This is a genomic window from Thermomonas sp., from assembly GCF_041919455.1.
Lineage (GTDB): Bacteria > Pseudomonadota > Gammaproteobacteria > Xanthomonadales > Xanthomonadaceae > Thermomonas.
In genome coordinates, this window is record NZ_JAYRTQ010000015.1 from 1 (window position 1) to 55799 (window position 55799).

The 55799-nt window shown below is 67.9% G+C and carries 50 protein-coding genes, 2 pseudogenes and 1 riboswitch (1 of these 53 running past the window's edge); of the genes and pseudogenes, 29 read left to right on the top strand and 23 right to left on the bottom strand.

Annotated elements, in window-relative coordinates; translation table 11 throughout:
- A pseudogene (locus ACE3T8_RS10970) lies at positions 1-121 on the top strand (transposase); the annotation flags it as partial.
- A 48-nt stretch (positions 122-169) separates the two neighbouring features.
- Here the strand turns inward: ACE3T8_RS10970 and ACE3T8_RS10975 are convergent.
- On the bottom strand, positions 170-1651 hold the full coding sequence (locus tag ACE3T8_RS10975; RefSeq protein WP_374609291.1) for an AAA family ATPase: 1482 nt from the start codon (positions 1649-1651) through the stop codon (positions 170-172).
- A gap of 42 nt (positions 1652-1693) precedes the next feature.
- Between ACE3T8_RS10975 and glnE the strand changes: the two genes are divergently transcribed.
- Complete coding sequence (gene glnE / locus ACE3T8_RS10980; RefSeq protein WP_374609292.1) at positions 1694-4501, top strand: bifunctional [glutamate--ammonia ligase]-adenylyl-L-tyrosine phosphorylase/[glutamate--ammonia-ligase] adenylyltransferase; 2808 nt, start codon at positions 1694-1696, stop codon at positions 4499-4501.
- Positions 4502-4580: 79 nt separating this feature from the next.
- Here glnE and ACE3T8_RS10985 read toward each other — a convergent pair whose 3' ends face one another.
- Positions 4581-5534: a mitochondrial fission ELM1 family protein gene (locus tag ACE3T8_RS10985; protein WP_374609235.1), complete on the bottom strand. Its 954-nt coding sequence runs from the start codon at positions 5532-5534 to the stop codon at positions 4581-4583.
- Positions 5535-5647: 113 nt separating this feature from the next.
- On the opposite strand from ACE3T8_RS10985, the gene ACE3T8_RS10990 reads away from it, so the two are divergent.
- The 8 genes from ACE3T8_RS10990 to ACE3T8_RS11025 are packed head-to-tail and all read left to right on the top strand — an operon-like array spanning position 5648 to position 11878.
- Complete coding sequence (locus ACE3T8_RS10990) at positions 5648-6238, top strand: malonic semialdehyde reductase (RefSeq protein ID WP_374609236.1); 591 nt, start codon at positions 5648-5650, stop codon at positions 6236-6238.
- Positions 6171-6857 carry a YceI family protein gene (locus ACE3T8_RS10995; RefSeq protein ID WP_374609237.1) on the top strand — a complete coding sequence of 229 codons (687 nt, stop codon included), beginning with the start codon at positions 6171-6173 and terminating at the stop codon, positions 6855-6857. Before ACE3T8_RS10990 ends, ACE3T8_RS10995 begins: the two co-directional genes overlap by 68 nt.
- Before the next feature lie 7 nt (positions 6858-6864).
- Entirely contained in the window at positions 6865-7572 is a 708-nt protein-coding gene (locus ACE3T8_RS11000) for a pirin family protein (protein WP_374609238.1), read from the top strand.
- Positions 7573-7621: 49 nt separating this feature from the next.
- Positions 7622-7816 (top strand): zinc-finger domain-containing protein, encoded by a 195-nt coding sequence (locus ACE3T8_RS11005; RefSeq protein ID WP_374609239.1) that lies wholly within the window; start codon positions 7622-7624, stop codon positions 7814-7816.
- A 13-nt stretch (positions 7817-7829) separates the two neighbouring features.
- Complete coding sequence (locus tag ACE3T8_RS11010; RefSeq protein ID WP_374609240.1) at positions 7830-8942, top strand: glycosyltransferase family 4 protein; 1113 nt, start codon at positions 7830-7832, stop codon at positions 8940-8942.
- The gene (locus tag ACE3T8_RS11015; RefSeq protein ID WP_374609241.1) at positions 8939-10234 is read left to right on the top strand and encodes an O-antigen ligase family protein; all 1296 of its coding nucleotides are present in this window, start codon (positions 8939-8941) and stop codon (positions 10232-10234) included. Before ACE3T8_RS11010 ends, ACE3T8_RS11015 begins: the two co-directional genes overlap by 4 nt.
- 1 nt (position 10235) lies before the next feature.
- Entirely contained in the window at positions 10236-11000 is a 765-nt protein-coding gene (locus tag ACE3T8_RS11020; RefSeq protein ID WP_374609242.1) for a glycosyltransferase family 2 protein, read from the top strand.
- Positions 10997-11878, top strand: coding sequence for a lysophospholipid acyltransferase family protein (locus ACE3T8_RS11025; protein ID WP_374609243.1), 882 nt, complete (start codon positions 10997-10999; stop codon positions 11876-11878). Before ACE3T8_RS11020 ends, ACE3T8_RS11025 begins: the two co-directional genes overlap by 4 nt.
- On the opposite strand, the gene lpxL is transcribed toward ACE3T8_RS11025, so the two are convergent.
- A complete protein-coding gene (gene lpxL / locus ACE3T8_RS11030) occupies positions 11869-12786 on the bottom strand; it encodes an LpxL/LpxP family Kdo(2)-lipid IV(A) lauroyl/palmitoleoyl acyltransferase (protein ID WP_374609244.1) in 918 nt (305 codons plus the stop codon). The genes ACE3T8_RS11025 and lpxL overlap by 10 nt on opposite strands.
- Positions 12787-12829: 43 nt before the next feature.
- Here lpxL and waaA point away from each other — a divergent pair, with 43 nt between their 5' ends.
- A complete protein-coding gene (gene waaA, locus ACE3T8_RS11035; RefSeq protein ID WP_374609245.1) occupies positions 12830-14131 on the top strand; it encodes a lipid IV(A) 3-deoxy-D-manno-octulosonic acid transferase in 1302 nt (433 codons plus the stop codon).
- 10 nt (positions 14132-14141) lie between these two features.
- On the opposite strand, the gene ACE3T8_RS11040 is transcribed toward waaA, so the two are convergent.
- The 3 genes from ACE3T8_RS11040 to ACE3T8_RS11050 form a co-directional block, all read right to left on the bottom strand.
- Positions 14142-15497 carry a TolC family outer membrane protein gene (locus tag ACE3T8_RS11040; protein WP_374609246.1) on the bottom strand — a complete coding sequence of 452 codons (1356 nt, stop codon included), beginning with the start codon at positions 15495-15497 and terminating at the stop codon, positions 14142-14144.
- A gap of 37 nt (positions 15498-15534) precedes the next feature.
- Positions 15535-16188 (bottom strand): protein-L-isoaspartate O-methyltransferase, encoded by a 654-nt coding sequence (locus ACE3T8_RS11045; protein WP_374609293.1) that lies wholly within the window; start codon positions 16186-16188, stop codon positions 15535-15537.
- Positions 16189-16320: 132 nt separating this feature from the next.
- The gene (locus ACE3T8_RS11050) at positions 16321-16983 is read right to left on the bottom strand and encodes a TetR/AcrR family transcriptional regulator (RefSeq protein WP_374609247.1); all 663 of its coding nucleotides are present in this window, start codon (positions 16981-16983) and stop codon (positions 16321-16323) included.
- Positions 16984-17065: 82 nt separating this feature from the next.
- On the opposite strand from ACE3T8_RS11050, the gene ACE3T8_RS11055 reads away from it, so the two are divergent.
- Together ACE3T8_RS11055 and ACE3T8_RS11060 are read left to right on the top strand one after the other, a co-directional pair.
- Positions 17066-18163 carry an efflux RND transporter periplasmic adaptor subunit gene (locus tag ACE3T8_RS11055; protein WP_374609248.1) on the top strand — a complete coding sequence of 366 codons (1098 nt, stop codon included), beginning with the start codon at positions 17066-17068 and terminating at the stop codon, positions 18161-18163.
- Between the two features lie 6 nt (positions 18164-18169).
- Positions 18170-21346 (top strand): efflux RND transporter permease subunit, encoded by a 3177-nt coding sequence (locus ACE3T8_RS11060; RefSeq protein WP_374609249.1) that lies wholly within the window; start codon positions 18170-18172, stop codon positions 21344-21346.
- Positions 21347-21542: 196 nt separating this feature from the next.
- On the opposite strand, the gene ACE3T8_RS11065 is transcribed toward ACE3T8_RS11060, so the two are convergent.
- A complete protein-coding gene (locus ACE3T8_RS11065; RefSeq protein ID WP_374609250.1) occupies positions 21543-22412 on the bottom strand; it encodes a LysR family transcriptional regulator in 870 nt (289 codons plus the stop codon).
- Between the two features lie 145 nt (positions 22413-22557).
- On the opposite strand from ACE3T8_RS11065, the gene leuC reads away from it, so the two are divergent.
- Together leuC and leuD are read left to right on the top strand one after the other, a co-directional pair.
- Entirely contained in the window at positions 22558-23985 is a 1428-nt protein-coding gene (gene leuC / locus ACE3T8_RS11070) for a 3-isopropylmalate dehydratase large subunit (RefSeq protein ID WP_374609251.1), read from the top strand.
- A gap of 10 nt (positions 23986-23995) precedes the next feature.
- Positions 23996-24643 (top strand): 3-isopropylmalate dehydratase small subunit, encoded by a 648-nt coding sequence (gene leuD, locus ACE3T8_RS11075; protein WP_374609252.1) that lies wholly within the window; start codon positions 23996-23998, stop codon positions 24641-24643.
- A gap of 209 nt (positions 24644-24852) precedes the next feature.
- Here leuD and leuB read toward each other — a convergent pair whose 3' ends face one another.
- Genes leuB through ilvC form a run of 7 tightly spaced genes read right to left on the bottom strand, consistent with a single transcriptional unit; the run spans position 24853 to position 32591 of the window.
- A complete protein-coding gene (gene leuB, locus ACE3T8_RS11080; protein WP_374609253.1) occupies positions 24853-25944 on the bottom strand; it encodes a 3-isopropylmalate dehydrogenase in 1092 nt (363 codons plus the stop codon).
- 47 nt (positions 25945-25991) lie between these two features.
- A complete protein-coding gene (locus ACE3T8_RS11085) occupies positions 25992-27581 on the bottom strand; it encodes a 2-isopropylmalate synthase (RefSeq protein ID WP_374609254.1) in 1590 nt (529 codons plus the stop codon).
- On the bottom strand, positions 27554-28678 hold the full coding sequence (locus ACE3T8_RS11090; protein ID WP_374609255.1) for a threonine dehydratase: 1125 nt from the start codon (positions 28676-28678) through the stop codon (positions 27554-27556). Before ACE3T8_RS11090 ends, ACE3T8_RS11085 begins: the two co-directional genes overlap by 28 nt.
- Entirely contained in the window at positions 28678-29595 is a 918-nt protein-coding gene (locus ACE3T8_RS11095) for an aminotransferase class IV (RefSeq protein ID WP_374609256.1), read from the bottom strand. The genes ACE3T8_RS11090 and ACE3T8_RS11095 overlap by 1 nt, the downstream gene beginning before the upstream one ends.
- Positions 29586-29822, bottom strand: a complete 237-nt coding sequence (locus ACE3T8_RS11100; protein WP_374609257.1) for an ACT domain-containing protein — start codon at positions 29820-29822, stop codon at positions 29586-29588. The genes ACE3T8_RS11095 and ACE3T8_RS11100 overlap by 10 nt, the downstream gene beginning before the upstream one ends.
- A complete protein-coding gene (ilvG, locus tag ACE3T8_RS11105; protein WP_374609258.1) occupies positions 29806-31563 on the bottom strand; it encodes an acetolactate synthase 2 catalytic subunit in 1758 nt (585 codons plus the stop codon). The genes ACE3T8_RS11100 and ilvG overlap by 17 nt, the downstream gene beginning before the upstream one ends.
- Positions 31563-32591 carry a ketol-acid reductoisomerase gene (ilvC, locus tag ACE3T8_RS11110; RefSeq protein ID WP_374609259.1) on the bottom strand — a complete coding sequence of 343 codons (1029 nt, stop codon included), beginning with the start codon at positions 32589-32591 and terminating at the stop codon, positions 31563-31565. The genes ilvG and ilvC overlap by 1 nt, the downstream gene beginning before the upstream one ends.
- Before the next feature lie 381 nt (positions 32592-32972).
- On the opposite strand from ilvC, the gene ilvD reads away from it, so the two are divergent.
- The 7 genes from ilvD to ACE3T8_RS11145 all read left to right on the top strand — a co-directional run bounded on the left by ilvD (position 32973) and on the right by ACE3T8_RS11145 (position 40811).
- Positions 32973-34829 carry a dihydroxy-acid dehydratase gene (gene ilvD, locus ACE3T8_RS11115; protein WP_374609260.1) on the top strand — a complete coding sequence of 619 codons (1857 nt, stop codon included), beginning with the start codon at positions 32973-32975 and terminating at the stop codon, positions 34827-34829.
- 110 nt (positions 34830-34939) lie between these two features.
- Positions 34940-36313, top strand: a complete 1374-nt coding sequence (locus ACE3T8_RS11120) for a mannanase (RefSeq protein WP_374609261.1) — start codon at positions 34940-34942, stop codon at positions 36311-36313.
- A gap of 29 nt (positions 36314-36342) precedes the next feature.
- Positions 36343-36447: riboswitch (TPP riboswitch) on the top strand.
- A 70-nt stretch (positions 36448-36517) separates the two neighbouring features.
- Positions 36518-38404 (top strand): phosphomethylpyrimidine synthase ThiC, encoded by a 1887-nt coding sequence (thiC, locus tag ACE3T8_RS11125; RefSeq protein WP_374609262.1) that lies wholly within the window; start codon positions 36518-36520, stop codon positions 38402-38404.
- A gap of 112 nt (positions 38405-38516) precedes the next feature.
- Complete coding sequence (locus ACE3T8_RS11130; RefSeq protein WP_374609263.1) at positions 38517-39098, top strand: DUF4136 domain-containing protein; 582 nt, start codon at positions 38517-38519, stop codon at positions 39096-39098.
- A 30-nt stretch (positions 39099-39128) separates the two neighbouring features.
- On the top strand, positions 39129-39815 hold the full coding sequence (locus tag ACE3T8_RS11135; protein WP_374609264.1) for an ion channel: 687 nt from the start codon (positions 39129-39131) through the stop codon (positions 39813-39815).
- Between the two features lie 61 nt (positions 39816-39876).
- Positions 39877-40164: a hypothetical protein gene (locus ACE3T8_RS11140; protein ID WP_374609265.1), complete on the top strand. Its 288-nt coding sequence runs from the start codon at positions 39877-39879 to the stop codon at positions 40162-40164.
- Between the two features lie 53 nt (positions 40165-40217).
- A complete protein-coding gene (locus ACE3T8_RS11145; RefSeq protein ID WP_374609266.1) occupies positions 40218-40811 on the top strand; it encodes an aspartyl/asparaginyl beta-hydroxylase domain-containing protein in 594 nt (197 codons plus the stop codon).
- A gap of 42 nt (positions 40812-40853) precedes the next feature.
- Here ACE3T8_RS11145 and ppa read toward each other — a convergent pair whose 3' ends face one another.
- The 3 genes from ppa to ACE3T8_RS11160 form a co-directional block, all read right to left on the bottom strand.
- Entirely contained in the window at positions 40854-41402 is a 549-nt protein-coding gene (gene ppa / locus ACE3T8_RS11150) for an inorganic diphosphatase (RefSeq protein ID WP_374609267.1), read from the bottom strand.
- Positions 41403-41496: 94 nt separating this feature from the next.
- Positions 41497-42546, bottom strand: coding sequence for a L,D-transpeptidase (locus ACE3T8_RS11155; protein WP_374609268.1), 1050 nt, complete (start codon positions 42544-42546; stop codon positions 41497-41499).
- A 93-nt stretch (positions 42547-42639) separates the two neighbouring features.
- A complete protein-coding gene (locus ACE3T8_RS11160) occupies positions 42640-44856 on the bottom strand; it encodes a sodium-translocating pyrophosphatase (protein ID WP_374609269.1) in 2217 nt (738 codons plus the stop codon).
- A 190-nt stretch (positions 44857-45046) separates the two neighbouring features.
- Between ACE3T8_RS11160 and ACE3T8_RS11165 the strand changes: the two genes are divergently transcribed.
- Entirely contained in the window at positions 45047-45565 is a 519-nt protein-coding gene (locus ACE3T8_RS11165) for a hypothetical protein (RefSeq protein WP_374609294.1), read from the top strand.
- 30 nt (positions 45566-45595) lie between these two features.
- On the opposite strand, the gene ACE3T8_RS11170 is transcribed toward ACE3T8_RS11165, so the two are convergent.
- The 5 genes from ACE3T8_RS11170 to ACE3T8_RS11190 form a co-directional block, all read right to left on the bottom strand.
- The gene (locus ACE3T8_RS11170; RefSeq protein WP_374609270.1) at positions 45596-46252 is read right to left on the bottom strand and encodes a hypothetical protein; all 657 of its coding nucleotides are present in this window, start codon (positions 46250-46252) and stop codon (positions 45596-45598) included.
- A 2-nt stretch (positions 46253-46254) separates the two neighbouring features.
- A complete protein-coding gene (locus ACE3T8_RS11175) occupies positions 46255-46989 on the bottom strand; it encodes a hypothetical protein (RefSeq protein WP_374609271.1) in 735 nt (244 codons plus the stop codon).
- Between the two features lie 104 nt (positions 46990-47093).
- Positions 47094-47318 (bottom strand): DUF167 domain-containing protein, encoded by a 225-nt coding sequence (locus ACE3T8_RS11180; protein WP_374609272.1) that lies wholly within the window; start codon positions 47316-47318, stop codon positions 47094-47096.
- An 88-nt stretch (positions 47319-47406) separates the two neighbouring features.
- Positions 47407-48204 (bottom strand): CsgG/HfaB family protein, encoded by a 798-nt coding sequence (locus ACE3T8_RS11185; protein ID WP_374609273.1) that lies wholly within the window; start codon positions 48202-48204, stop codon positions 47407-47409.
- 77 nt (positions 48205-48281) lie between these two features.
- A complete protein-coding gene (locus ACE3T8_RS11190) occupies positions 48282-49538 on the bottom strand; it encodes a 6-phosphofructokinase (RefSeq protein WP_374609274.1) in 1257 nt (418 codons plus the stop codon).
- A gap of 128 nt (positions 49539-49666) precedes the next feature.
- Here ACE3T8_RS11190 and ACE3T8_RS11195 point away from each other — a divergent pair, with 128 nt between their 5' ends.
- The 3 genes from ACE3T8_RS11195 to ACE3T8_RS11205 all read left to right on the top strand — a co-directional run bounded on the left by ACE3T8_RS11195 (position 49667) and on the right by ACE3T8_RS11205 (position 52305).
- On the top strand, positions 49667-50245 hold the full coding sequence (locus ACE3T8_RS11195) for an adenylate kinase (RefSeq protein WP_374609275.1): 579 nt from the start codon (positions 49667-49669) through the stop codon (positions 50243-50245).
- Positions 50246-50351: 106 nt separating this feature from the next.
- Positions 50352-51716 carry a UDP-N-acetylmuramate:L-alanyl-gamma-D-glutamyl-meso-diaminopimelate ligase gene (gene mpl, locus ACE3T8_RS11200; protein ID WP_374609295.1) on the top strand — a complete coding sequence of 455 codons (1365 nt, stop codon included), beginning with the start codon at positions 50352-50354 and terminating at the stop codon, positions 51714-51716.
- Positions 51709-52305 (top strand): LON peptidase substrate-binding domain-containing protein, encoded by a 597-nt coding sequence (locus tag ACE3T8_RS11205; RefSeq protein WP_374609296.1) that lies wholly within the window; start codon positions 51709-51711, stop codon positions 52303-52305. Before mpl ends, ACE3T8_RS11205 begins: the two co-directional genes overlap by 8 nt.
- Positions 52306-52962: 657 nt before the next feature.
- Here ACE3T8_RS11205 and ACE3T8_RS11210 read toward each other — a convergent pair.
- Positions 52963-54246 (bottom strand): annotated as a pseudogene (locus ACE3T8_RS11210) (bifunctional DedA family/phosphatase PAP2 family protein); the annotation flags it as partial.
- Between the two features lie 72 nt (positions 54247-54318).
- Between ACE3T8_RS11210 and ACE3T8_RS11215 the strand changes: the two are divergent.
- The 3 genes in view from ACE3T8_RS11215 to ACE3T8_RS11225 are tightly spaced (at most 59 nt apart) and all read left to right on the top strand, a layout consistent with a single transcriptional unit that may run on beyond the window.
- Positions 54319-55137 (top strand): SDR family oxidoreductase, encoded by an 819-nt coding sequence (locus ACE3T8_RS11215; protein ID WP_374609276.1) that lies wholly within the window; start codon positions 54319-54321, stop codon positions 55135-55137.
- 59 nt (positions 55138-55196) lie between these two features.
- A complete protein-coding gene (locus ACE3T8_RS11220) occupies positions 55197-55733 on the top strand; it encodes an RNA polymerase sigma factor (protein WP_374609277.1) in 537 nt (178 codons plus the stop codon).
- On the top strand, positions 55730-55799 hold the 5' end (the start) of the coding sequence (locus ACE3T8_RS11225) for a hypothetical protein (RefSeq protein ID WP_374609278.1). It continues 1043 nt past the right edge of the window; only the first 70 of its 1113 coding nucleotides appear in the window; its start codon is at positions 55730-55732; its stop codon lies beyond the right edge, outside the window. The genes ACE3T8_RS11220 and ACE3T8_RS11225 overlap by 4 nt, the downstream gene beginning before the upstream one ends.

Below are 55799 nucleotides of genomic sequence, written 5' to 3' on the forward strand. Positions count from 1 at the left end.
CACCGGCCTGGTCGAGGGCATCAACAACCGGATCAAGGTCATCAAGCGCATCGCCTACGGCTACCGCGACGACGCCTACTTCTTCCTCAAGATCCGAGCCGCATTCCCCGGAGTTGGGAGAAGAACCTTTTTTATGCGCGAGGGTTTTGCAGCCTGTTTCGGCAGGTGCTCAGTCCGCAGGGACGGTGCGCGGCAGCGCCCATTCGCGCAGCGCCTGCACCTGCTCCGCCATCAGCACCGAGAGCGGCCGGGTGTCGCGGATCGCCTGCATCAGCGCCTGCGTGTCGAGGCTGGCTTGTTCCGCATGCGCGGCATACAGCGCACTGACGATGACCTGCTCGATCTCGGCGCCGGAGAAGCCATCGGCCGCGGCGGCCAGCGCCGACAGGTCGATGTCGTCCTTCGCCAGCGAACGCCGGTCCAGGTGCAGCGCGAAGATCTCGACGCGGGTGGCGGGATCGGGCAGGTCGACGAAGAAGATTTCGTCGAAGCGGCCCTTGCGCAGCAGCTCCGCCGGCAGCTCGTGGACCTGGTTGGCGGTGGCGACCAGGAAGACCCGCGACTTGCGCTCGGCCATCCAGGTCAGCAGGTAGCCCAGCACCCGCCGCGACAACCCGTCGTTCTCGCCGTTGCCCGCGGCCAGGCCCTTCTCGATCTCGTCGATCCACAGCACGCAGGGCGCGAGCTGCTCGGTCGAGGCCAAGGCGGCGCGCAGGTTCTTCTCGGTCTCGCCGTGGTACTTGTCGTACAGGGTGCCGAAATCCAGCCGCACCAACGGCACCCCGAACCCGCCTGCCACCGCCTTCGCCAGCAGCGACTTGCCGCAGCCCTGCACGCCGAGCAGCAGCACGCCCTTCGGTGGCTCCAGCCCGGGCGGCGGCGGATCCTGCACGAACGGCGCGCGCCGCTGCTCCACCCAGCGCTTCAGTCGGCGCGCACCGCCGACGTCGGCGAAGCGCGCTGTGTCGTATTCGTAGTGCAGGTGGCCGCTCTTGTTGAGCAGCTCGAACTTCAACCGCGCCAGTTCCGGCAGGTCGCCGGGCCCCAGCGCGCCATCGCGATGGATCAGGTGCCGCGCGATGCGTCGCGCATCGGTCAGGCTCAGGCCCTGCAGGTTGCGCACGATCTGGCGCACCGCATCGGCATCCACTTCGACCCGGCGCCCGCCGTTCTGGGCGGTGTAGGCCGCGGCTTCCTCCCTGACCAGCTTGAGCAGCGCATTCGCATCCGGCAGGCGCAGCGCGACGCGCACCGCGAACGGCTCCAGCGCCGCCGGCAACTCGACCTTGGTGCCGATCATCACCAGCACATGCGGCTGGCTGTCGCGGCGCTGGATCAGGTCGCGCAGGGCGCGCTGGTAGCTGGCGTAGCCCAGGTAGGGATGCGCATCCAGCAGCAGGTAGACGCCGCGCTGGCTGGCGTTGCGGATCTCCTGCAGGGTCGCGCTGAGGTCGGGGGCGATGCCCTCGTCCTCGCGATCCATGTCGATCCGGCGCAGGCCTTCGGTCACCGACCAGCGATACAGTGCGCGCCAGGCATGCATCAACGATTGCCGGAACAGGTCGACCACCCGCGCCTCGTCGGGGGTCTCGATCACCAGCAACGGCGTGTCGGCGCGGATCAGCGCGACCAGGTCCTGCAATTCGCTCATGGCGGGCACGATAGCGGCGGCCATGCGATGCCACAATCGGGCATGGACCTCGATCACGCCGACGCATTGCAGGAACTCGCGGCGCGCGCCTGCGCGCGCCTGCGCGCCGCGGGTTGCGCGATCGATGCCGGCGATGAAGCCGCGATCAGCAGGCTCGCGATCGCCAGCGACTTCGCGGTCGCCACCCTTGTGAGGCAGCCGGGCTTGCTGGCCACGTTGCAGGCCGATGCAGCGACGCCGCTCACGCCGCCCTTGCTCGATGCCGGCAATCGCGCCGATTGGGGCCGCCTGCTGCGCCTGCACCGGCAAGCCGAATCGACGCGGATGGTATGGCGCGATGTCCTCGAGCACGCGCCGGTCGAGGAGATCCTGGCCGCAAGCACCGCCCTGGCCGATGGCTGCCTGCAACTGGCGCTGGATGCGCTGGAAACGGAGATGGCGCAGCGCTTCGGCGTGGTCCGCGCGGCCGATGGCAGCGTGCAGCGGCTGGTCGTGTTCGGGCTGGGCAAGCTGGGTGGCGGCGAACTGAATTTCAGTTCCGATGTCGACCTGGTCTATGCCTACGAACACGAGGGCGAGTCCGACGGCGCGCGTTCGCTGGACGCGCAGGACTGGTTCGCGCGGCTCGGCCAGCAACTGGCGAAGCTGCTCGACGAAGCCACTGCCGACGGCTTCAGCCATCGCGTCGACCTGCGTCTGCGTCCGTTCGGCAACGCCGGGCGCATCGCCTTGTCCTTCGCGGCGATGGAGCACTACTTCCTCACCGAGGGCCGCGACTGGGAGCGCTACGCCTGGCAGAAGGCGCGACCGGTGGCGGGCGACCTGGCCGCGGGCGAGCGGTTGCTGCAGGCGCTGCGCCCGTTCGTATACCGGCGCTACCTGGACTATGGCGCGCTGGATGGCCTGCGCACGATGAAGGCGGCGATCGCCGCCGAGGTCGCGCGCAAGGACATGGCCGACGACATCAAGCGCGGCCCTGGCGGCATCCGCGAGATCGAATTCCTGGTGCAGGCATTGCAACTCATCCGCGGCGGCCGCGAGCCCGCGCTGCGCGAGCGCCGCCTGCTGCCGGCAATGCGCGCCTTGGTCGAGGCCGGCCATGTCGACGCCGCCGCCGGCGACCTGCTGCTGGAGGCGTACCGGTTCCTGCGCACGCTGGAGAACCGCCTGCAGATGCTCGGCGATGCGCAGACCCATGCCTTGCCCGCGGATGCGCTGCGACGCGCACGCATCGCCGACGGCCTGGGCTATCCGCACTGGCAGGCCTTGCTGGGTGCGCTGGCGGTGCAGCGCGAACGCGTGTCGGCCGAATTCGATGCGCTGCTGGCGGCACGCCGCGAGGCGAGCGGCGACAGCGACCTCGCCTCGTACTGGCGCGGCCTGCCCGATGCCGGCGATGGTGCGGTGCTGGTGGCGGCCGGTTTCGAAGCCGGCGAAGACCTGCATCGCAGCCTCGCCGACTTCGCCCGGGTGCCGGCGGTGCGCACCTTGTCCGATGCGACCCGGGCGCGGCTGGATCGCGTGCTGCCGGCGTTGCTGCAGGCCGCCGTCGCATCGCCGCATCCCGATGCCGTGCTGCGCCGCTTGCTGCCGTTGCTGCACATGCTGCTGCGCCGCGCGAGTTACCTCGCCCTGCTCGATGAACAACCGGTCGCGCTGCATCGGCTGGTCGATGCGTTGTCGCGCAGCGCCTTGCTCGGCGAACGCCTGGCCGCGCATCCCTTGTTGCTCGACGAATTGCTCGACGTGCGCATCGGCGGCGAACTGCCCGGGCGCGCCGCGATGCACCAGGCCTGCGCCGCCGCGCTGGGCGATGTCGACACCGACACCGAAGCCGCGCTGAATGCGCTCAATGAAGTCCGCCAGGCCTTGAGCTTCCGCATTGCCCTGGCCCTGCTCGATCGCCGCATCGAAGCGCAGGAGTGCGCGCGTCGCCTCGCCTGGCTGGCGGACGCAGTGGTCGATTGCGTGCTGAAGCTCGCGCTGGCCGGCATGCACGCCGCGCACGGCGGCATCGACGGCGCGCAGTTCGCGGTGCTCGGCTACGGCAGCCTGGGCGGCGAGGAACTCGGCTTCGGCTCCGACCTCGACCTGGTCTTCCTGTACGACGCAGCGGAAGGCGCGGCATCGGACGGCGCGCGACCACTCGATGCCTCGCGCTGGTTCGCGCGGCTCGGCCAGAAGATCGTCGCCTTGCTGGAAACCCGCACCGGCGCCGGTCGCCTGTTCGAGATCGACGTGCGCCTGCGCCCGGATGGTGCCAAGGGCTTGCTGGTGTCGAGCCTGGCCAGTTTCTCCGACTACCAGCGCGAACGTGCGTGGACCTGGGAACACCAGGCGCTGGTGCGTGCGCGCGCGATCGCCGGCGATGCCGCGTTGCGCGCTGCCTTCGACACCTTGCGCAGCGACGTGCTGATGCGCGACCGCGATGCGCAGACATTGCGCGAGGACGTCTCCGCGATGCGCCGGCGCATGCGCGCCGAACTGGACCGCAGCGATGCCGCGCTGTTCGACCTCAAGCAGGGCGACGGCGGCTTGGTCGACCTGGAATTCCTGCTGCAATTCCTGCTGCTGCGCGAGAGTCGCGCGCATCCCGCTTTGCGTGCATCGCGTGCATCGCCGGCCATTCTGGATGCGCTGCACGATGCGAGCTTGCTGGATGCCAACACCCGCGCCGCACTGCAGGTCGCGCATGCCACGCTGCTGGATGCCGGCCTGCGCTGCACGCTGGACCGGCGTCCGCGCCGCGTCGCACGCGATGAACGCACCGAACTGGCGCGCGAGGCGATCCGCGATGCGGTACGCGTGCAGGGATTGCAGTTCGAGGAGAAGGAAACGGGGTCAGAGTGAAGTTTTGCGGCTGAAGATTCCGGTGTTGTCGATTCCTGTCGACGCAAAATTCACTCTGACCCCGTTTCCCCGGGAAACTTCACTCTGCCCCCTTTTCCGCCAGCCGCCGCTTCACTTCATCCGCGACGCGCATGGTCTCGCGCAGCGGCTCGGCCGCGAACGGCGCAAGGTCGTCGTCCAGTTCGCGCACGCGCCTGCTCGCAAGCAGCGCATCAAGGAACATCCGCAAGCGACCGCGGGCGATGCCTGTCGACCACACGAACACCGGCGCCAACGTCGCCGCGGCTTCGCTGAGCATGTTCACCGAATCCGGCGTGCAGACGATGCGGTCGGCATGCGCGAGCAGGGCGGCATACGGGTTCGGCCCGTCGCGGTCGTCGCGCCAGCAGATGCCGGGAAGGGCGTGATCGTGGTTGGTCAGTGCCTCGCGCCACTGCGTCGGGGTGCGACGCGATGCGATCGCGCTGAAGCTTCCGGCTTCTGCGATTGCCCGTTCGCGCAGGTCGCGCAGCAAGGCGAGGAAGCCGGCATCGTCCAATGCCGCATGCCGGGTTGGCCCACCCACCAACAGCACGGTGCGCGGCTCAGGCAATGCCGCAAGTTGCGGCGAATCGTGTCGCACCTTCGCCAACCACAGGTCGTCGACTGGATGCAGGCTGCCGAGCATCGGAATGATGTGGTCGCCGTGGAGTCCGTCGTGTTCCGGTGCGACGACGAGATCCCAGTGTCGGGTATCGATGCGCGGATCGAGGATCTGTACGGACTGGCTGCCGCGCGCGCGCAACAGCCGCGTGGCCAGTGCCGCCTGCCGGCCGCAGCCGATCGCGAGCTTCGGTGGCCGCGCGATGCGGGCATCGAACGCGTTGCCGAAGGCCGTCGTTGCGCCGGGCAAGGCGTGCGGCGCGAGCCAGCGCCATGGCGCGCGCGGTTGCAGGAGGCATTCGCCGGCATCGGCGTCCAGCGCGCGTGCCAGCGCTAGGGCCTGGCGGGCGTTGCCGGCGCGGCCATCGTGCAGGGCGACCGTCGGCGTCATGCAGGCAACCGGCGTTGTTGCGCTGGTGGAATAGATCCGTTGCGATCGCGGTGCATTCGCTTCACCCGTGGAACTCTACACTGTGCGCCTTCGCACCCTGCCCCGAGGATCGCATGACCCAGCCCTTGCCCGATGCCGCGCTCGACCAGTTGTTCCGCACCGCGCGCACCTACAACGCGTTCACCGGCGAGGTCTCCGACGAGACCCTGCAGCAGCTCTACGGCCTCCTCAAGTTCGGCCCGACCGAGGCCAACACCACGCCCGCGCGGATCGTGTTCGTGAAGTCGGATGAGGCCAAGGCCAAGCTGGGCCCGGCACTGAGCGAGGGCAACTACAAGAAGACGATGGCCGCGCCGTGCGTGGCGATCGTCGGCTACGACATGCGCTTCTTCGACAAGCTGCCGGTGCTGTTTCCGCATGTCGATGCCAAGCCGTGGTTCGAGCATCGCGACGACGCCAACCTGGCCTGGGTCGCAAACCGCAACAGCAGCCTGCAGACCGCCTACCTGATCCTCGCCGCGCGCGCGCTGGGTCTGGATTGCGGGCCGATGACCGGCTTCGACAATGCCAAGGTCGACGCGGCATTCTTCGCCGGCACCTCTGTGCGGTCCAGCATCCTGGTCAACCTCGGCCAGGGTGACCCCGCCAGCATCTTCCCGCGTTCGCCACGCCTCGGCTTCGACGAAGCCTGCCAGATCCTCTGATCCCGCCATCCATTCCCGGAGATTCCCCATGTTCAAGAAACTGCTGCTCACCGCTGCCCTCGTCGCCGCAAGCGCCAATGCCTTCGCTGCCGGTGTCACCTACAAGCTCGATCCCACCCATACCAACGTGCTGGCCAGCTGGAACCACTTCGGCTATTCCAATCCGTATGCCAACTTCGGCGACGTGGAAGGCACCCTGGTGTACGACGCCGCCGACGTGTCGAAGTCCAGCGTCGAAGTCACCCTGCCGCTGTCCGGCCTCAACGGCTTCAGCAGCAAGTTCAACGACCACCTGCGCAGCGCCGACATCTTCGACATCGCCAAGTTCCCGACCGCGACGTTCAAGAGCACCAAGGTCGAGTCGGCCGGCAACGGCAAGCTGAAGATCACCGGTGACCTGACCATCAAGGGCATCACCAAGTCGGTCGTCCTGGATGCGACCCTCAACAAGGCCGGCGAGCATCCGATGAAGAAGGTCGCGGCGATCGGCTTCGACGCCACGGCCACCATCAAGCGCAGCGATTTCGGCCTGGGCCTGTTCGCGCCGATGGTGGGCGACGAGGTGACCCTGCGCATCACCACCGAAGCCACCGCGCCGAAGGCCGACGCGCCGAAGTGATGCCGCGATGATCATCGAACGCCCCTCCAATGCCCGCGGCGACGTGAGCCTGGGCTGGCTGCAGAGCCGGCACACGTTCTCGTTCGGCCATTACCACGACCCGGCCTGGATGGGCTTCGGTCCGCTGCGCGTGATCAACGACGACACCGTCGCCCCGGGCGGCGGTTTCTCGCCGCACCGGCACGCCAACATGGAGATCATCAGCGTGGTCCTGCAGGGCGCGCTGGCGCATCGCGACAGCACCGGCACGGTCGGCGTGATCGAGGCCGGCGACGTGCAATGGATGAGCGCCGGCCACGGCATCGAACACAGCGAATACAACGGCACCGATGCCGCGCCGGTGCATTTCCTGCAGATCTGGATCCAGCCGGACCGGCTCAATGCGCAACCGGCGTACGCGCAGCAGCGTTTCGAGCCCGCCGACCGGCGCGGGCGCTGGGCCACGCTGGCGTCGCCGGACGGCGCGGACGGGTCCATCGCGATCCGCCAGCAGGCCACGCTGCGCGCCGCCGGCCTGCAAACCGGCGATGAGGTGGCCACGACGCTGGATCCGGCACGCTTGTACTGGCTGCACGTGGCGACCGGCGAGGTTGCCGTCGGCGAACGCGTGCTGAAGGCTGGTGATGCGCTCGGCTTCGTGCAGGAAATCGATGGACTGGTCGTTCGCGGCATCGCAGCCGACAGCGACGTGCTGTTCTTCGACCTGCCGGCCTGAGCGATGCCGCGCTAAACTGGCGCGGTTCCCGCCACCGCGCCGCATCGCCATGACCCAGACCGCCTCGTCGCCCGCCAATGCCCAGAAGCAGTACGAGGTGCGTCGCGCCGACCTGCCGCTGAGCTGTCCGCTACCGTCGATGGCCTTGTGGAACTCGCATCCGCGGGTGTACCTGCCGATCGAGGAAGAAGGCGGCACCAGCCAGTGCCCGTACTGCGGGTCGACGTTCGCCCTGGTCGACTGATCCGGGCGCCAGCGTGCGCCGCCTGACCGTGGTGCAACTGCTGCCGGCGCTGGACGCCGGCGGCGTCGAACGGTCCACCCTCGAGATCGCCGAAGCGCTGGTCGATGCCGGCCATCGCGCGATCGTGGTGTCGGCCGGTGGACGCCTGCTGCCGCGGCTTGACGCGGTGGGCGGCGAACACATCACGCTCGACATCGGCCGCAAGTCGCCGACGGTGCTGCGGCATATCCGCACCTTGCGGCACCTGTTCGCCGAGGTCGATGCCGACATCGTCCACGCGCGTTCGCGCCTGCCGGCGTGGTTGGGCTTGTGGGCCTTTCGCGGCATGGGTGGCAAGCGCCCACATTTCGTCACCACCGCGCATGGGCTGAATTCGCCGTCGCGCTACAGCGCGATCATGGCCCGCGGCGAGCGCGTGATCTGCGTCTCGCGAACGGTGCGCGATTACCTGCTTTCGCACTATCCCGCCACCGATCCGACGCGGCTGGTGGTGATTCCGCGCGGCATCGACCCTGCCGTGTTTCCGCGGACGCCGCATCCGGATCGCGCGGCGCGCGCGCGCACCGCCGACCTGCATCCGCAACTCACCGGCGATGGTCCGTTGCTGTTGCTGCCCGGTCGCGGCACCCGACTGAAGGGCCATGCCGATGCCATCGCGTTGCTGGCGCAGTTGCGTGCAGCAGGCACGGATGCTCGGTTGTGGATGCCGGGCGTGGTGCAGGCCGGGCGCGAGGACTACCTGGCGGAGCTTGAGGCGATGACTGGCGAGGCTGGTATTCGCGATGCCGTGGCGATGACCGACGCGACAGCGGAGATGGCCACGGCCTACGCCGCCAGCGATCTTGTCCTGCAGCCTTCGCGCAAGCCGGAAGCATTCGGCCGTACAGTGATCGAAGCCTTGTCGATCGGTCGGCCGGTGCTGGGCTGGGAGCATGGCGGCGTGGGTGAATTGCTGCGCGAGCTGCAACCCGAAGGTGCGGTGGCGCCGTTCGATCGCGACGCATTGCGGCAACGCGCGCAGGCCCTGCTGGCCAACCCACCACCACCACCGGCTACGATGCCGTACACGTTGCGGGCGATGCAGGAGGCCACCTTGGCGCAATACCACGCACTGGCGCAGGCATGAACGACGCCGCGCAGGCCGCGCATGGCTGGCGCTGGGCACCGGCGTGGGTGCTGGCGTTCGTGGCGTTGTGGCCGGCACCGGGTTATGCGGAAGGCGTGCTCGCGCTGGGCGCCTTGGCGGGCTTGATCAAGTTGGTCGGCAGCCGCTTCCGCGGCGGCAATGCGCTGCTCAGCGGACCGGCCTGGGCGCTGACCAGCGTGCTGTTCTTCGCCTACTGGTTGCCGGAGGCGTTCTCCGCAATCGATGCGATGGATCGCGGACGCGCATTGCGCGAGGCACTGGTCGACCTGCGCTACCTGCCGTTCCTGTGGATCGTGGCAGCTGCGGTGGCGGACGATGCCGGCCGCCGACGCACCTTCGGCGGGCTGGCGATCATCGTTGGCGTATGGACGCTGGATGCGCTGGTCGAGGCCGCCACCGGCGCCAGCCCGTTGTTCAGCGGCATCGATGCGGTCAAGCAGGCGATCAGCGGGCATGGCATGTGCACCGCGGCGCAGATCGCGGCGGCCGATCGGCTGGGCGGCGTGCTGGGACCGTGCAACCTCAAGCTCGGCATCGTCCTGGCCAGCCTGTCGCCCTTCGCACTGGATGCGATGCGCCGGCGCTTCGGCCGGCTCGGCTGGCTGGCCGCGGCGGTGGGCATCGGCCTCGTGGTGTTGCTGGCCGGTTCGCGTGCGTCTTGGCTGACGTATGGCCTGGTCCTGCTGTGGACCGGCTGGCGCACGCTGGGCCGCAGGAAATTGCTGATGGTGTTCGCGCTGGGTGCATTGGCGCTGGTGGCGGCCACGTTGCTGGTGCCGCAGGTCCGCGAGCGCGTCGAACGCACCACCCATGTGCTGACCGCCGATTCCAAGGGCGTGGATACCGCGCTGTCCGGGCGCACGCGGATCTGGTCGGCGGCGGTGTGCATGGCCCGCGAGCATCCGGTCAATGGCGTCGGCGCGCGCGGCTTCCGCCAGGCCTTCCCGGCCTGCGATCCGCAACCCGGCGTGATCGCGGCCTGGGGCGAGGGTGCGGCCCTGCATGCGCACCAGCTGGTGCTGGAAATCCTCAGCGAAACCGGCGGCATCGGCCTGCTGCTGTGGCTGGCCGGCGCGGCGCTGGCGTGGCGCGCATGGCGCTATGCCGATCCCGTCGGCCGCGATCGCGCGCGCCCGGCGATGCTGGCGCTGGCGGTCACGGTGTTCCCGCTCAACACGCACCTGGCCTCGTATTCGACGTTCTGGGGTGGCGTGTTGCTGATGCTGTCTGCCCTGTACGCCGGCAGCCTGCTCGGCCGGGAGCAGGACTGAGATGGCGCTGCGCCTGTCGGCGGTGGTGACCACGCTGGACAATGCGGCCACGCTGGAGGCGTGCCTGGCCAGCCTGCGGTTCTGCGATGAACTCGTGTTGCTGGATTCGGGGTCGACGGATGCGACGCTCGACATCGCGCGCAAGCATGGTGCGCGGATCGCGGCGCAACCGTTCGCTGGCTACGGCCCGCAGAAGCAGGCGGCGATCGACCTCGCCGAAGGCGAATGGATCCTGCTGCTGGATGCCGACGAATCGCTGACCGACGATGGCCGCGCGACGATCCTGCGCGAGCTCGCCACGCCACGCGCCGATGGCTATCGGCTGCCACGCCGCGAATGGCTGTTCTGGCGCTGGCCGCATCCGGCGACACGGCCGAACTGGCAACTGCGGCTGTTCCGCAAGGCGCGCGGGCGCATGAATACCGTGCCGGTGCACGCGGCACCGGTGGTGGAGGGCACCGTCATCGACCTGGACGCGCCGTTCCGCCATTACGGCGAGCCGCGCCTCGCGGATCGCGTCGACAAGGTCAATCGCTATTCCAGCGGGCTGGTCGATCACAAGCGCGAACAGCGGGTGCGCTTCATCGGCCTGCGCCTGCTGGTGTATCCGCCGCTGGTGTTCCTCAAGCTGTACCTCGGCAAGCGCTATGTCCTCAACGGCTGGGCCGGCTATTTCGCGGCGCGCACGCAGGCCTTCTACGCGTTCCTCAAGTACGCCAAGCTGCTGGAAGCGACGCGCGATCCCGGCCGCGGCCCGCGCGCATGAGTCGCTGCTGGCATGGCCGCGCGTTCGCGGCGCTCGGCCGCTGGGTCGCCGGACGATCGCCCGCACAGGCGCAAGCACTGGCGCGCAAGCTGGCGCGATTGCCATGGATCAATACGAAGCGCCGGCGGATTGCCGCTACCAACATCGCCCTGTGCTTCCCGCAACTGGACGATGCCGCGCGCGGTGAGCTGCTGAGGGACACCCTGCTCTCGAACACCACCGGCGTGCTGGAAACCCTGCGCGGCTGGTTTGCGACGCCGGCGCAACTGGCGGGGCAGGCGCAGATCGTCGGCATCGAACACCTGCATGCGGCGCTGGCCGAAGGCCGCGGCGTGGTGGTGGTGGGCGCGCACTACGACGGCATCGAACTGGCGATGCGCCATGTCGCCGATGCCAGCGGCCAGCCGATGCCGATCCTGGTCCGCCGCAACAACGATCCGTGCATCGAGGCCGCCATCGCCCAGGCGCGTTGCACCTATGCCGGCGCCACCTACGACAAGAAGGACATCGCCGGCTTCACCGCCGCGGTTCGCGCGGGCCAGGGCGTGTTCTACGTGCCCGACCAGAACGCCGCGCGGCGCACCGTCTTCGTGCCGTTCCTGGGCGTGCAGGCGGCCACGCTTGGCGCGATCGGCGGCGTGCTGCAGCGCGCGGGTGGACGCGTGTTGCTGATGTGGGCACGGCGCGATGCCGACGGCCGTCAGCACATCGACCTGCAACCGGCCTGGGAGGGCTGGCCCGCCGCGGACGACACGGAAACAGCGGCGCGCTACATGGCGTGGATCGGCGAGCGCCTGCAGGCGGCACCCGAGCAGTACCTGTGGGTGCATCGACGGTTCAAGACGCGCCCACCAGGCGAGCCATCGGTCTATCGGTAAAGCGCGTTGTCGGGCTGGTCGGGCTGGCGTTTGAAGCGGCGGTGGATCCACAGGTATTGGGTCGGCGCCGCGCGGATCATCGTCTCGATCGCGGCCATCACCCGCGCGGTGTCGGCGGTCGCATCGGCGGACGGGAAGTCCTCGAACGCGGGTGTCAGCCGCAGTGTGTAACTGCCGTCATCGTGGCGTACATGGGCGAAGCCGAGCACCGCCGCGCCGGACAAGCGTGCGAGCTGGTGGGTCGAGGTCAGGCTGTACGCCGGCCGGCCGAAGAACGGCACGAAGACGCTGTCGCCGCGGCGGGTGTCCTGGTCGGGCGCGAACCACAGCAGGCCGCCCTGCTTGAGGTGGCGCAGCGCGGGACGCAGCTCCTCGCGGGTGAACATCGCGCTGGCATAGCGCAGGCGCCCGCGCAGCACCGCCCATTCCATCGCCGCGCCATCGTGCGGACGGTACATGCCGGCCAATGGGGCGTGATCGCACATCAATCGCGCCGCCAGTTCCAGGGTCACGAAGTGACCGGAGATGATGATCACCCCACGCCCGCCGGCGCGCGCGGCCTGCAGATGCTCCAGGCCTTCGACGGTCACCTTGCCGCGCATCGGTTCGACCGAGCCCCACCAGGCCCGCGCGAATTCGAACAGGCCGATGCCGAGTTCCTCGAAACTGCGGCGCAGCAGCGCGGCCTGCGCATCGGCATCGAGTTCCGGGAAACACAGGGCGAGGTTGCGCGCGGCCACCCGCCGGCGACTGCCGAACAGGCGCATCAGCAGGCCGCCGATGCCGCGTCCCAGCACGCGCTGCAGCGGCCATGGCAGGCGCGCGAGCAGTGCGGCGACGCCGATTCCGAACCAGGCCGGCCAATGGCGCGGTCCGCGTGGCGGCTTCATGGCGGAAGCATCATTCATGCGGGGATTCTACTGGCGCGTGCCGCTTCGTTATCCTGTCGCGATGCGGGCCGACTTCACCGAACGCGTCTTGCGTGGCCTGTACTCGGCCGCGCTGTACCTGCTCGTCCCGATCACCCTGTACCACCTGATCTGGCGCGGCTTCCGCCAGCGCGCGTACTTCCACCGCTGGAGCGAGCGCTACGCCAACTACCCCGAGCGCGGCCCGTCCGCGCCGCTGTGGCTGCACGCGGTGTCGGTCGGCGAGGTCAACGCGGCGGCACCCCTGGTGGACCGGTTGCGCCAGCTGCGACCGGACCTGAGGCTGGTGGTCACCACCATCACCCCGACCGGTTCCGAGCGCGTACGCACGTTGTGGGGCGACGCGGTCACCCACGTCTACCTGCCTTACGACCTGCCTGGCGCGGTCGGCCGCTTCCTCGACCATTTCCGGCCGGCCCTGGCGCTGATCGTCGAAACCGAGCTGTGGCCGAACCTGCTGTTCGGCTGCCGCGACCGCGGTATCCCCACCCACATCCTCAATGCGCGGTTGTCGGCGCGCTCGCTGCGCGGCTATCGCGTGCTCGCCCCGTTGATCCGCCGCGCGCTGCGCACGGTGCGGCTGGTGGCCGCACAATCGCGCGACGATGCGGGCCGCTTCGTCATGCTCGGTGCGTTGCCGGAACGGGTCGAAGTCAGCGGCAACCTGAAGTTCGACATGGCGCCGGTCGATGCCGTCGCCTTCGCCGCCGAGTTCGCCGCGCAACGTGGCATGGCCGGCCCGGTGTGGATCGCGGCGAGTACGCACGAGGACGAAGAGGCGGCGGTGCTCGACGCGCATCGCCTGCTGCGCCGGTTGCATCCGGATACCCTGCTGTTGTGGGCGCCGCGGCATCCGGAACGGTTCCGCGCGGTGGCCGAGCGTGCTCAGGCCGCGGGGTTCGCGGTGGCCACTCGCACCGCCAATGGCTGGCCGGAGGCGACATCGGAGGTGTTCGTGGTGGACACGCTGGGCGAATTGGTGCGCTTCTACGCCTGCGCCGGCATCGCCTTCGTCGGTGGCAGCCTGCAGCCGGTCGGTGGCCACAACCTGCTGGAACCGGCGGCGACCGGTACCGCGATCCTCAGCGGCCCGCACCTGCACAACTTCGCCGATATCGCGCGGCGCCTGCGTGAGGCGGAGGCGATGCGGGTGGTTTACGACGCGGCTGGGCTCGCCAATGCGTTGCAGGCGCTGTTCGCGGACGAAACCGCCCGGCTTCGGTTGGCGGTGAATGCATCGCGCTTGCTGGAAGATGGGCGCGGTGCGCTGGCGCGCACCGTCACCCTGATCGAACCGGCGCTGGGCGCGGCCGGTTCGCACTGAACCCGGCGATTCAGGGAGTGCCGATGGCCCGGGCGATCGACTCGTCGGTGGTCAGCAGCCGATTCACGTCCTCCAGGTCCGAGGCCTGCAGCGTGCCGGCGGCCTGTTCCAGCAGCAGGCGACTCTGCAGGAAGTTGTACTTGGATTGCGCATAGGCCTGCTGCGCGGAGAACAGGGTGCGCTGGTTGTTCAACACGTCCAGCACGGTGCGGGTGCCGACTTCCAGGCCAACTTGCGAGGCGTCGTAGGCGCTCTGCGCGGAGACCAGCGCCAGCCGGCGCGCTTCCACTTCGCTGATGCCGGCGACCAGTGCCTGGTAGGCGTTGCGGGTGCTGCGTTCCAGCGCGCGCTTCTGCTGTTCCAACTGGTCGCGGGCGATGTCGCGCTGGGCCAGCGAGCTGCGCACGCCGGACTGGGTGGCGAAGCCGGAGAAGATCGGGATGCTCAGGGTCAGGCCGACGCTGGTGTTGGCGTCGTTGTTGCCGAAGAAGCTCGGGTTGTCGTACAGGCCCGGGATCGCCTTGCCGTAAGAGGCGCGCAGGCCCAGCGTCGGATAGTGGCCCGAACGCGCGGTGGCGACATTGTGTTCGGCGGCTTCCAGGTCGGCGGCCTGCGCCTTGAGCGAAGGATTCTCGGACAGTGCGGTGGCGACCCAGCCATCGACATCGCGCGCTTCCGGCAGCGCGGGCTTGAAGTCGTCCGGCAGGCCCTTGAGGTTCGCCACCGGCGTGCCGGTGATCTCGACCAAGGCCTGGTAGGCGTCCTGCACCGCATTGCGGGCCAGGATCGTGTTGGCGCGGGCGCCGTCGTACTGCGCCCGCGCTTCGTGCACGTCGGTGATCGGCGCCAGGCCCACTTCCAGGCGCTTGCTGGCGAAGTCGAACTGCTTCTTCAGTGCGGACTCGGCGGCTTCGGCGGCGGATAGCGTTTCGAGCTGCACCAGCACGTTGAAGTACACGGCCGAGGTGCGGGTGATCAGGCTGTGGCCGGCCGCATCCAGGTCGAAACCGCCCGCGCGATCCAGTGCCTTCGCCGCGCGCAACGCGGTGTAGTTGCCGTAATCGAAGATCGACTGCTGCGCGCTCAGGCCCCACGAGGCGCTGCGGGACGTGCCGTCGCTCTGGCCGTCGCCGTCGGTGTCGCCGCGATTGGCCAGGTCGTAGCCCACCGAGCCATTCACCTGCGGCAGCAGCACGGCGCGTGCCTGCACGGGACGTTCGGCGGCGATGGCGCGGCTGGATTCGGCGGCCGCGTATTGCGGGTCGCTGTTGCGCGCGTTCGTGTAGCTCTGCAGCAGGTCGTCCGCCTGCGCCGCGACGGGCAGCAGGGCAAGGACAAGGGCGAGGGCAAGCGGGCGACGCGACATAGGGGCAAATCCTTGCGGGATGTCCTGGGGGGAGGGCTTAAAGCACGAAGGCGGGTGCCGGCGCGGCACCGACCAGGTAGGGCAGGTCGGTTTCGAACAACGACTCGGTGCGCAGTCCGTTGACGTCGCGATGCACCAGCACCGCTTCCATCGCCGGCGAGCGGCCGCGCACCACGAACAGGCGGCCACCGGGCTTCAGCCAGTCGGTGAAGCGCGCCGGGATGCTGTCCACGGCACCGGTGATGCAGATCGCGTCGAACGTGCGGTCGGTGGTCCAGGCGAAGGCGTCGGCGGCGACCACGTCGGCGTTGGCGATGCCCTGCGCGGTCAGTCGCGCGCGCGCGGCATCGGCCAGGTCGGCGTGTCGTTCCAGGCTGACCACTTCGCGGCAAAGGCGTGCGAGGCAGGCGGTGAGATAACCGCTGCCGGTGCCGATCTCCAGCACGGATTCGTGGGATTGCGGGAGCAGCGACTGCAGGGTGCGGCCTTCCAGCACCGGCTTCATCATGGCCTCGCCATGCGCCAGCGGCAGTTGGGTATCGGCATAGGCCAGGCTGCGGATGGCCTGCGGTACGAAGGCCTCGCGCGGCAGCGTGGCGATGGTCTCGAGGACCCGCGCGTCCAGCACGTCCCACGGGCGAACCTGTTGTTCCACCATGGTTTCGCGGGCGCGGGCGAAGTCGATGTTCATGTAGGGAAGGTCCGTGGCGTCGAGCCGGCCATTGTAACGGCCGCACATTTCATGGTTGGCAGTGTGACTGTGCTAGGACACCGGCACGCAGTGCCGGAAGTCACCGGCACCAACGGCGTTCCGGCAGTCCGTTCAACGGCGGGCATACGCGCGCAGGAACAACTCGACCACCGCATCGACATGCTCCTCCGGCGTCTCCTGGCGGCGGCCGCAGCAATAGCCGAACACCGCCTTCGCATGCGCTTCGCCCTTGAGCAGGGTGAAGAACTGCGCGGCGGCGCGCTCCGTGTCGTCGATGTCCAGGTCGCCCGCGGCGATGCGACGCTCGAGCAATTCGGTGAAGGCCTGCTGCACGCGCTGCGGGCCGGCTTCCCAGAACACTTCCGGCATGGTGCTGGTGGCGACCTGCGGCGAGCACAGGATGCGATGCCCGGCGATCGCCTCGGGGGTCATGATCATCGCGAAGAACGCATTGCCGATCGAGGTCAGGCGCTCGCGCAGCGGCATCGCGGGATCGGCCTCGAACAGGCTGGTCGGCATGCCCGCCTCGCAGTGGGCGCGCACCGCTTCGCCGAACAGGCTCTCCTTGTCGCCGAAGTGGCTGTAGACGGTCAGCTTGGAGGCGCCGGCCTCGCTGGCGATCTGGTCCATGCTGACGCCATCGAAGCCGTTGGCGACGAACATGCGCTTGGCGGCATCAAGGATCGCCGCACGCTTGCCCGGGTCTTTCGGGCGACCGGGGCCGGCGGGCTTGGGAGCGAGGTTGGGAGCGGTTTTCGCGGTGCGTGATGACATGCGGGCAATACTAGACTATTCGGTTCGATATTTATACTCTACCGACCAGTCCAATAAAGGCGTGAGCCTTCGGAGCGGGGAAATGGGGAAGGGCGCGGGCAAGATGCGTGCGGCGTTGGGAATGGCAGTGCTGGCGGCGCTCGCCGCCTGCGGCGGGCAGGAACCCGTGACCGAAACCCCGCGCCCGGTATTGGTGGTGCACCCCGCTGCCGGTGCCGACACCGCGCCTGCGGCCTATGCCGGCGATATCCGCGCACGCAACGAAAGCCCGCTGTCGTTCCGGGTCGGCGGCAACCTGGTGAAGCGCCTGGTCGATGCCGGCGACCGCGTCCGCCGCGGCCAGCTGCTGGCCGAACTCGATCCGGGCGATGCCGCCCTGCAGGCCAGCGCCGCGCAGGCGGAAATGATCCGCATCGGCGGAGACCTGGAGCGCTACCGCAAGCTGGTCGCGCAGAAACTGGTCAGCCAGTCGACCTTCGATGCCCAGCAGGCCGCGTATCGCGCCGCACGCGCCCAGTACGAACTCACCCGCAACCAGTCCGCGTACACGCGCCTGCATGCGCCGCGCGATGGCGTGATCGCCACGCGCTCCGCCGAAGCCGGGCAGACCGTCGCCGCCGGGCAGGCGATCTATACCCTGGCCGGCGACATCGGTCGCGAAGTCGCGATCGCCTTGCCGGAATCGCGCATCCGCGAGGTCAGCGTGGGCCAGCAGGTCCTGGTCGAATTGTGGAGCGCGCCGGGCCAGTTGTTGCCGGGCCGGGTGCGCGAACTGTCGCCGGCGGCGGATCCGCAGGCCCGTACCTTCGCTGCCCGCGTCGCGTTGGAAGGCGACGCCGCGAATGCGGTCGAGCTTGGCCAGAGCGCGCGCGTCTACATGGCGCAGTCCGGCGAGCGTGCCGCGTTGCGGGTGCCGCTGTCGGCGGTGCAACGCGCCGCGGATGGCAAGCCGGCGTCGCTGTGGGTGGTCGATCCGGCGTCGCGTCGCGTGCGTCTCGCGCCCGTTCGAATCGGTGCATATGCCGAAGGCACGGTGCCGCTGCTCGGTGGCGTGGATGCCAATGCGTGGATTGTCGCGGCCGGCGGTCACCTGCTGCGCGACGGGCAACTGGTGGCGCCGGTGGATCGCGACAATCGCCCGGTCCTGGCGCCGGCCAGCACCGCGACGGCGGCGAAGTAGGCCGCCATGCGCTTCAACCTCTCCGAATGGGCGCTGCGCAACCGCACCATCGTCCTGTACGCGATCCTGATGCTCGGCCTGCTCGGGGCGTGGTCCTACAAGCACCTGGGCCAGTCCGAGGATCCGCCGTTCACTTTCAAGGCGATGGTGGTGCGCACGATCTGGCCGGGCGCGACCGCCGAGGAAGTCTCGCGGCAGATCACCGACCGCATCGAAAAGAAGCTGATGGAGACCGGCCAGTACGAGTTCATCCGCGCGTACTCGCGGCCGGGCGAGTCGCAGATCATCTTCATCGCCAAGGATTCGCTGCGCAGCAAGGACATCCCGCCGCTCTGGTACCAGGTCCGCAAGAAGGTCGGCGACATCAAGGCCACGCTGCCGCGCGATGCGATCGGCCCGTTCTTCAACGATGAATTCGGCGACACCTTCGGCAACATCTATGCGTTGACCGGCGACGGTTTCGACTATGCGGTGCTGAAGGACTATGCCGAACGGCTTGAACTGGAACTGCAGCGCGTGCCCGATGTCGGCAAGGTCGACCTGCTCGGCCTGCAGGACGAAAAGATCTTCATCGAGCTGTCGAACACCAAGCTGGCCTCGCTCGGCATCCCGCTGACGGACGTGCAGGAGGCGCTGGACCAGCAGAACGCGGTGGTGCCGGCGAGTTATTTCGAGACCGCCGGCGAACGCGTGCAACTGCGCGTCAGCGGTCGCTTCGATTCGGTGCAGTCGATCCGCGATTTCCCGATCCGCAGCGGTGACCGCACCTTCCGCCTGGGCGAGATCGCCACGGTCACGCGAGGCTTCTCCGACCCGCCGGCGCCGCGCATGCGCTTCATGGGCGAGGACGCGATCGGTCTGGCCGTGTCGATGCGCGATGGCGGCGACATCCTCAAGCTCGGCAAGTCGCTGGAAACCACCTTCGCTCGGCTGCAGAAAACCCTGCCGACCGGCATGCAACTGCGCAAGGTGTCCGACCAGCCGCTGGCGGTGACGCGTTCGGTCGATGAATTCATCAAGGTACTGACGGAAGCGGTGGCGATCGTGCTGCTGGTCAGTTTCCTCTCGCTGGGCCTGCGCACCGGCACCGTGGTCGCGCTGTCGATCCCGCTGGTGCTGGCCATGACTTTCGCCGCGATGCATTACTTCGGCATCGGCCTGCACAAGATCTCGCTGGGCGCACTGGTGCTGGCGCTGGGTCTGCTGGTCGACGACGCGATCATCGCGGTCGAGATGATGGTGGTGAAGATCGAGCAGGGTTACGACCGCATCAAGGCGGCCGCCTTCGCGTGGGAGAGCACCGCATTCCCGATGCTGACCGGTACGCTGGTGACGGCCGCGGGCTTTTTGCCGATCGCCACCGCGGCGTCGAGCACCGGCGAATACACGCGCTCGATCTTCCAGGTGGTGACCATTGCCCTGCTGATCTCGTGGGTCGCAGCGGTGGTGTTCATTCCGTACCTTGGCTACCAGTTGCTGGAAGAACAGGGTGCCGAGGCCGCGCCTAAGGGAATGCTGGGTCGCGGGTTCCGTCGCCTGCGCGATGCCTTCGCATCGGGTGCGCGTCGCATTCCGCGCGTGGGCGAAGCGATCTCCGACCACATCACCGCGAAGCACCACCACGAAGCCGCGCACGATCCCTACCAGTCCGCGTTCTACCAGCGCTTCCGCAGGCTGGTCGCGTGGTGCGTGCAATACCGCAAGACGGTGATCGTGATCACCGTGGCGATCTTCATCGCGTCGCTGGCCCTGTTCCGCTTCGTGCCGCAACAGTTCTTCCCGGCCTCCACGCGGCTGGAGTTGATGGTCGACATGGAGCTGGCCGAAGGCGCGTCGCTCAAGGCCACCGCCGCACAGGCGAAGAAGCTCGAGGCGATGCTGCAGAAGCAGGAAGGCGTGGAAAGCTACGTCGCCTACGTAGGCACCGGCTCGCCGCGCTTCTACCTGCCGCTGGACCAGCAATTGCCCGCAGCCAACTTCGCCCAGTTCGTGCTGCTCACGCATGACATCGAATCGCGCGAGGCCGTGCGCCGGTGGCTGATCGACACCGCCGCGCCGGCGTTCCCCGAATTGCAGGTTCGCGTCACCCGCCTGGAGAACGGCCCGCCGGTGGGTTATCCCGTGCAGTTCCGCGTGTCCGGCGAACACATCGACCGCGTGCAGGCGCTCGCGCAGCAGGTGGCCGAGAAGGTGCGCGCGAATCCGCACGTGACCAACGTCAACCTGGACTGGAACGAACCCAGCAAGGTGGTGCGCCTGCGCATCGACCAGGAACGCGCGCGCGCGCTGGGCGTGAGTTCGGCGGCGGTGGCGAAATTCCTGTCGGGCTCGCTGTCCGGCACCTCGGTCAGTACCTATCGCGAAGGCAACGAGGCGGTCGAGATCCTGCTGCGTGGACCGGGCGAGGAACGCGAGCGGCTGGGCATGCTGGCATCGCTGGCGATGCCGACGGCGAGCGGCAAGGCCGTGCCGCTCAGCCAGATCGCCACGCTGGAAGACGGCTTCGACGACGGGATCGTGTGGCATCGCAACCGACTGCCCACGGTGACCGTGCGCGCCGACATCTACGGCAAGGAATTGCCGGCCAGCGTGATGGCCCAGATCGGGCCGACGCTGGATCCGATCCGCGAAGCCTTGCCATCCGGCTACCTGTTGCAGGTCGGCGGCACGGTGGAGGATTCGGCGCGCGGGCAGAACTCGGTGAACGCGGGCATGCCGCTGTTCGTGCTGGTGGTGACCACGCTGCTGATGCTGCAACTTCGTAGTTTCTCGCGCGTATTGCTGGTATGGCTGACCGCGCCGCTGGGGCTGATCGGCGTGAGCCTGTTCCTGCTGGTGCTGCGGGTGCCGTTCGGCTTCGTGGCGATGCTGGGCACGATCGCGCTGTTCGGCATGATCATGCGCAACTCGGTGATCCTGGTCGACCAGATCGAGCAGGACATCGCCCATGGCAGTGCGCCCTGGGATGCGATCAGCGACGCCACCGTGCGCCGCTTCCGCCCGATCGTGCTGACCGCGCTCGCTGCGGTGTTGGCGATGATCCCGCTGTCGCGGTCCGTGTTCTTCGGGCCGATGGCGGTGGCGATCATGGGCGGCCTGATCGTGGCGACCGCGCTGACCCTGCTGTTCCTGCCGGCGCTGTATGCGGCGTGGTTCCGGGTGAAGCCGCCGCAGGCGGCTTGACGCCTCGTTGTTGCGCTCCGGTGCGGTGGGTGCCTGCGCGACGCCCCGGCATCGGCTTGGAATGGTTTCGCAGATTGAGGCGTGGCGAGCCGATGCTAGGAAATGGGGTCAGAGTGAATTTTGCGTCGATGGGTTCGGTGAATCGATCGAATCTCCGCGCAAAACTTCACTCTGACCCCATTTCCGAACTACTTTGCTAGCCGGCATCCGCCTTCAGCAACTCGATGAACGCCTGCGCCGCACGCGACAGCGTGCGCCCGCCATGCACGGTGCAGCCGAGTTGCCGCGACAGCTTCACGCCGGTGACCGGCAGCACGCGCACCTGCGCATCGACCATTGTTCGTGGCAGCACCGTCCACGCCAGGCCGACCGCGGCCAGCATCTTGATCGTCTCCAGGTAGTTGGTGGTCATCCGCAACTGCAGGGACAGGCCGCGCCGTGCAAAGGCATCGGCGACGATGCGGTGGGTGAACGTCACCGCATCCGGCAACACCGCCGGATGCGCAGCGAGATCGGCCAGGCCCACCTTCGCGCGCGTGGCCAGCGGATGGTCGGGCGCGACCACCACATGCAGCGGGTCGTTCCAGATTGGCGTGGAACGCAGCGGCGCCTGCGTCGGACCGAGCGTGGTCAGGGCGAGTTCGGCGCTGCCGTGCAAGACGCGCGCGTACGCCTGCTCGGAGTCCATGAAGCCGAGGTCCAGCGCCACCCGCGGATGCAGCGCACTGAACCGGCGCAGCAGCGGCGGCAAGCGATGCAATCCGATGTGATGGCTGGTGGCCAGGCTGAGGCGGCCGCCGATGTCCTGGTCGAGATCGTCGATGGCGCGGCGGGCGGCTTCGGCTTCGGCGAGCATCTGTTTCGCGCGCGGCAGCAGTAGGCGACCGGCTTCGGTCAGCAATACCTGGCGGCCGAGGCGGTCGAACAGGCGTGCGTCGAGCGATGCCTCGAGCAGCGCGATGCGCTTGCTGATCGCGGGTTGGGTCAGGTGCAACTGGCCGGCGGCGGCGGAGAAGCCGCCGTGCTCGGCCACGGCGACGAAGGCAGTGAGGCTGGCCCAGTCCATGCGATTCCCATTGATTCCTGTCGGGAATCGAATGGATGAAAAATAGCCATTGGAGTTATCGATGGCAAGACGGCAGGATGCGTCTTCCAGCAGGTAGGCACGTGAGCTTCAGCACGGTCTGCCGCCAGAACAAGCGAGACAGCGCATGGCCGGCAAGACCCTGTACGACAAGCTGTGGGATCTGCACGAAGTGGTGCGCCGCGACGATGGATCGTCGCTGCTCTACATCGACCGCCACATCCTCCATGAAGTGACCTCGCCGCAGGCGTTCGAGGGCCTGCGACTGGCCGGCCGCAAACCGTGGCGGATCGACGCCAACATCGCCACGCCCGACCACAACGTGCCGACCACCAAGGTCGAACGCGACGGCGGATTGCAGGCGATCGCGGATCCGGTGTCGCGTTTGCAGGTGCAGACGCTCGACGAGAATTGCGACGACTTCGGCATCCTCGAATTCAGGATGGACGACGTGCGCCAGGGCATCGTCCATGTGGTCGGCCCGGAGCAGGGCGCCACGCTGCCGGGCATGACCGTGGTCTGCGGCGATTCGCACACCTCGACGCATGGCGCCTTCGGCGCGCTGGCACACGGCATCGGTACCTCGGAAGTCGAGCATGTGCTGGCCACGCAATGCCTGGTCGCAAAGAAAATGAAGAACCTGCAGGTGCGGGTGGAAGGCGAACTGCCGGTGGGTGTCACCGCGAAAGACATCGTGCTGGCCATCATTGGCCGCATCGGCACCGCCGGCGGCAACGGCCATGCCCTGGAATTCGCCGGCAGCGCGATCCGCGCGTTGTCGATGGAAGGGCGGATGACGATCTGCAACATGGCGATCGAGGCCGGCGCGCGCGTCGGCATGGTCGCGGTGGACGACAAGACGATCGACTACGTGCGCGGTCGCCCGTTCGCGCCGAAGGGGACGGACTGGGACGCGGCCGTGGCGGCGTGGGCCGACCTGGTCTCCGACGACGATGCGCAGTTCGACAGCGTCATCGAGTTGCGCGCCGAGGACATCAAGCCGCAGGTCAGCTGGGGCACCTCGCCGGAGATGGTGCTGGCGGTCGATCAGCACGTGCCTGATCCCGACTGCGAAGCCGATCCGGTGAAGAAGGATTCGATCCAGCGGGCATTGGCCTACATGGGCCTGCAGGCCAACCAGCCGATCACCGCGATCCGGCTGGATCGCGTGTTCATCGGGTCCTGCACCAACTCGCGGATCGAGGACCTGCGCGCCGCCGCCGAGGTCGCGAAGGGCCGCAAGATCGCGGCCTCGGTGAAGCAGGCGCTGGTGGTGCCGGGTTCCGGCCTGGTCAAGGCGCAGGCCGAGGCGGAAGGACTGCACACGATTTTCCTGGAGGCCGGCTTCGAGTGGCGCGAGCCGGGTTGCTCGATGTGCCTGGCGATGAATCCCGACAAGCTGGGCGATGGCGAGCATTGCGCGTCGACATCCAACCGCAACTTCGAAGGCCGCCAGGGCAGCGGTGGCCGCACCCACCTGGTCAGTCCGGCGATGGCCGCCGCGGCTGCGGTGGCCGGGCATTTCGTCGACGTGCGCGACTTGATGGAAGCATGAGGAAAAGTCGATGAAACCCTTCACCACCCACACCGGCCTGGTCGCGCCGCTGGATCGCGCCAACGTCGACACCGACCAGATCATCCCCAAGCAATTCCTGAAGTCGATCAAACGCAGCGGCTTCGGCCCCAACCTCTTCGACCAGTGGCGTTACCTGGACGTCGGTGAGCCAGGACAGGACAACGGCGTGCGTCCGCTCAATCCCGATTTCGTGCTCAACGCCCCGCGCTATGCCGGCGCCAGCGTGCTGCTGGCGCGCGAGAACTTCGGCTGCGGCTCCTCGCGCGAACACGCGCCGTGGGCGCTGGACGAGTACGGCTTCCGCGCGGTGATCGCCTCCAGCTTCGCCGACATTTTCCATAACAACAGTTTCAAGAACGGACTGCTGCCGATCGTTCTCGCCGCGCATGAAGTCGATGCGCTGTTCGCGCAATGCGAGGCGACCGAGGGCTATGCGCTGACCGTGGATCTCGCCACGCAGACCGTGATCCGGCCCGACGGCGTGCAGTACACGTTCGAGATCGATGCGTTCCGCAAGCATTGCCTGCTGCATGGGCTGGACGACATCGGCCTGACCCTGCGCGAGGCCGACGCGATCCATGCGTTCGAGGCGCAGCATCGCGCGGCGCAGCCGTGGTTGTTCGACGCTGGTGGTTGACGCACATCTTGCTGTTGTAGCCCCGAAAGGGGACGGAGGGAATTAAGCGCGCTTAATTCCCTCGAGGAAATGGGGTCAGAGTGAATTTTGCGTCGTAGAGGCTTGGCATCGATTGACCAGCGATCGCAAAACTTCACTCTGACCCCATTTCCACCAACGACAACGCCGCCCTCGAGGCGGCGCTTTCGCATGCGCAACGGGCAGGTAACTCAGTCGCGCAATTCCATCACCTGGCAGGGCAGTTCCAGTTGTTCGATCACCGCCTGCGTCGCCGCACGCGTGCCGATGGCGCGCTGGCCTTCGCCAGCCAGGTCGGCTGTGAGGTGACCGGCGTCCAGTGCACGCGACACCGCTTGTTCCACGCAGAGGGCTTCGCCTTCCAGGCCCAGCGAGTGGCGCAGCAGCATCGCCGCGCTGAGGATGCAGGCATACGGATTGGCCACGCCCAGGCCAGCGATGTCGGGGGCCGAGCCGTGGATCGGCTCATAGATGCCGCAACGACCCTCGGCCAGCGACGCGCTTGGCAGCAGGCCCAGCGAGCCCGCCAGCATCGAAGCCTCGTCGGTGAGGATGTCGCCGAACATGTTCTCGGTGACGATCACGTCGTAGGCGCGCGGCTTGGCGATCAGGTGCATCGCCATCGAGTCGACCAGTTGATGCTCCAGCGTGACGTCGGGGAATTCGTCGCGGACCACGCGGGTGGTCACGTCGCGCCACAGCCGCGAGGTTTCCAGCACGTTGGCCTTGTCGACCGAGGTCAGCCGGCCGCTACGGCTGCGCGCCAGATTGGCTGCGTGGCGAACCACGCGTTCGATTTCGACCACGCTGTATTCGCAGAGGTCGCTGGCGCTGTCGTCGCTGCGCTGCTTGCGGCCGAAGTAGATGCCGCCGGTCAGTTCGCGCACCACGACTAGGTCCACACCCTGCAACAGGTGCGGCTTGATCGGCGACGCGCCCAGGCCGGCCACGTGCGGCTTCACCGGGCGCAGGTTGGCGAACAGGCCCAGCGCCTTGCGGATCGCCAGCAGGCCCTGTTCCGGGCGCACCTTCGCGTTGGGGTCGGACCACTTCGGCCCGCCGACCGCGCCGAGCAGGATCGCGTCGGCGGCCTGCGCGGCATCGAGGGTATCGGCGGGCAACGGGGTGCCGGTGGCGTCGATGGCGGCACCACCGATCAGCTTCTCGTCGAAGCGGAATTGGTGGCCGTAGCGGCGCGCGACCGCGCGGAGGACGTCGACCGCGGCGGCGGTCACTTCGGGGCCGATGCCGTCACCGGGCAATACGACGATGTCAGCGTGCATGGGGATGGTTCCGTTGCGTGTGTGTGGGGAAGGAGGTCGATGAAGCGTCAGGCGCTGGCGGCGACGCGCAGCGGCTGGCGCTCGCGCAGCAGCCGGTTGGCGACGTCGAGCCAGGCGATCGCGCTGGCCTCCAGCACGTCGCGGCTGGTGCCCTGGCCGCTCATGAGTTCGCCATCGACGCGCGCGCTCAGGTTGGCTTCGCCGCGTGCGTCGGCACCCACGCCCATGCTGTGCACCTCGTAGCTTTCCAGCACGAAGTCGACCTTGGTCGCATGCGCCAGCGCGGCGAACAGCGCCGCGACCGGGCCGTCGCCGTCGGCGCTCTGCACCACGTGGCGGCCGTCGGGGTCGGACAGGTCGACGCGCGCATGGGTGGTGCCGGCGCTGTCCGACAGGCCCATGCCGGCGATCCGCCAGCCGGGTCCGACGTGTTCGCCTTCGACCAGTCGCTGCAGGTCGCTGTCGGTGATCACGTGCTGGGTATGGGTCAGCGCCTTGGCCTCGGCGATCACCTGGTCCAGCTGCGCGTCTTCCAGCACGTAGCCCAGCGCGCGCAGGCGATTGGCGACCGCGGCGCGACCGCTGTGGCGGCCCAGCACCAGTTGCGAATCCTCCCAGCCCACGTCCTGTGGCCGCATGATTTCGTAGGTGCCGCGGTTCTTCAGCATGCCGTGCTGGTGGATGCCGGATTCGTGCGCGAACGCATTCAATCCCACGATCGCCTTGTTGCGCTGGACCTGGATTCCGGTGATCCGCGACAGCAGGCGCGAGGTCGCCAGCAGCTTGGTCGTGTCCAGCCGCGTGTCCGCGCCGTAGTAGCCGGGGCGCACCTTCAGCGCCATCGCCAGTTCTTCCATTGCGGCATTGCCGGCGCGCTCGCCGATGCCGTTGATGGTGCATTCGACCTGGCGCGCGCCGCCTTCGATCGCGGCCAGCGAATTCGCGACGGCCAGGCCCAGGTCGTTGTGGCAGTGCGCGCTGAAGACGACGCCGTCGGCGCCCTTCACGTTCGCGCGCAGGTAGTCGAACAGCGCGCGGATTTCGTTGGGCGTGGTGTAGCCGACGGTGTCGGGCACATTGAGGGTGCGCGCCCCGGCTTCGATCGCGGCATCGAACACGCGGACCAGGAATTCGGGCTCGGTGCGCAGCGCGTCCTCGGCAGAGAACTCCACGTCGTCGACGTGGCTGCGGGCGCGGGTCACGCCCATGATCGCGTGCTCGATGACCTGCTCCTCGCTCATGTTGAGCTTGTGCTGGCGATGCAGCGGGCTTGTCGAGATGAACACATGGATGCGCGGGTTGGCCGCGCCTTGCAGCGCACTGCCGCAGGCGTCGATATCGGCCGGATGGCAGCGCGCCAGCGCGCAGATCGAGGCGTGGCGAATCTCGCGGGCGATGCTCTGCACGGCGCCGAAATCCGCGGGCGAACTGTTGGGAAAGCCGGCCTCGATCACGTCCACGCCAAGGTCTTCCAGCGCATGCGCGAACAGGATCTTCTGCGCGGCGTTCATGGTGAAGCCCGGCGACTGCTCGCCGTCGCGCAGGGTGGTGTCGAAGATCTTGATGCGTTGCGCGCCGTGGGCGGTTACGTCGCTCGGAGTCTGGTTGGTCACGTGGTGCAATCCTCGGTGGTGCATGCGATGGCGAGAGTCGGTGTCGCGAAGCGGGCGGCCGCCGCCGGTCTAAGTCGCGCCGCACCGGCGCGTGCTTCCGCGATGTCGAGCACCGGCGTGGCGGTGACGATCGCTGGCAACGGTTCCTGCACGCGACGGCGCGGCTTGCGTGGCGGGCGTGGGCGGATGTCCTGCAACAGCGTGGCCAGTACGCCGGCATCGAGATTGCCGCCGGAAACCACCGCGCACTTGCGCTTGCCGACCACGCGTCGACCGGCCGCCAATGCCAGCGCGCCAGCACCTTCGGCAATCACATGTTCTTCCAGCGCCAGGCGCACCAGGGTCTCGCGCAGTTCGGCTTCGCGCACGATCACCACATCGTCCAGCAAGTCGTGCAGCACGCTGCGGGTGATGTAGCCCGGCTCTCTCACGCGCACGCCATCGGCCAGTGTTGCCACGGGTTCGCGGACGGCCGTATCGCCTTTCAGCACGCGTGCCATCGCGTCCACGCCTTCGACCTGCGCGCCGATCACCTTCACGCCTTGCGATTTGAGCGCCAACGCGACGCCTGCGGCCAACCCGCCACCGCCGATCGGCACCAGCACCACGTCGGGCATCAACGCGGCCAGTTCCAGCCCGACCGTGCCCTGGCCGGCGATCACGTCGGGATCGTCGAAGGCGGGCAGCAGGCGGTAGCCGTGCTGCGCGGCGAGATCGGCGGCGAAGGCTTTCGCCTCGTCGTAGGTGTCGCCATGCAGGCGCACGGTGGCGCCCCAGTGGGCGACGCCGGCCACCTTGGTCTCCGGTGCGGTCTTCGGCATCACCGTGATCGCCGGCATGCCCAATCGATATGCGGCCCAGGCCAATCCTTGCGCGTGGTTGCCGGCGGAGGCGGCGATGGTCGGCCGCGTATCGCCGCGTTCGCGCGCGGCCAACAACGCGTTCATCGCGCCGCGCACCTTGTACGAACCGGTGCGCTGCAGGTTCTCCAGCTTCAACCAGCAGCCGAAGCGTTCGGCGTAATGCAACGGCGTGGGATTGAGGTAACGCCGCAACCGCGCCTGCGCCGCCAGCACGTCGCTGGCGGTCACCTGCACGGCGCGGGCTACCGGAGCTTCCATCAGACCGTTGTCAGCCAGTGGCGATACGCGGTGTCTTCGCCACGGACCACGCGCTGGTATTGCGCGGCGATGGCACGGCTCACCGGGTTGGCGCCGTATTCGCGGTCTTCGATCTGCGAGATCGGTGCGACTTCGGCAGCGGTGCCGCAGGCGAAGACTTCATCGGCCTCCAGCAATTCCTGCAGCGTTGCCATCCGCGAGGTCGCGCCGGTCAGTGCGATCAGCGCATCGCGGGTGATCCCGGGCAGTGCATCCGGATGTTCGATGGCGACTATATGTCCGTCCTTGACCATGAACAGGTTGGCGCCGGTGCACTCGACCACGTTGCCGCTGCGGTCGGTGAACATCGCCTCGTCGAAACCGCGCGACTTCGCTTCGCGCTTGGCCAGGATCGAATTGACGTAGGCACCGCACAGCTTCAGCGGCGGCAGCGAGTCCGCGGGGTTGCGTCGCCAACTGGACACGCCGAGGCGTGCGCGGGTCCCGTTGAGGTGCACCTGCGTCGCCGTGGTCGCGACCATCATGTGCGGCGCGTGGCCTTCGACATCCAGGCCGAAGCTGCCCTCGCCAAACCACGCCAGCGGACGGATGTAGGCATCGCGATGACCATTCGTGCGCAATGTGGCCAGCACCGCCTGCGTGGCCTGCGCGGGATCGAAGGCCAGATCCAGCAATGCCGCGCCCTTGCGCATGCGCTCCAGGTGCTCGGGCAGGCGGAACACCGCTGCGCCGCCGTCGCTGGTGGCATACGCGCGGATGCCTTCGAAGACGCCGCTGCCGTAATGCATCGCATGCGTGGTCAGGCCCGCCTGCAGCGCGTCGCTCTCGATCAGTTCGCCGTCGAACCAGGTCTTCGGTTTCTGCGCATGCGCGGCATCGAACATCGGGGTGACGTGGGCGGCGGCGTTCACGGACATGGCTGCACCTCCACCGACAGACAGTCGTACAACTTCGCCAGCTGCAGTTGCAGGCCTTCGGGTTCGCGCTGGCCTTCCACGGTCATGCGCAGCTGCCAGCGGTCGTCATCCGCGCTCGCTTCGCCGTCTACGCGGATCGGCTGGAAACCGCGCCGTTCGGTCGTGCCCAGCACGCGCACGAGCGCGCCCTCTGCACGGCGCAGGGTCAGGTCAAGCTGGTAGCGCATGGGGAGCGTCCGCGGCTTGGGTTGGGGAGGGAGCGGCGGCGTCCATCGGGGTGTCATCCATCATTTCCGCGTTGCTGCGGTTTGGCGGCACCAGCGGCCAGACGTTGGCGGCGGTATCGATGGCGACGTGCAGGAAGGCCGGGCCATCGGCCGCCAGCAAGGCATGCAGTGCGGCTTCGACATCGGCCGCCTTGTCCACGTGAAAGGCCTGGATGCCGAACGCGGTGGCGACTGCCGCGAAGTCCGGGTTATCGGACAGGTCGATCTCGGAATAGCGCTTCTCGAAGAACAACTCCTGCCACTGGCGGACCATGCCCAGCGCCTGGTTGTCGAGCAGCACGATCTTCACCGGCAGCCGGTAGCGCTTGAGCGTGGCCAGCTCCTGGATGTTCATCATGATCGAGCCGTCGCCACTGACGCAGATCACCTGCGCGTCGTGGCGGCCCCCGTTACGCATGGCTTCCTGCGCACCCATCGCAGCGGGCAGGCCGAACCCCATCGCGCCCAGCGCGCCGGAGGTCAGGTGCTTGCGCGGGTCATGCATGCGCCAGTGCTGGGCCACCCACATCTGGTGCTGGCCGACATCGCAGGACACGATCGCCTCCGGCGCCAGTTCCGACAAGCGCTTCAGCAACGCCGGCGCGAACACCGTTTCGCCGGGGGCGTCGTAGCGCGCCGCGTGCTGTCGTGCACGTTGCTGGCATTGCGCGCGCCAGGCCTTGCGGGCGGTGCCGTGGCGACCGTGCAAGTGGGCGGCGCAGGGCAGGGTCAGCTTGGTCAGGATGGTGGCGATGTCGCCGCGCACGCCGGCGTCGGCATGCCGCAGCTTGCCGATCTCGCAGGCATCGATGTCCATGTGGACGACGCGTGCGTTCGGCGCGAACTCGGCCAGCTTGCCGGTGGCGCGATCGTCGAAGCGCGCGCCGACGACGATCAGCAAGTCGGATTCCTGCACCGCCAGGTTGGCGGCGCGGCTGCCGTGCATCCCCAGCATGCCCAGGTTGAGCGGATGCGCGGTCGCCAGCGAACCCAGTGCCTTCAGTGTCAGCACCGTCGGAATTTGCGTGGCGTCGACGAAGGTGCGGAACGCCTGCACCGCATCGCCCAGCACGATGCCGCCGCCGCCGTAGATCACCGGCTTCTGCGCCTGCGAGATCAGCGCCAACGCTTCGTGCAGCGAGGCATCGCGAGGTGCCTCGACGGCATCCATTCCGAACGAGGCATGGGCAGGCAGATGCGACGCATCCGCCATCTGCACGTCCTTGGGCAGATCGATCAGCACCGGGCCGGGACGGCCGCTGCGCGCGAGGCGGAACGCTTCGGCGACCATCATCGGCAGGTCCTCCACGCGCCGCGCGATGAAGCTGTGCTTGACCATCGGCAGGGTCATGCCGAACACGTCCAGTTCCTGGAACGCGTCGGTGCCCATCAGGTGGGTCGGCACCTGGCCGGTGATCACCACCATCGGCACCGAGTCCAGCATCGCGTCGGCGATGCCGGTGACCAGGTTCGATGCGCCCGGGCCGGAGGTGGCCACGCACACGCCGACGCGCCCGCTGGCACGCGCATACCCGTTGGCGGCGAATGCCGCACCCTGCTCGTGGCGTACCAGGACATGCTTCAGTCCGGGCGCGCCATGCAGGGCGTCGTAAAAGGGCATGATCGTGCCGCCGGGATACCCGAACAGCGTCTCCACACCTTCCGCGACCAGGGCTTGCGCCAGCCAGCGGGCGCCGTTCATCAGGCGGCCTCGCTCTGCGGTTGCGCATCGGCCGCGGGTTTCGCAGGCGTCGGTGCAGTGGCCAGCCACTTCATGTTGGCGCGCAGCTTCTTGCCGACTGCCTCGATCGGATGGTCGAGGTCGGCCTGCTTCAGCGCCTTGTAGTTGGCGTTGCCGGCCGCGTATTCGGCGATCCACTGGCGCGCGAAGGTGCCGTCCTGGATTTCGGTCAGCACCTTCTTCATCTGCGCGCGGGTGTTGGCGTCGACGATGTAGTCGCCGCGGGTCAGCGCGCCGTACTGCGCGGTCTCGCTGATGAACTCGTGCATGCGGGTGATCCCACCTTCGTAGAACAGGTCGACGATCAGCTTCAGTTCGTGCAGGCACTCGTAGTACGCGACTTCCGGCTGGTAGCCGGCTTCCACCAGGGTTTCCCAGCCGGCCTGGACCAGCTTGGTCGCGCCGCCGCACAGCACGGCCTGCTCGCCGAACAGGTCGGTCTCGGTTTCTTCCTTGAAGGTGGTCTTGATCGCGTTCTGGCGCGCGCCACCGATGCCGCCGCAGTAGGTCAGCGCCAGCGCCTCGGCGTTGCCGCTCAGGTCCTGCTGGATCGCGTAGACCGACGGCACGCCGCGGCCGATCTCGTATTCGCGGCGGACCAGCGCGCCCGGGCCCTTCGGCGCGACCAGCACCACGTCCAGGTCCTCGCGCGGGGTGATCTGGCCGTAATGCACGTTGAAGCCGTGCGCGAACAGCAGGCAGGCGCCCTTGGCGATGTTCGGCTCGATGACCTCGCCATACAGCTGCGGCTGCACCATGTCCGGGGTCAGCACGGCGACGATCTCCGCGTCCCTGACCGCATCCGCCGGCGTTTTCACGGTGAAGCCGTCGGCCTTCGCCTGGATCTCGGTGGGGCCGCCCGGGCGCAGGCCGATGGTGACGTCGAAGCCGGAGTCGCGAAGGTTGAGCGCATGCGCGCGGCCCTGGCTGCCGTAGCCGACCACTGCGATCGAGGGTGTTGCGATGCCGGGCTTGGTGGTGCTGGTCATTGCGTCTGTCCTGGGTTGGGTTCGGTGGTGGTGCGGTGGTTGTCGTTTTCTTTTCCGGGCCCTGAAACGAAAAACCCCGCACCTCTCGGTGCGGGGTTTGCGATTCTGGCGTTTGCTTTCTGCTTACGCGCCGGATCGTCCCGCACCTGTTGGCGAGGTAATAAGGACGAGTACGAGAATCGACGCCGCAGGTGCGGTCGGGTCGGTCGTCGTGGGCATGTGGCGCTGCAACATGGAGCGAGAAGACCACGCGGCGCGCAGTGGTGTCAACAGCCCGGCTTATGCCGATTTCGCATGAAGGACGGTTGCACCTGAAACCGTGGAAACGCAGCAGAATCAAGGCTTCCAGCGCGCCACGCCATTTCGCGAAGCCCCACGCCGATGCCCGAGTACCGTTCGAAAACCTCCACCGCCGGCCGCAACATGGCCGGCGCACGTGCACTGTGGCGCGCCACCGGCATGACCGATGGCGACTTCCACAAGCCGATCGTCGCGATCGCGAATTCGTTCACCCAGTTCGTGCCGGGTCATGTGCATCTGAAAGACCTCGGGCAACTGGTCGCGCGCGAAATCGAACGCGTCGGCGGCGTCGCCAAGGAGTTCGACACCATCGCCGTCGACGACGGCATCGCGATGGGCCACGACGGCATGCTGTATTCGCTGCCCAGCCGCGAAATCATCGCCGACTCGGTCGAGTACATGGTCAACGCGCATTGCGCCGACGCGCTGGTGTGCATCTCCAACTGCGACAAGATCACCCCCGGCATGTTGATGGCCGCGCTGCGGCTCAACATCCCGACGGTGTTCGTGTCCGGCGGACCGATGGAAGCGGGCAAGACCAAACTCGCCGACGGCTCCACGTCCGGCCACAAGCTCGACCTGATCGATGCGATGGTGATGGCCGCGGATCCGAATGCATCCGACGAACAGGTGGCCGTGGTCGAACGCAGTGCGTGCCCGACCTGCGGTTCCTGCAGCGGCATGTTCACCGCCAACTCGATGAACTGCCTGACCGAAGCGCTGGGCCTGTCGTTGCCGGGCAATGGCACCGTGTTGGCGACGCATGCGGATCGCGAGCAGCTGTTCCTGCAGGCCGGCCGCACGGCGGTGGAGCTGTGCCATCGCTGGTACGGCGCGGAGGATCCGCGTGCCCTGCCGCGTGGCATCGCGACGTTCGAGGCGTTCGAGAATGCGATGACGCTCGACATCGCGATGGGGGGTTCGACCAACACGATCCTGCACCTGCTCGCAGCGGCGCAGGAAGCCGAGGTGGCCTTCGGCATGGGCGACATCGACCGCCTGTCGAAGCGCGTGCCGCAGCTGTGCAAGGTCGCGCCGAACACGCAGAAGTACCACATCGAGGACGTGCATCGCGCCGGCGGGATCATGGCGATCCTCGGCGAGCTCGCGCGTGGCGGCCTGCTGCACACGGACGTCGCCACCGTGCATGAAACGACGCTGGGCGCTGCCATCGCGAAGTGGGACATCGCGACCGTCGACGACGAGCGCGTGTCGTCGTTCTATCGCGCGGGCCCCGCAGGCATCCCGACCCAGGTCGCCTTCAGCCAGGCCACGCGCTGGCCCTCACTGGATGCGGATCGCGCCGAAGGCTGCATCCGCAGCGTCGCGCATGCGTATTCGCGGGAAGGTGGACTCGCGGTGCTCGCGGGCAACATCGCGCCCGATGGCTGCGTGGTGAAGACCGCGGGCGTGGACGAATCCGTGCATGTGTTCGAAGGCACGGCGCGTGTCTACGAAAGCCAGGACGCGGCGGTGGCCGGCATCCTCGGCGACGAGGTGCAGCCCGGCGACGTGGTGGTGATCCGCTACGAAGGCCCGAAAGGCGGGCCGGGCATGCAGGAAATGCTGTACCCGACGAGCTACCTGAAGTCGAAAGGCCTGGGCAAGCAATGCGCCTTGCTCACCGACGGGCGCTTCTCCGGCGGCACCTCGGGCCTGTCGATCGGCCATGCCTCGCCGGAAGCCGCGGCCGGTGGCGCGATCGGCCTGGTCCGCGATGGCGACCGCATCCGCATCGACATCCCGAAGCGTTCGATCGACCTGTTGGTATCGGGCGATGAACTCGCCAGTCGTCGTGCCGGGCAGGATGCGAAAGGCTGGAAGCCCGAGCAGTCGCGCCCGCGCAAGGTCAGTACCGCACTGAAGGCGTACGCATTGCTGGCGACCAGTGCCGACAAGGGCGCGGTGCGCGACAAGGCGATGCTCGACGCGCTCTGATCGCACGAAGCGAGGTATGACAAAACCCGCGCTGGCGATACCGGAAATGGAGATGGTCGCAGCCGGTGCGCTCGACTATCGTGCGGGTTGGTCACGACGCAGGCCCGTCCATGCGCCCCTTGCACTTGTTGCTGTCGTTCGCGTTGTTGCTGCTCGGCTGCGCGCCGCCGCCTGCCAAGGTTGATACGGCCTCCAAAGCGACCCCGGACGCAGATGCTTCCCAGGCAGAAACGAGGCCGCAGTCCGGCTTCGTCAAAGTGGAAGGCACCCGTTTCACCATCGACGGCAAACCCTATCGCTTCGCCGGGGCGAACTTCTGGTACGGCGCGTATCTCGGTGCGGCGGATGGCATCGGCGACCGTGCGCGCCTGCGTGACGAACTCGACCAGCTGAAGGCGGCCGGCATCGACAACCTGCGCGTGCTGGCGATGTCGGAAGCCAGCGGCTTCAAGCGCGCGGTGCGTCCCGCGATGATGACCGCACCCGGCGAGTACGACGAACGCTTGTTGCAGGGTCTGGACTACCTGCTGGTGGAGATGGGCAAGCGCGACATGAAGGCGGTGCTCTACCTCAATAATTTCTGGCAGTGGTCCGGCGGCATGTCGCAGTACGTGGCGTGGGCGACCGGCGAGCCGCTGTCCGATCCCGACGACAGCGGCGACTGGAACGGTTTCATGCAGCACTCGGCGCGCTTTTACGCATTGCCGAAGGCGCAGGCGGTCTATCGCGATGCGATCCGCGCCGTCATCGGCCGCACCAATGGCATCAGCGGCATCGCGTACGTCGATGATCCGACGGTGATGTCGTGGCAACTGGCCAACGAGCCGCGTCCGGGCAGCCAGGACGGCGGCCGCGCCAACATCGCCGCATACGACCGCTGGATCGACGAAACGGCCGCCTACATCCGCGGCCTCGCACCGAGGCAACTGGTCAGTACCGGTAGCGAAGGCGCGATGGGCTCGATCGGCGACCTCGACCTGTTCCTGCAGGCGCACAAGACGCCGAACGTCGACTACCTCACGTTCCATCTGTGGCCGTCGAACTGGAGCTGGATCGACCACAAGGATCCGGCGGCGCGTCTCGAGTCGGGGTTGAAGACCTCGCTGGAGTACATCGATCGCCACATCGATGCGGCCGGGAAACTGGGCAAGCCGATCGTGCTGTCGGAGTTCGGCCTGAACCGCGATGGCGGATCGTTCGATCCGACCTCGGGCACGGTCGCGCGTGACAAGTTCTATCGCGCGATCTACGCGCGCCTGCTGCAGCGCATGCAGGCCGGCGACGCCATCGCCGGCTCCAACTTCTGGGCCTGGGGCGGGCGCGGTCGCACCACAAATCCCGATTTCATGTGGAAGGCCGGCGATCCGTTCACCGGCGATCCGCCGCAGGAAGCGCAGGGCTTGTTCTCGCTGTTCGACAGCGACGCCTCGACCCTGCAAGTCGTCTCCGACCACGCCGCGGCGGTGCAGGCGCTGCAGCCCTGAGCGGCCCGGCGGGCGCTGTGGTCTAATTCGCCCTGAAGCGGGGGTACCGCGGGTCGAGCTGGCCCGCGGTTGAGACAGACCCTTCGAACCTGATCCGGTTCAGACCGGCGTAGGGAAGCTTCGCAGCACGCCCATGGCCTGCCTGCGCCTTCGCTTCGTTCACGGCACGCGACTCCTTCGCGGCCGAGCCACTGGACGATGCCGATGAATGCCATTCCCAAGCCCGCCGCCGACCTGCTGCAGCAGACCGGGCAGCTCTCCGAATCCGTGACCCGGCCGATCCCCGGTTCGCGCAAGATCTTCGTCGAAGGTTCGCGGCCCGACTTGCGGGTGGCGATGCGCGAAATCGCGCAGACCCAGACGCCGACCCTGTTCGGTGGGGAGACCAATCCGCCGATCACCGTCTACGACCCATCCGGTCCGTACACCGATCCCGACGCGCGCATCGATCTTTCGGTCGGCCTGCCCGCGCTGCGCGCGAAGTGGATCGAGGAACGCGGCGATACCGAATTGCTGCCGCAGCTCAGCTCGGCCTTCGGCCGTGGCCGCGAGCACGATCCGAAACTGGCTGGCGTGCGCTTTCCGTCGCGCACCTTGCCGCGCGTGGCGAAGGCCGGTGCCAACGTCAGCCAGATGCATTACGCGCGTCGCGGAATCATCACGCCGGAGATGGAATACGTCGCCATCCGCGAGAACCAGCGGCTGGATGCCGTGCGCGACGCGCTGCTGCTGAAGCAGCATCCCGGCGAATCGTTCGGCGCCAGCATCCAGAAATTCATCACGCCTGAATTCGTGCGCGACGAAATCGCCCGCGGCCGCGCGATCCTGCCGAACAACATCAACCACCCCGAAAGCGAGCCGATGATCATCGGCCGCAACTTCCTGACCAAGATCAACGCGAACATCGGCAACAGCGCGGTGAGCTCCGGCATCGCCGAGGAAGTGGAAAAGCTGGTGTGGTCGATCCGCTGGGGCGGCGACACGGTGATGGACCTCAGCACCGGCAAGCACATCCACGAAACCCGCGAATGGATCATCCGCAACTCGCCGGTGCCGATCGGCACCGTGCCGATCTACCAGGCGCTGGAAAAGGTCGATGGCCGTGCCGAGGAACTCGACTGGGAGATCTTCCGCGACACCCTGATCGAGCAGGCCGAGCAGGGCGTGGACTATTTCACCATCCATGCCGGCGTGCTGCTGCGGCATGTGCCGCTCACGGCGAAGCGCGTGACGGGCATCGTTTCGCGTGGCGGTTCGATCATGGCCAAGTGGTGCCTGGCGCACCACAAGGAGAATTTCCTCTACACCCACTTCGAGGACATCTGCGAAATCATGAAGGCCTACGACGTGGCCTTCAGCCTGGGCGACGGCCTGCGTCCCGGTTGCATCGCCGATGCCAACGACGCCGCGCAGTTCGGTGAACTCGAAGCATTGGGCGAGCTGACCAAGATCGCCTGGAAGCACGATGTGCAGTGCATGATCGAAGGGCCGGGTCATGTGCCGATGCAGATGATCAAGGAGAACATGGACAAGCAGCTGGCGGAGTGCGGCGAAGCGCCGTTCTACACGCTGGGCCCGCTGACCACCGACATCGCGCCGGGCTACGACCACATCACCAGCGCGATCGGTGCGGCGATGATCGGCTGGTTCGGCACCGCCATGCTCTGCTACGTGACGCCGAAGGAACACCTCGGCCTGCCGAATCGCGAGGACGTGCGCGACGGGATCATGGCCTACAAGATCGCCGCGCATGCCGCGGACCTGGCCAAGGGCCATCCGGGTGCGCAGGTGCGCGACAACGCGCTGAGCAAGGCGCGCTTCGAGTTCCGCTGGGAAGACCAGTTCCACCTCGGCCTGGATCCGGAGAAGGCGAAGTCCTTCCACGACGAAACCCTGCCCAAGGACGCGCACAAGGTTGCCCACTTCTGCTCGATGTGCGGCCCGCATTTCTGTTCGATGAAGATCACCCAGGACGTGCGCGACTACGCCGCCGAGCACGGCGTCGATGAAGCCGCGGCGCTGGAGGCGGGCATGGCCGAGAAATCCGCCGAATTCCGCGAGCAGGGCGCGCAGGTTTACCGCGACGCCTGAGCCGGCGGCAGGGTGGCACCGCATCCGGTTGGGTGCGGTTCCCGTTCGCCTCCGGTTCGGCGACTGCGTGCTAGTGTTCGCGGCGTCAGGATCCGTCCCCGGGAGCAATGCCATGCGAGCCTTGAAGCGTGCCAGCCAATGGCTTTTCGTCCTCCTCGCCACCACCATGCTCGCGGCCTGCGCCACCGGCCCGCAGGTGCGCACCGATTACGATCCCAGCGCCGACTTCGGCCAGTACCGCACCTGGTCGTTCTACAGCCCCATCGCGATGGAGGAGTCGGGGTATTCCACCTGGATCTCCGACCGGATCAAGGACAACGTCCGCAAGGAAATGGAGGCGCGAGGCTATCGCTACGTCGAGGCCTCGCCGGACCTGCAGGTGAACTTCCAGGGCGTCGTGCAGGATCGGACCGAGGTGTTCTCGATGCCACGCAGTGGCGTGCAATATTTCTACAACTACCGGCGCAATGCCTATGTCGGCGTGCCGGTCTGGTATGACGACACGCATGTCAGCCGTTATCGCGAGGGCACCCTGACCGTGGATCTGGTCGATGCGCGCCGCAACCGCATGGTCTGGACCGGCGACGCGATCGCCCGCGTGGTCAAGAAGACGCCGGAGCAGAAGATGGCCGAGGTCGACCAGGCCATCAACGCGATCTTCCTGCAGTACCCGCACCGCGCGGCGACCCCGTAAGTCGTCCGCGCTTCGACCGGGGCAATCGGCATGTCGGTCGAAGACGTGGCCTTGCACACCCAGCGCCTGCGCCGCGTCGCCAGGCGCCATCCGTCCGCCTTCCTGCTGGCCGCGCAACTGCTCAGCCTGCTGGTGTACCCGCTGATCGACGATGGCACCGGCGGGCGCGTGCTGTTCGGCGCGGTGGCCCTGGTGGTGGTGCCGCTGGCGGTGTGGGTGGTCAATCGCAGCTCCTTCGTCAACACCATCGCGTGGCTGCTGGCGATCCCGGCGATGCTGTTGACGGTGCTGGCGGTCGTGTTCGAGAACGACGCGCTGCTGCCGTTCTCGGCCCTGCTGGAAGCGGCGCTGTATTTCTATGCAGCGGCCAGCCTGATCTCGTACATGCTCCACGACCACAAGGTCACCGCGGATGAGCTGTTCGCGGCGGCAGCGACGTTCACGTTGCTGGCCTGGGGTTTCGCCTATGCCTACTTCGTCTGCCAGGCCTGGTATCCCGGCAGCTTCACCGGCTTCGAACCCGAGCGCCAGCGCACCTGGATGGAGCTGCTGTTCTACAGCTTCACCAACCTGTCCGCGACGGGCCTGGGCGATGTGTTGCCGGTAAGTGCACCCGCACGCGTGCTGACCATGCTGGAGCAGTTCGCCGGGGTGGGCTATATCGCCACCGTGGTCTCGCGGCTGATCGGCCTGACCATCGTTCGCGAACGCGGCTGAAGCACCTGCGCCGGCTCGCTACAATGACGGCCCCGTCGATGCATCGCCCGGATCCGCCGGCATGAAGCTGCCCCGCCCGTTCATCCAGTTGCCGCTGCTGTTCGATGCCGGCGTGCTCGCGGCGGAGATCGACGCCCTAGGCGAGGGCGTGTGGCGCGACCATCCGCAGAAGTTCCCCGGCAATTCGATGCTGCCGCTGCTCGCGGTGGGCGGCGATCGCGCGAACGAGTCCTTCGCTGGTGCGATGGCGCCAACGCCCGAACTCCTGCGTTGCCACTACCTGGTGCAGGTGATGGCCAGTTTCGGCGCCACCTTGGGGCGCACGCGCCTGATGCGCCTGGCCGGGTAGGCGGAGGTCACCCCGCATGTCGCCAAGGCTAATACTGGGCCGAGCGCGTGCGCGTGCATGTGCCGATCGTGACCCAGCCGACGGTGCGCTTCGAATGCGGGGCGGCGGTCATCAACATGGCCGCGGGGGAGTGCTGGCTCTTCGATACCTGGCGCAACCACAACGTGATCAACGACGCCAGCCAGAGCCGCATCCACCTGGTCGCGGACACGGTCGGCGGGGAAGCCTTCTGGAACCTGGTGGCGGCCGGCCGCGGGCATGAAGCCGACCGCACGGGCTGGCAGCCGGCCCGCATCGCGCCCTCCGCGGCACCGGTCGAGCTGGTGCTCGAGCACTACAACATCCCGCAGGCGATGTCGCCGTGGGAAGCCAATTACCACATGCGCCGACTGCTGGACGACGCCGATCCGCACGACCCGGCGCTGCCGGCCGCGCATGCCCAGGTCGAGCGCTTCTTCCAGGCATGGCGCGGGCTATGGGCGCGCTATGCAGATTCCGGCGAGGGCCAAGCGGAGTACTGGGCGGCGCTGGAACGGTTCGTCCAGCAGGTACCGGAACCGGTGGCGATGATCAGGTTGGCCAACGGCACCCGCTGGATCGATGGCGTGCTCGCGCGCGTCGCCAAGATGGCGATCAGGCGTTCCTGATCGCGCATGCCCCGCAGCGGTTGCGGGGCGATGCCGCCGGCATCAGAAATTCGGCTTGTCCGACGTCGCTTCGTAGCGTTCGACCGAATCGACCAGCACCTGGCGGGCCTCGTCGCGGCCGCCCCAGCCGTCCAGCTTGACCCACTTGCCGGCTTCCAGGTCCTTGTAGTGCTCGAAGAAGTAGCCGATGCGGTCGAGCCATTGTTTCGGCACGTCGTCGATGTGCTGGATATGGTCGTAGCCCGGGTAGACCTTGCTGATCGGCACGGCGAGGATCTTCTCGTCGGCGCCGGCCTCGTCGACCATGCGCAGCACGCCGACCGGGCGCACCCGGATCACCGAGCCGGGGATCAGCGCCAACGGCATCAGCACCAGCACGTCGGCCGGGTCGCCGTCGCCGCACAGGGTGTGCGGGACGTAGCCGTAGTTGCACGGGTAGCGCATCGGCGTGGACAGCACGCGGTCGACGAAGATCGCGCCGCTGGCCTTGTCGACCTCGTACTTGACCGGCTCGGCGTCCTTCGGGATTTCGATGATGACGTTGATTTCGTCCGGCGGATTCTTGCCGGTGGGGACGAGGTCGAGGCCCATGGCGTGGGGTTTCCTGGAGGTGGGTGGGCCGGTCGGCCACTGAGGCTGGGCATTCTACGTCGCCCGGTGTTGCGTTGCAGCACGATCCGGGCTGTCAACGGGCAGGCACGGTGCCGGCGGGCGGCGCCTCGTCGGATTCCAGCACCGGCTGCATCGTCGCGTCAGGATCCGGCCGCACGGCGGGCAGGTCGGTGAGCAGCAGCGTGGTGCCGGGCGCCAGCACGTCGTAGAGCCTGCGCGCGAATCCCGGGTCCACCTGCAGCGGCATCGACTGCAACTGCAGTTGCAGCATGGCCAGCGATTCGCCATCCACGCCCAGGATCGGGTAGGCGGTCCAGTCGTGGCGCGGCCGGTCGGGGGCCAGCAGGCTGGGCGCGGCGGAGGTTGCGCCGCCGATCGCGATCAGCACCGAGCCGCCGATGGCGAAACCGTCGCGGATATCCAGCGCCGCTTCGGCGAACACCACGCCGTTGCGCATCACGAACACCCGCTTGTCGGCCAGGCTGACCAGCACACTGACCGGGCCGGCGGGGTGGGTCGCGGCCTCGTTCCAGAAATAGCCCGCCAGGATGTCGCGGGTGGAGATCGCCGTGCCGTCCTTCGCCACCGGCGCCAGCACGGCCGGATGCACCGTGCTGGCGGTGCCGGCCTTCGCATTCGCCACCACCACGGTGTCGCCGTTGCGGGTTTCCGCGAAGAGTTTTTCCGCGAACGCATGCGGCAGGCGCACGCAACCGTGCGAGGCCGGATAGCCCGGCAGCGTCCCGCCATGCAGGGCGATGCCGTCCCAGGTCAGGCGTTGCATCCACGGCATCGGCGCGTTGTTGTAGAGGTTGGAGTGGTGGTCCTTGTTCTTCTGCAGGATGGTGAACACGCCAGTGGGCGTGTCCTTGCCGGGCTTGCCCGAACTGATCGTGGACACGCCGATCGCCATGCCGTTGCGGTACACGTAGGCGCGTTGTTCGTCCAGGCTGATCACCAGCACGATCGGCCCGCTCGGTGCGATCTCCGGATGCCACAGGAACTGCCCTGGCACCAACGCGACCTGCGCGGCCGCGGGCTTGTCTTGCGCGATGGCGGCGGGCGCGCAGAGCGCGAGCATGAGGGCGGCGAGCAGCGAGAGGCGGGCGCGACGCATGGGCATTCCACCAGCGGGGACGCGGTGAAGTATGGCGGATGCCGGAAACGAAAACGGCGGCCGAAGCCGCCGTTTTCGTGGAACCGGATCGCCGGATCGTTACTGCGCAGGTGCCTCCGCCGCGGGCGCTTCGGCCGATGCAGCGGTATCGCCTTCGGTAGCGGCGGGCGCTTCAACAACCGGTGCCGGGGCCTCGACGACGGGGGCAGGCGCTGCCTCCACCGCCGCCGCTTCGATCGCCACCGGGGCAGCCGTCGCATGGCCGTCGCCGCTGGCGCTGGAGACCGGCAACAGCGGCACGATCAGCAGGGCCACGATGTTGATGATCTTGATCAGCGGGTTGACCGCCGGGCCGGCGGTGTCCTTGTACGGGTCGCCGACGGTGTCGCCGGTCACCGCGGCCTTGTGCGCCTCGGAGCCCTTGCCGCCGAAGTTGCCGTCCTCGATGTACTTCTTGGCGTTGTCCCAGGCGCCGCCGCCGGTGGTCATGGAGATGGCCACGAAGATGCCGGTCACGATGGTGCCGATCAGCAGGCCGCCCAGCGCCTCCGGTCCCAGCAACAGGCCGACCACGATCGGCACCGCGACGGGCAGCAGCGAAGGCACGATCATTTCCTTGATCGCGGACTTGGTCAGCATGTCCACGGCCTTGTCGTACTGCGGCTTGCCGGTGCCGGCCATGATCCCGGGGATCTCGCGGAACTGGCGGCGGACTTCCTCCACCACGCTGCCCGCGGCACGGCCCACGGCTTCCATCGCCATCGCGCCGAACAGGTACGGGATCAGGCCGCCGATCAGCAGGCCGATGATCACCCGGTGGTCGGACAGGTCGAACGCGAACTTCATGCCGCCGTTGGCCGCTTCCAGGTTGTGCGTGTAGTCGGCGAACAGGACGAGTGCCGCAAGTGCGGCGGAGCCGATCGCGTAACCCTTGGTCACCGCCTTGGTGGTATTGCCCACGGCGTCCAGCGGATCGGTGATGTTGCGCACTTCCGGCGGCAGTTCCGCCATTTCGGCGATGCCGCCGGCGTTGTCGGTGATCGGGCCGTAGGCGTCCAGCGCCACGATCATGCCGGCCATCGACAGCATCGAGGTCGCGGCGATGGCGATGCCGTACAGGCCGCCGTGCAGGTAGGAGAACCAGATCGCCAGGCAGACCGCGATTACCGGCAGCGCGGTGGACTTCATCGACACGCCGAGGCCGGCGATGATGTTGGTGCCGTGGCCGGTGGTGGACGCCTTCGCCACGTGCTGCACCGGCTTGTACTGGGTGCCGGTGTAGTACTCGGTGATCCACACGATCACGCCGGTCAGCAGCAGGCCGATCAGGGCGCAGATGTAGAGGTTCATCGCGCCGTGCGCGTTGTCGCCCATCAGAGCGGTGGTGATCGGGTAGAACGCGATCGCCGCCAGCACCGCCGAGATGATCACGCCCTTGTACAGCGCGCCCATGATGTTGGGCTTGTCGCCGCTGACCTTGACGAACATCGCGCCGATGATCGAGGCGATGATCGACACGCCACCCAGCACCAGCGGGTACAGCACCGCATTCTTGCCGGCGGTGGCCACCATCATGCCGCCCAGCAGCATGGTGGCGATCACCGTGACCGCGTAGGTCTCGAACAGGTCGGCGGCCATGCCGGCGCAGTCGCCGACGTTGTCGCCCACGTTGTCGGCGATCACCGCCGGGTTGCGCGGGTCGTCCTCGGGGATGCCGGCCTCGACCTTGCCGACCAGGTCGGCGCCGACGTCTGCGCCCTTGGTGAAGATGCCGCCGCCGAGGCGCGCGAAGATCGAGATCAGCGAGGAGCCGAACGCCAAGCCGACCAGCGCATGCAGGTTGTCGGCCTGAGACAGGCCCATCTTCTGCAGCACGAAGTAGTAGCCGGCCACGCCCAGCAGGCCCAGGCCGACCACCAGCATGCCGGTGATCGCACCGCCCTTGAAGGCGACGTTCATCGCCGGGCCCATGCCGCTGCGCGCGGCCTCGGCGGTGCGCACGTTGGCGCGCACCGAGACGTTCATGCCGATGTAGCCGGCGGCACCGGACAGGATCGCGCCGATGGCGAAGCCGATCGCGGTATGCCAGTTGAGGAAAAAGCCGATCAGGACGAACAGGACCACGCCGGCGACCGAGATCGTCATGTACTGGCGATTGAGGTAGGCGCGCGCGCCTTCCTGGATCGCCCCCGCGATCTCCTGCATGCGTTGGTTGCCGGCGGGTTGCCGGTTGATCCAGCCTGCGGCCCACAGGCCGTAGGCGATCGCGATGACGGCGCAGACCAGCGCCAATACCAAACCGTATTGCTCCAGCATGAAACCCCTCCCCGGAGTGTTCGTATGGAAGACCGTTGGTTGTGCCCCCGTGCATGACGGGCGACGCCCCGACTATCGCACAGGGCGATGCCTCCCGGACGCGCGCTGAAGCAGGGATCGCGCCATGAATGCCCGATTCATCGAAAGCGTGGCAGCCTGCCGCTCCCCGTCGTTCCACCGGAGCCGCTCGATGCTGCGACCGCACATGATGTTGATCCTGATCCTGATGCTGGTGGCCACCGCCAGTGCCCAGGCCGCCGATCCCGCGCCCGAAATCCGCCGCGATGCGGCCAGTCCGCAAGCCACCGGCCTTGTCCATACCCTGCGCACGATTCCCGAAGCCTGCGCGCGCCTGGAAGGCAGGTTCACCGGCAACGCGGGCAAGCCCTACGACTTCGCCGCGGTGCGCACCAGCGATCGTTGCGCGCCCCGCGCGAAACTGGTCGATGCCGCGAATGCGAAGGCCTCGGTCGCCAACGGCTGGGTCTTGAACGATGTGATCCGCGTGCCCAGCGCGGCATGCCCGTCGCGGCAGGCGGTGGTGCGGGTCTGGCGCAAGGACGCGAAGGTCGCACCGCCCAAGCTCGATGCGCAGGGCCGCTCGCGGATCTACCTCAAGGACAGCATGGACGCCGCGCGCGCCGGCGAGCTCAAGCCGATCCCGGTGTTCGCCGCGGCGATGACGCTGGAAGGCCTGGCCTGCAAGTGACGCGCACGGCGGTGCGCGATCCGTCGCCGGTTACCTGTCGCCGAACCCCGCGTTCGCCTGCGGCTTGACCGTCACCTTGATCCTTCCACCGGCAAGGAATTCGCGGACGGCACGGGTTTCCGATCCCGTGTTGTAGACGAACATCCCCCCTCCAGCCGACATCACGGCGGATGACGTCATCGATCCGATGGCGACATCCTGCTTGCCCACCTGCGCAGCGTCCGGGGTCAGCATCAGGTAGGCCGGTGCAGGCGCCGACGGGTTGAGGAAGATCGTCATCGAGTATTCGTCGCCGCGGCGGACGAAGGCATCGAAGCCGTGGCGCTGCAGCGAGCGGAACTCGGCATCCAGCACGTCCACCGCGGTCGCGAAGGTGCCGCCGGTGGACAGCAGCACGGAGACCGCGATTTCCGCGGGTGGGGAAACGCCTTCGATGGCATACAGGGCGAGCGGGATGCTCGCATCCGCGTTGCGATAGCACTGGGCCACGTCGGCGAACTCGACGTACGCGAGTTTTTCGGTGGTCTTGGCGTCCAGCGGCCGCAACGGCACGCGGACCACATCGGTGAAGTCGGCAACGCATGCCATGTCGGACGTCGACGGCACCTTGGCCCGGTAAGGCGTGGTGGCGCAGCCGACGGTGAAGGCGATGCCCGCGAGCAAGCCGACGCCGGCGATCCTGTGCATGGTCACAACTGGCTGGCGATGCGTGCGGCCACGGCATCGATGGCCTGCCTCAGGCCCTCGACGGAGGCCACGCCTGCCCGCACCAGGTCATCGAAATCCGGATAGGCGAACTGCGCGTCCGCATCGATGGCCACGGCCTTGTTGATGTTGAAGATGTTGTTGTAGGCGTAGTAGTCGGTGTAGTAGTTCTGCTTGCCATCCGGGCTGACCAGGCGCACCGACGCGGTGGCCGTCGGCCGGTACGGCGCCCGATCGCCCGCTCCCGCAGCGGCGTAGCCGATGAAGCTCACGTTGACGTCCATCTGCGCATCCGCAGCCGTGGTCGTCGGATACGCCTTGCGCAGGCCCAGGCTGCCGCGCTCGACCCTTGCCTTCTGCACCTGCGATGCCGGCCACACCAGGGTGTAGCCACGCTCGCCCATGTGCGCGGTGAGTCGATCGCGGAAGTAGGCAAGGGGCTCGAACTGGCTCTTGGCGAGGATGGCGGCGTATCTGCTTTCCTTGCTCGCCTGGTCGGCGGCTGCGACCAGGCCACCGATCAGGCCGAAGTTGGCGCCCGGGTGGTTGAGCATCATCACGGTGGTGTCGGTCGGCTGGGTTTCCAGCACGGCGATGGTCTTCACGTTGGCGTGGACATCGCGGTTGTACGCCTGCTGCTCGGGCATGCTGACGCATCCCGTTGCGGCCAAGGCCAGCAAGGCAGCGAACACGAGGCCGAAAACGCGGTTCAGGTTCATCCAGTTCCCCAGGTGGATACGATCGAGGCCCGGACGTGCGTGCGGGTCGCGGAAGGATGGGGAAATTCGCCGCGCCAGACAACAGCGGCACAGTGACGCAGGGCTCAGTCCCGGATTTCCACCCGCTTGAGCTTGCTGCCCGCGCCGGTCTTGATCGTGACGGCCGACTTCGCGCAGCCGAATTCCTTCGCAACCAGCGCGATCAGTTCTGCATTCGCCTTGCCATCGACCGGCGGCGATTTCAATTGCGCAAGCCAGGTGCCGTCCTCCTGCCACGTCAGCGTGGAGGCGCGGGCATTGGGTTTGGCCTTGACCAGCAGGATCGGCATTGCGCCAGCATCGCACGCGTTGCGACCTCGCAAAACGAAACGCCCGGGAATGCCGGGCGTTTCGGAGTGACAGGGTGGCGGCGAGAACTCAGTTGCCGACCTTCAGCTTGCCGCCCTTGCCGAGCCCGCCCTTGACCTCCTGCGGCCGGTAGTCGCGCATGGCGATGACGAGGTTGTTGTAGGCATTGGCGAAAGCTGCGGCCAGCGCCTTGCCTTCCGGGGTATTGCTGTAGCCGCCCAGCGCGCCGAAGCCGCCGCTGCCGCCACCGCCGATACCGATGCCGAAGTCGGTCTTGGTGGCATTGCCCTGGGCCACGCCGATCTGCACGCCGGAGCGGTTGTCGATCATGGTCAACATGGTCTCGGCCTTCTTGAACTTCAGGCCGCCGACCACCGCGCCGACCGCGCCCAGCCGGCCGCCGAACGCGCCGAGCACGCCGCCGATGCCGCCGGCGTTGCTCTGCGAGAAGTTGATGCTGGGATTCATGGTGTAATCGGCGGCGACCATCTGGCCCTTGCCGAAGCTGCTGCCTTCGCGCAGCTCGCCGCTGTCCATCAGCGAGCGCTCCTGCATCATGTTCTGCATGGCGCGGCCGCGCTCGACCACCACGAAGCAGTTCGACTGCTGGATCAGCATGCGGATGACCGGGATGGTCGAGGGCAGGTTGAGGTCCGAGCGCAGGTAGCGGTACCAGTCGCCTTCCTGTTCCTCGACCACCGCGATGGTGCCCATCGGCTCGTCGCAGTATTCCAGATTCATCGCGGCGCCCTTGGCATTGGCGCCAGCGGCGGCGCCCTGCGGGTCGTTCTGCTTCTTGCTCCACTGCGCCTGGGCAGGCGTGCTCAGCAACAGACAGAGACCCGCGGCCAACAACAGTTCCTTCATGGACTTTCCCCTAGCTTCATTTGGTTGCCCCCGGCCGTCGATGCCGGACAGGGCGATTCTAGCGCCGATGCGGGCGGTCAGCCGGCCCACGCGGGCAGTTTGCGCCGTATCGTGGCTTGCGGGAGTACTACGTAATCCGGCAGCCCGTTCCGGACATAGGGCGGATAGGCCTCGCCCGCAATGAGCGGGGCGAGGTAGCGCCGTGCCGCCGCGGTGATGCCGTGGCCGTCGGCGCGGATGAAGCCCTTCGGCATGGTCTTCTCGTGGTTGGCGACTTTGTCGAGCGGCGCGACATCGACGTGCCACTCATACGGTTCGTCGGCGGTGCGCACGATCACCGGCATCACCGCGTTCTGCCCGGCCAACGCGCAGTCCACCGCGGCGCGACCGACCGCCATCGCCTGTTCGAGGTCGGTCTTCGAGGCCAGGTGGCGGGCGGAGCGTTGCAGGTAATCGGGCAGGGCCCAATGCACCTTGTGGCCCAGCACGTCCTTGACTCGTCCTGCCAGATGCGAGGCCACGCCGCCGAGCTGCGCATGCCCGAACGCATCCTTGCCGCCGCCGGCATCGGCCACGAAGGTTCCGTCCGCGGTGCGGATACCCTCGCTGGCCACGACCACGCAGTGGCCGACGCGCTTCACCACCGCGTCCACGCGGGCGAGGAAGTCGGCCTCGTCGAACGGGCGTTCCGGGAACAGGATCAGGTGCGGCGCCTCGTCTCGGCCTTCGCCGGCCAGGCCTGCGGCGGCCGCCAGCCAGCCGGCGTGGCGACCCATCGCCTCGTAGACGAAGACCTTGGTCGAGGTCTCGGCCATCGCCGCCACGTCCAGCGCGCATTCGCGCACCGAGACCGCGGTGTACTTCGCCGCCGAGCCGAAGCCGGGGCAGCAGTCGGTCACCGCCAGGTCGTTGTCGATGGTCTTGGGCACGCCCACGCAGGTCAGCGGGTAACCGAACTCGGCCGCCAGCTGCGACACCTTCAGCGCGGTATCCGCCGAGTCGTTGCCGCCGTTGTAGAGGAACCAGCGCACGTCGTGGGCCTGCAGCACGGCGAGCAGGCGCTCGTACTTCGCGCGGTCGGCCTCGACCGATTTCAGCTTGAGCCGGCAACTGCCGAAGGCGCCGCCGGGGGTGTGCGCCAGCGCCTTGACCTGTGCGGTGCTGAGCGCGGTGGTGTCGATGAGTTCCTCGCGCAGCGCGCCGAGGATGCCGTTGCGGGCCGCCAGCACCTTGACCTTCTTGGCCCGGGCGGCCTGCAGCACGGCGGAGGCGGTGGCGTTGATGACGGCGGTGACGCCGCCGCTCTGGGCGTACAGCAAGGTGCCTGCGGGCATGCCGGTTTCCTCGGGGGATTGGCCCTTGGTCGAAGCCGTGGGCCGGACGCATAACGATACGGTAAGCTGGCCCGGACGAGGCCGGCGCGCGTTGCGTGGCGGCCGCCCCACGATTCTGGAGCGATGCGATGCGATTGGTTCTGTTGGGCGCGCCGGGTTCCGGCAAGGGCACCCAGGCGGCACGACTGAAGGAACACCTGCAAGTCCCGCACATCTCCACCGGCGATCTGCTGCGCGCCGAAGTGGCCGCCGGCAGCCCGCTGGGCCTGCAGGCCAAGGAAGTGATGGCCCGCGGCGACCTGGTCAGCGACGAGATCCTGCTCGGGATGCTCAAGGATCGTTTCTCGCGCGACGACACCAAGGCCGGCTTCATCCTCGACGGCTATCCGCGCAACCTGGCGCAGGCCGCGGCACTGGGCGAATTGCTCGCCAGCCTCGGGCAGAAATTCGACGCCGCCGTGCAGCTCACCGTGGACAACGAGCAGATCATCGAGCGACTGGCTGGCCGCGCCAAGGCCGAAGGCCGCGCCGACGACAGCCCCGAATCCGTTCGCCACCGCCTCAACGTGTACGACCAGCAGACCGCTCCGGTGATCGATTTCTATCGCCAGCATGGCCAGCTCACCGTGGTCGATGGCGTGGGTTCGCTGGACGACGTGTTCACCCGCATCGTCGAGGCGATCCAGTCGGGGCACGACGTCGGTTGAGGCGCGAGGAAGCGGGGGCCGGCAGGCCTTTCAACAAAGCGAGTATCGGGGAGCGACTTGGAAGGCCTGCCGGCCCCCGCTTCCGGGACAGGGCACGACGGAGCCGATCTTGAAACTGCACATCCTCGGCATCGCCGGCACCTTCATGGGCGGCGTGGCCGCGCTGGCGCGCGAACTCGGCCATGCGGTCGAAGGCAGCGACCAGAACATCTATCCGCCGATGTCGACCCAACTGGAACAGTTGGGCATCGCGCTGAAGCAGGGTTATTCGCCCGCCAATATTTCCGGCGACTGCGACGGGATCGTCGTCGGCAACGCGTTGTCGCGCGGCAACGAGGCCGTCGAGCACGTGCTCGATGCCGGCCTGCGCTACATCTCCGGTGCGCAATGGTTGAGCGAACAGGTGCTGCCCGGCCGCGACGTGCTGGCGGTCGCCGGCACCCATGGCAAGACCACGACGACGACGATCCTGTCCTACCTGCTGGAAGCGGCCGGTCGTTCGCCGGGCTTCCTGATCGGTGGCGTGGCCGAGGATTTCGGCGTGTCCGCGCGGATCGGCGGGGGGCGCGAATTCGTGGTCGAGGCCGACGAATACGACACCGCCTTCTTCGACAAGCGCAGCAAGTTCGTCCATTACCGGCCGTTGGTCGCGATCCTCAACAACCTGGAATACGACCACGCCGACATCTTCCCGGACGTGGCCGCGATCCAGCGCCAGTTCCATCACCTGGTGCGCACCGTGCCGCGGCGCGGCCGGCTGATCGTCAACGGCCACGATGCGCGCCTGCGCGAGGTGCTGGCGATGGGCTGCTGGACGCCGGCCGAACGCTTCGGCTTCGATGAAAGTTTCGAGTGGAGCGCACGCAAACTGTCCGCGGATGGCAGCCGCTTTGCCGTGCTGCGCGATGGCCGGCAACTCGGCATCGTCGAGTGGCCACTGCTCGGCGACCATAATGTACTCAACGGCCTGGCCGCGTTGGCCGCCTGCGCCGCGGTCGGCGTGGACATCGCATCGATCATCCCGTCGCTTGCCGCCTTCAGTAGCGTGAAGCGGCGCATGGAAGTGATCGGCACGCACGACGGCATCACTGTCTACGACGACTTCGCCCATCACCCGACCGCCATCCACACCACGCTTTCGGGTTTGCGCGCGAAGGTCGGCGACGCCCGCATCGTGGTGGCGATGGAGCCGCGCAGCAACTCGATGCGGCTCGGTGCGCATGCGGAGGCGCTGGCGCCGTCGCTCGACATCGCCGACGTGGTGGTGTTCCTGGCGCGTCCCGAGCTGCCGTGGGATGCGGGCAAGGTGGTCGGCGCGCTGAAAGGCGAGGGGCATGTGGTGGCCGATGCCGATGCGTTGATCGCGCGGTTGCGTGCCCTCGCGCGCAATGGCGACCACGTGGTGTTCATGTCCAACGGCGGCTTCGATGGCGCGCCGCGGCGGTTCCATGCCGCCTTGAAGGATGGCTGACGCCACCACGTCGCTGCCGCTGTTCCCGCTGCACGGTGTGCTGGTGCCGGGTGCCGCGCTGGACCTGCGGATCTTCGAGCGCCGCTACCTCGACATGGTCGGCGAATGCGGGCGCAACGGGTCCGGCTTCGGCATCTGCCTGATCCTGGAGGGCAACGAAGCCGGCACTCCGGCAACGCCGGTGGCCTTCGGCACCGAGGCGGTGATCGAGGATTTCGGCAACACCCCGGAAGGCTTGTTGTCTCTGCGCGTGCGCGGCCGTCGCCGCTTCCACGTGCTGCGTACCCGCGTGCGCGATACCGGCCTGATCGTCGCCGACATCGAATGGCGCGATGACGTGGCCCCGTCGTCGCGCCTGCGCCCCGAGCACGCCCTGCTGGCGGAGATCTTGAGGCGAATCCTGCTGCAGGTCGACGCCGGCCACGTCGATCCGGATCCCGCGTTGTTCGATGACGCCGCATGGACGGGTTGGCGACTGGCCGAACTGTTGCCGTTGTCGATGCCGCAGCGGCAGGCGCTGCTGCAACTCGACGATCCGCATGCGCGCCTGCAATACCTGCTCGACGGCATCGCCGCCGACGCGAACTGATCGTTCCGCCCAGGGCGGATCGATGCGGATCCGCAAGACGGCGTCGCGTTCCGCCGACGTGCCGGCCAAGCTGCGCAGGTCCTCGGGCAACGCGTGCGCATGCGGTTCCGGCTGCCACAGGGTCAACAGGCGCAACCGCTTGCGCCCGTGCATGCGCTCGTAGCGGGCGACCCAGAGCGGCGTATCGCTGGCCAGTCGCGCCGGCGCGGGCCACACGCGCAGCACTTCGAGTTCGTCGGCCAGTGGCCCGGGACGACGCAGCAGCAGGCGTTCCGGATGGCCGTCCAGGGCAAGCGGCAACACCGGTTGGTCGGCGAGCGCGTGGTCGTCGTCGAGCAGTCCGAGCACGGCGACCCAGTCGGCCGGTGCCTGCACCGTCCAGCCCTGCGCCTGCAGGCGTCGTTGCAAGACACCGAGATTGCCGGCGGCTTCCAAGTCGAAATGACGCGGGTCATCGACGCCCTGCGACCACCAGCGTGCATCGTCGATGACGCGTGTCGGTGCCGGCGGTTCGAACTGCGCCAGCGTCGCTTCCGCACTGCGCGGTGCATGCCACAGCGCGACCAGCACGAAGCTGCCGTAGAACGCCCACGCCAGCGGCCGCATCCAGAACGAGCGCGCGCTGTGGCGGCGATAGGCAATGCCGAGCAGGAGCAGCCAGATCACCCCCAGCAGCACGCCGCCGGTGATGTCGCTGAGCCAGTGCGCGCCCAGGTACAGGCGTGCGAATCCGACCAGCGCCGTCGCCACGCCGGCCAGCAGGTAAGGCCACACCCGCTGACGACCAGGTAACTCGCGTGCGATCAGCACCGCGAAGAAACCGAACACTACGGTGGTCATGGTCACCGCGATCGACGGGAAGCCGAAACCCGCGGCGGCGGTCGGCGGGCGCGGCATGTCCGCGACCGCGCCCAGGCCGATCGTCAATGCCAGGCCCACCGCGATCGCGCCCAGCCAGTGCGCGGCCGCCATCCAGCGTTTGCGCCACAACAGCCAACCCATCGCCACCAGCGAGGGGATTCCCAGCACCGGGGCGCTGCCGATCGCGGCCAGCGATGCCATCAATCGGTCGGCCAGCGGATTGCGCAGGGCGAACATCGCCGCATGCACGTCGTGGTCGAACAGCGACGGTCCGCCGCGCATGAGCAGGGTGGCGCTGAACCCGGCCCACAGCCACGCAACCACGAACAGGCAGCAGGCGAGCACCAGCAGCGATGCGGATTCCGGCCGGCGCGGATCGATCAGCGCGGCGGCATAGCGGCCGAGCCGCGGATGCGCGCGGGTCCAGCGCAGGGCGCGCGCCAGCAGGTTGTCGGCGTGGTTCGCGAACCAGCGCCATGTGTAGAGGACCAGCGCCCACACCAGCGCCAGCACCGCGACCAGGCCCAGCAGCACCAGCACCAGCTTGTCGGCGACCGCGGCCACCGCATCGTAGGACGCGCCGAAGATCCAGCCCGGCGCCAGGAACACCGCAGCCCAGGCGAAACACGCGAAGAGACTGGCCGGCATGTAGCGCCGCAACGGCATGTGCAGCATGCCGGCCACCGCCGGCACGAACGGGCGCACCGCGCCCACGAATCGCGCAATGACCAGGCCCTTGGTGCCATGCCGGCGGAACAGGGTCTCGCCGCGATCCAGCAGTTGCGGATAGCGGCGGAACAGCCAGAGTTCGCGCATCGCCGGTCCCCAGCGATGGCCGATCCAGTAACTCAGGCCATCGCCCAGGAACGCACCCAAGGCCGCGCAGGTCACCGCGTACGGGCCATCGATATGGCCCAGCCCGATCAGCGTGCCCACCGCGAACAGCAGCGGCAATGCCGGCACGATGATGCCGACCACCGCCAGCGCATCGCAGAAGGCGATCAGGAACACCAGCCCGCCCGCGGCATGCGGATGGGCGGTGATCCAGGCGATGGTGGCGTCGAACCAGGCACTCTGCATCGGCCGATTATAGAAGGCGGGACAGGAGCAGCGGATTACACTCCCGGCTCACCCGAACCGATGGCGAGCGTGATGGCCTCTCTCTCCGGCAAGACCCTGTTCATCACCGGCGCCTCGCGCGGCATCGGCCTGGCGATCGCCCTGCGTGCCGCGCGCGATGGCGCCAACGTGGCGATCGCGGCGAAGTCCGACGTCGCCAATCCCAAGTTGCCGGGCACCATCCACAGCGCGGCGCAGGCCGTGAACGAGGCCGGTGGGCGCGGCCTGGCGTTGAAGTGCGACATCCGCGAGGAAGACCAGGTGCGTGCGTCGGTCGCGGCCACGGTGGATGCGTTCGGCGGCATCGACATCCTGGTCAACAACGCCAGCGCGATCTGGTTGCGTGGCGCACTGGACACGCCGATGAAGCGCTTCGACCTGATGCAGCAGGTGAATTCACGCGGCAGTTTCCTGTGCGCGCAGGCCTGCCTGCCGCATCTGCTCGAAGCACCAAACCCGCACATCCTCACCCTGTGCCCGCCGCCCTCGCTCGACCCGAAGTGGTGGGCGCCGCACACCGGCTACACGCTGGCGAAGATGGGCATGAGCTTCGTCACCCTCGGGCTGGCTGCGGAGTTCGGCCCGCGCGGCGTCGCGGTGAATGCGCTGTGGCCACGCACGCTGATCGCCACTGACGCGCTCAACATGATCCCCGGCGTGCAGGCCGGAAACGGCCGTTCGCCGTCGATCATGGGCGATGCCGCGCATGCGGTGCTGCTGCGCGACGCCCGCACGACCAGCGGCCGCTTCTTCATCGACGACGAGGTGCTGGCCGAAACCGGCATCACCGACGTCTCCGGCTACGCGGTGGACCCGTCGCTGCCGCTGCTGCCCGACCTGTTCCTCGACTGAGTCGTTAACACTCGCTGCCGCGGCCGCGTCTTCCCATGAATCAAGATGACAGGGACGACGTGGACGAGGCCGATAGCGTACCGATGCTGGTTGATGCCGCGCGCCGGGGCACCGGCAGCGCGATGGACGCGCTGTTCCGCCGGTTCGCGCCGATGGTGCATGGGGTGCTGCTGGGGTACGTGCAGAAGGCCGATGCCGACGATCTCACCCAGGACGTGTTCGAGACCGCCCTGCAGCGGCTCGGCGATCTGCGCGAGGCCGCGGCGTTCCCCGGCTGGCTGCTCGGCATCGCCCGGCATGCGGCGCTGGATGCGAAGCGGCGGCGCATACCGCTGACCGGCATCGAGATCGAGCGCGTCGATGCGCAAGCCACGCACGAAGAGCGGCTCGATGCGGAGCGCGCGCTGGCGGCGATCCGCTCCTTGCCGCAGGCTTATCGGGAGACCTTGATGCTGCGCCTGGTCGAAGGCCTGAGTGGCCCGGAGATCGCCGAACGCACCGGCCTGACCGCAGGCAGCGTGCGGGTGAACCTGCATCGCGGCATGGCCCTGTTGCGCAACGCATTGGCGGATCGAAGAACGGGAGCGGGTGCATGAGCAACGGCGACAAGCGCATGCGCGACGAGGGCATGGACAACGACTATCTGTGGGATCGCAGCGGCC

What these genes read in the sequence shown, in the direction of transcription:
- ACE3T8_RS10975 (WP_374609291.1), bottom strand. Translation starts at nt 1,651, where the DNA reads ATGAGCGAATTGCAGGACCTGGTCGCGCTGATCCGCGCCGACACGCCG.
- glnE (WP_374609292.1), top strand. Translation starts at nt 1,694, where the DNA reads ATGGACCTCGATCACGCCGACGCATTGCAGGAACTCGCGGCGCGCGCC.
- ACE3T8_RS10985 (WP_374609235.1), bottom strand. Translation starts at nt 5,534, where the DNA reads ATGACGCCGACGGTCGCCCTGCACGATGGCCGCGCCGGCAACGCCCGC.
- ACE3T8_RS10990 (WP_374609236.1), top strand. Translation starts at nt 5,648, where the DNA reads ATGACCCAGCCCTTGCCCGATGCCGCGCTCGACCAGTTGTTCCGCACC.
- ACE3T8_RS11000 (WP_374609238.1), top strand. Translation starts at nt 6,865, where the DNA reads ATGATCATCGAACGCCCCTCCAATGCCCGCGGCGACGTGAGCCTGGGC.
- ACE3T8_RS11005 (WP_374609239.1), top strand. Translation starts at nt 7,622, where the DNA reads ATGACCCAGACCGCCTCGTCGCCCGCCAATGCCCAGAAGCAGTACGAG.
- ACE3T8_RS11015 (WP_374609241.1), top strand. Translation starts at nt 8,939, where the DNA reads ATGAACGACGCCGCGCAGGCCGCGCATGGCTGGCGCTGGGCACCGGCG.
- ACE3T8_RS11020 (WP_374609242.1), top strand. Translation starts at nt 10,236, where the DNA reads ATGGCGCTGCGCCTGTCGGCGGTGGTGACCACGCTGGACAATGCGGCC.
- ACE3T8_RS11025 (WP_374609243.1), top strand. Translation starts at nt 10,997, where the DNA reads ATGAGTCGCTGCTGGCATGGCCGCGCGTTCGCGGCGCTCGGCCGCTGG.
- lpxL (WP_374609244.1), bottom strand. Translation starts at nt 12,786, where the DNA reads ATGAATGATGCTTCCGCCATGAAGCCGCCACGCGGACCGCGCCATTGG.
- waaA (WP_374609245.1), top strand. Translation starts at nt 12,830, where the DNA reads ATGCGGGCCGACTTCACCGAACGCGTCTTGCGTGGCCTGTACTCGGCC.
- ACE3T8_RS11040 (WP_374609246.1), bottom strand. Translation starts at nt 15,497, where the DNA reads ATGTCGCGTCGCCCGCTTGCCCTCGCCCTTGTCCTTGCCCTGCTGCCC.
- ACE3T8_RS11045 (WP_374609293.1), bottom strand. Translation starts at nt 16,188, where the DNA reads ATGAACATCGACTTCGCCCGCGCCCGCGAAACCATGGTGGAACAACAG.
- ACE3T8_RS11050 (WP_374609247.1), bottom strand. Translation starts at nt 16,983, where the DNA reads ATGTCATCACGCACCGCGAAAACCGCTCCCAACCTCGCTCCCAAGCCC.
- ACE3T8_RS11055 (WP_374609248.1), top strand. Translation starts at nt 17,066, where the DNA reads ATGGGGAAGGGCGCGGGCAAGATGCGTGCGGCGTTGGGAATGGCAGTG.
- ACE3T8_RS11060 (WP_374609249.1), top strand. Translation starts at nt 18,170, where the DNA reads ATGCGCTTCAACCTCTCCGAATGGGCGCTGCGCAACCGCACCATCGTC.
- ACE3T8_RS11065 (WP_374609250.1), bottom strand. Translation starts at nt 22,412, where the DNA reads ATGGACTGGGCCAGCCTCACTGCCTTCGTCGCCGTGGCCGAGCACGGC.
- leuC (WP_374609251.1), top strand. Translation starts at nt 22,558, where the DNA reads ATGGCCGGCAAGACCCTGTACGACAAGCTGTGGGATCTGCACGAAGTG.
- leuD (WP_374609252.1), top strand. Translation starts at nt 23,996, where the DNA reads ATGAAACCCTTCACCACCCACACCGGCCTGGTCGCGCCGCTGGATCGC.
- leuB (WP_374609253.1), bottom strand. Translation starts at nt 25,944, where the DNA reads ATGCACGCTGACATCGTCGTATTGCCCGGTGACGGCATCGGCCCCGAA.
- ACE3T8_RS11085 (WP_374609254.1), bottom strand. Translation starts at nt 27,581, where the DNA reads ATGCACCACCGAGGATTGCACCACGTGACCAACCAGACTCCGAGCGAC.
- ACE3T8_RS11090 (WP_374609255.1), bottom strand. Translation starts at nt 28,678, where the DNA reads ATGGAAGCTCCGGTAGCCCGCGCCGTGCAGGTGACCGCCAGCGACGTG.
- ACE3T8_RS11095 (WP_374609256.1), bottom strand. Translation starts at nt 29,595, where the DNA reads ATGTCCGTGAACGCCGCCGCCCACGTCACCCCGATGTTCGATGCCGCG.
- ACE3T8_RS11100 (WP_374609257.1), bottom strand. Translation starts at nt 29,822, where the DNA reads ATGCGCTACCAGCTTGACCTGACCCTGCGCCGTGCAGAGGGCGCGCTC.
- ilvG (WP_374609258.1), bottom strand. Translation starts at nt 31,563, where the DNA reads ATGAACGGCGCCCGCTGGCTGGCGCAAGCCCTGGTCGCGGAAGGTGTG.
- ilvC (WP_374609259.1), bottom strand. Translation starts at nt 32,591, where the DNA reads ATGACCAGCACCACCAAGCCCGGCATCGCAACACCCTCGATCGCAGTG.
- ilvD (WP_374609260.1), top strand. Translation starts at nt 32,973, where the DNA reads ATGCCCGAGTACCGTTCGAAAACCTCCACCGCCGGCCGCAACATGGCC.
- ACE3T8_RS11120 (WP_374609261.1), top strand. Translation starts at nt 34,940, where the DNA reads ATGCGCCCCTTGCACTTGTTGCTGTCGTTCGCGTTGTTGCTGCTCGGC.
- thiC (WP_374609262.1), top strand. Translation starts at nt 36,518, where the DNA reads ATGAATGCCATTCCCAAGCCCGCCGCCGACCTGCTGCAGCAGACCGGG.
- ACE3T8_RS11130 (WP_374609263.1), top strand. Translation starts at nt 38,517, where the DNA reads ATGCGAGCCTTGAAGCGTGCCAGCCAATGGCTTTTCGTCCTCCTCGCC.
- ACE3T8_RS11135 (WP_374609264.1), top strand. Translation starts at nt 39,129, where the DNA reads ATGTCGGTCGAAGACGTGGCCTTGCACACCCAGCGCCTGCGCCGCGTC.
- ACE3T8_RS11140 (WP_374609265.1), top strand. Translation starts at nt 39,877, where the DNA reads ATGAAGCTGCCCCGCCCGTTCATCCAGTTGCCGCTGCTGTTCGATGCC.
- ppa (WP_374609267.1), bottom strand. Translation starts at nt 41,402, where the DNA reads ATGGGCCTCGACCTCGTCCCCACCGGCAAGAATCCGCCGGACGAAATC.
- ACE3T8_RS11155 (WP_374609268.1), bottom strand. Translation starts at nt 42,546, where the DNA reads ATGCCCATGCGTCGCGCCCGCCTCTCGCTGCTCGCCGCCCTCATGCTC.
- ACE3T8_RS11160 (WP_374609269.1), bottom strand. Translation starts at nt 44,856, where the DNA reads ATGCTGGAGCAATACGGTTTGGTATTGGCGCTGGTCTGCGCCGTCATC.
- ACE3T8_RS11165 (WP_374609294.1), top strand. Translation starts at nt 45,047, where the DNA reads ATGCTGCGACCGCACATGATGTTGATCCTGATCCTGATGCTGGTGGCC.
- ACE3T8_RS11170 (WP_374609270.1), bottom strand. Translation starts at nt 46,252, where the DNA reads ATGCACAGGATCGCCGGCGTCGGCTTGCTCGCGGGCATCGCCTTCACC.
- ACE3T8_RS11175 (WP_374609271.1), bottom strand. Translation starts at nt 46,989, where the DNA reads ATGAACCTGAACCGCGTTTTCGGCCTCGTGTTCGCTGCCTTGCTGGCC.
- ACE3T8_RS11180 (WP_374609272.1), bottom strand. Translation starts at nt 47,318, where the DNA reads ATGCCGATCCTGCTGGTCAAGGCCAAACCCAATGCCCGCGCCTCCACG.
- ACE3T8_RS11185 (WP_374609273.1), bottom strand. Translation starts at nt 48,204, where the DNA reads ATGAAGGAACTGTTGTTGGCCGCGGGTCTCTGTCTGTTGCTGAGCACG.
- ACE3T8_RS11190 (WP_374609274.1), bottom strand. Translation starts at nt 49,538, where the DNA reads ATGCCCGCAGGCACCTTGCTGTACGCCCAGAGCGGCGGCGTCACCGCC.
- ACE3T8_RS11195 (WP_374609275.1), top strand. Translation starts at nt 49,667, where the DNA reads ATGCGATTGGTTCTGTTGGGCGCGCCGGGTTCCGGCAAGGGCACCCAG.
- ACE3T8_RS11205 (WP_374609296.1), top strand. Translation starts at nt 51,709, where the DNA reads ATGGCTGACGCCACCACGTCGCTGCCGCTGTTCCCGCTGCACGGTGTG.
- ACE3T8_RS11215 (WP_374609276.1), top strand. Translation starts at nt 54,319, where the DNA reads ATGGCCTCTCTCTCCGGCAAGACCCTGTTCATCACCGGCGCCTCGCGC.